The 54,328-nt window shown below is 56.8% G+C and carries 67 protein-coding genes (1 of these 67 cut by a window edge); 63 read left to right on the forward strand and 4 right to left on the reverse strand.

Features of this window, described 5'->3' with window-relative positions:
• The first annotated feature begins 548 nt into the window (after positions 1-548).
• The 5 genes from ACESSO_RS07080 to ACESSO_RS07100 all read left to right on the forward strand — a co-directional run bounded on the left by ACESSO_RS07080 (position 549) and on the right by ACESSO_RS07100 (position 6,323).
• Positions 549-1,571, forward strand: coding sequence for a substrate-binding domain-containing protein (locus tag ACESSO_RS07080; RefSeq protein ID WP_373164356.1), 1,023 nt, complete (start codon positions 549-551; stop codon positions 1,569-1,571).
• Between the two features lie 106 nt (positions 1,572-1,677).
• Complete coding sequence (locus ACESSO_RS07085; protein WP_373164608.1) at positions 1,678-3,165, forward strand: sugar ABC transporter ATP-binding protein; 1,488 nt, start codon at positions 1,678-1,680, stop codon at positions 3,163-3,165.
• An 18-nt stretch (positions 3,166-3,183) separates the two neighbouring features.
• Entirely contained in the window at positions 3,184-4,167 is a 984-nt protein-coding gene (locus ACESSO_RS07090; protein ID WP_373164357.1) for a hypothetical protein, read from the forward strand.
• Between the two features lie 253 nt (positions 4,168-4,420).
• Positions 4,421-5,434 (forward strand): Gfo/Idh/MocA family protein, encoded by a 1,014-nt coding sequence (locus ACESSO_RS07095; RefSeq protein ID WP_373164358.1) that lies wholly within the window; start codon positions 4,421-4,423, stop codon positions 5,432-5,434.
• Between the two features lie 22 nt (positions 5,435-5,456).
• Positions 5,457-6,323, forward strand: a complete 867-nt coding sequence (locus ACESSO_RS07100) for a sugar phosphate isomerase/epimerase family protein (RefSeq protein ID WP_373164359.1) — start codon at positions 5,457-5,459, stop codon at positions 6,321-6,323.
• Between the two features lie 59 nt (positions 6,324-6,382).
• Here the strand turns inward: ACESSO_RS07100 and ACESSO_RS07105 are convergent, their stop codons facing one another.
• Positions 6,383-7,732, reverse strand: a complete 1,350-nt coding sequence (locus tag ACESSO_RS07105; protein ID WP_373164360.1) for a hypothetical protein — start codon at positions 7,730-7,732, stop codon at positions 6,383-6,385.
• A gap of 413 nt (positions 7,733-8,145) precedes the next feature.
• Here ACESSO_RS07105 and ACESSO_RS07110 point away from each other — a divergent pair, with 413 nt between their 5' ends.
• A complete protein-coding gene (locus ACESSO_RS07110) occupies positions 8,146-8,997 on the forward strand; it encodes a helix-turn-helix domain-containing protein (protein ID WP_373164361.1) in 852 nt (283 codons plus the stop codon).
• Between the two features lie 143 nt (positions 8,998-9,140).
• Entirely contained in the window at positions 9,141-10,175 is a 1,035-nt protein-coding gene (locus ACESSO_RS07115; RefSeq protein WP_373164362.1) for a uroporphyrinogen decarboxylase family protein, read from the forward strand.
• Between the two features lie 50 nt (positions 10,176-10,225).
• Here ACESSO_RS07115 and ACESSO_RS07120 read toward each other — a convergent pair whose 3' ends face one another.
• Positions 10,226-11,425: a helix-turn-helix domain-containing protein gene (locus tag ACESSO_RS07120; protein WP_373164363.1), complete on the reverse strand. Its 1,200-nt coding sequence runs from the start codon at positions 11,423-11,425 to the stop codon at positions 10,226-10,228.
• A gap of 244 nt (positions 11,426-11,669) precedes the next feature.
• On the opposite strand from ACESSO_RS07120, the gene ACESSO_RS07125 reads away from it, so the two are divergent.
• The 56 genes from ACESSO_RS07125 to eno all read left to right on the forward strand — a co-directional run bounded on the left by ACESSO_RS07125 (position 11,670) and on the right by eno (position 52,681).
• A complete protein-coding gene (locus ACESSO_RS07125) occupies positions 11,670-14,015 on the forward strand; it encodes a SpoIIE family protein phosphatase (protein WP_373164364.1) in 2,346 nt (781 codons plus the stop codon).
• A 54-nt stretch (positions 14,016-14,069) separates the two neighbouring features.
• Entirely contained in the window at positions 14,070-14,327 is a 258-nt protein-coding gene (locus ACESSO_RS07130; RefSeq protein WP_373164365.1) for a hypothetical protein, read from the forward strand.
• Positions 14,328-14,433: 106 nt separating this feature from the next.
• The gene (rd, locus tag ACESSO_RS07135) at positions 14,434-14,592 is read left to right on the forward strand and encodes a rubredoxin (RefSeq protein WP_373164366.1); all 159 of its coding nucleotides are present in this window, start codon (positions 14,434-14,436) and stop codon (positions 14,590-14,592) included.
• 170 nt (positions 14,593-14,762) lie between these two features.
• Positions 14,763-15,272, forward strand: a complete 510-nt coding sequence (locus ACESSO_RS07140) for a DedA family protein (RefSeq protein ID WP_373164367.1) — start codon at positions 14,763-14,765, stop codon at positions 15,270-15,272.
• A 129-nt stretch (positions 15,273-15,401) separates the two neighbouring features.
• Positions 15,402-16,373 (forward strand): tRNA dihydrouridine synthase DusB, encoded by a 972-nt coding sequence (gene dusB, locus ACESSO_RS07145; RefSeq protein ID WP_373164368.1) that lies wholly within the window; start codon positions 15,402-15,404, stop codon positions 16,371-16,373.
• A gap of 32 nt (positions 16,374-16,405) precedes the next feature.
• Positions 16,406-17,008, forward strand: coding sequence for an RNA polymerase sigma factor (locus ACESSO_RS07150; RefSeq protein WP_373164369.1), 603 nt, complete (start codon positions 16,406-16,408; stop codon positions 17,006-17,008).
• A complete protein-coding gene (locus tag ACESSO_RS07155) occupies positions 17,005-18,012 on the forward strand; it encodes a zf-HC2 domain-containing protein (protein ID WP_373164370.1) in 1,008 nt (335 codons plus the stop codon). The genes ACESSO_RS07150 and ACESSO_RS07155 overlap by 4 nt, the downstream gene beginning before the upstream one ends.
• A gap of 502 nt (positions 18,013-18,514) precedes the next feature.
• Positions 18,515-18,826 carry a 30S ribosomal protein S10 gene (rpsJ, locus tag ACESSO_RS07160; protein WP_054326972.1) on the forward strand — a complete coding sequence of 104 codons (312 nt, stop codon included), beginning with the start codon at positions 18,515-18,517 and terminating at the stop codon, positions 18,824-18,826.
• A gap of 127 nt (positions 18,827-18,953) precedes the next feature.
• Positions 18,954-19,649, forward strand: a complete 696-nt coding sequence (rplC, locus tag ACESSO_RS07165; protein ID WP_373164609.1) for a 50S ribosomal protein L3 — start codon at positions 18,954-18,956, stop codon at positions 19,647-19,649.
• An 18-nt stretch (positions 19,650-19,667) separates the two neighbouring features.
• Positions 19,668-20,291, forward strand: a complete 624-nt coding sequence (gene rplD / locus ACESSO_RS07170) for a 50S ribosomal protein L4 (protein WP_302666242.1) — start codon at positions 19,668-19,670, stop codon at positions 20,289-20,291.
• A complete protein-coding gene (rplW, locus tag ACESSO_RS07175) occupies positions 20,291-20,584 on the forward strand; it encodes a 50S ribosomal protein L23 (RefSeq protein WP_373164371.1) in 294 nt (97 codons plus the stop codon). Before rplD ends, rplW begins: the two co-directional genes overlap by 1 nt.
• A 242-nt stretch (positions 20,585-20,826) precedes the next feature.
• Positions 20,827-21,660 (forward strand): 50S ribosomal protein L2, encoded by an 834-nt coding sequence (gene rplB / locus ACESSO_RS07180; RefSeq protein ID WP_373164372.1) that lies wholly within the window; start codon positions 20,827-20,829, stop codon positions 21,658-21,660.
• Between the two features lie 18 nt (positions 21,661-21,678).
• Entirely contained in the window at positions 21,679-21,960 is a 282-nt protein-coding gene (gene rpsS / locus ACESSO_RS07185) for a 30S ribosomal protein S19 (RefSeq protein ID WP_054326968.1), read from the forward strand.
• A 17-nt stretch (positions 21,961-21,977) separates the two neighbouring features.
• Positions 21,978-22,313 (forward strand): 50S ribosomal protein L22, encoded by a 336-nt coding sequence (rplV, locus tag ACESSO_RS07190; RefSeq protein ID WP_125115721.1) that lies wholly within the window; start codon positions 21,978-21,980, stop codon positions 22,311-22,313.
• A gap of 13 nt (positions 22,314-22,326) precedes the next feature.
• On the forward strand, positions 22,327-23,106 hold the full coding sequence (rpsC, locus tag ACESSO_RS07195) for a 30S ribosomal protein S3 (RefSeq protein ID WP_373164373.1): 780 nt from the start codon (positions 22,327-22,329) through the stop codon (positions 23,104-23,106).
• Entirely contained in the window at positions 23,106-23,534 is a 429-nt protein-coding gene (rplP, locus tag ACESSO_RS07200; protein ID WP_373164374.1) for a 50S ribosomal protein L16, read from the forward strand. Before rpsC ends, rplP begins: the two co-directional genes overlap by 1 nt.
• Entirely contained in the window at positions 23,534-23,734 is a 201-nt protein-coding gene (gene rpmC, locus ACESSO_RS07205; RefSeq protein WP_300185749.1) for a 50S ribosomal protein L29, read from the forward strand. The genes rplP and rpmC overlap by 1 nt, the downstream gene beginning before the upstream one ends.
• A gap of 15 nt (positions 23,735-23,749) precedes the next feature.
• Positions 23,750-24,007, forward strand: coding sequence for a 30S ribosomal protein S17 (gene rpsQ / locus ACESSO_RS07210; protein ID WP_031475647.1), 258 nt, complete (start codon positions 23,750-23,752; stop codon positions 24,005-24,007).
• Positions 24,008-24,019: 12 nt separating this feature from the next.
• On the forward strand, positions 24,020-24,388 hold the full coding sequence (gene rplN, locus ACESSO_RS07215; protein ID WP_054326962.1) for a 50S ribosomal protein L14: 369 nt from the start codon (positions 24,020-24,022) through the stop codon (positions 24,386-24,388).
• A gap of 17 nt (positions 24,389-24,405) precedes the next feature.
• Complete coding sequence (gene rplX / locus ACESSO_RS07220) at positions 24,406-24,723, forward strand: 50S ribosomal protein L24 (protein ID WP_302666247.1); 318 nt, start codon at positions 24,406-24,408, stop codon at positions 24,721-24,723.
• A gap of 20 nt (positions 24,724-24,743) precedes the next feature.
• Positions 24,744-25,289: a 50S ribosomal protein L5 gene (gene rplE / locus ACESSO_RS07225; RefSeq protein ID WP_373164375.1), complete on the forward strand. Its 546-nt coding sequence runs from the start codon at positions 24,744-24,746 to the stop codon at positions 25,287-25,289.
• A 15-nt stretch (positions 25,290-25,304) separates the two neighbouring features.
• The gene (locus ACESSO_RS07230; protein ID WP_125115726.1) at positions 25,305-25,490 is read left to right on the forward strand and encodes a type Z 30S ribosomal protein S14; all 186 of its coding nucleotides are present in this window, start codon (positions 25,305-25,307) and stop codon (positions 25,488-25,490) included.
• 368 nt (positions 25,491-25,858) lie between these two features.
• Positions 25,859-26,257: a 30S ribosomal protein S8 gene (rpsH, locus tag ACESSO_RS07235; protein WP_373164377.1), complete on the forward strand. Its 399-nt coding sequence runs from the start codon at positions 25,859-25,861 to the stop codon at positions 26,255-26,257.
• 15 nt (positions 26,258-26,272) lie between these two features.
• Positions 26,273-26,818, forward strand: a complete 546-nt coding sequence (gene rplF, locus ACESSO_RS07240) for a 50S ribosomal protein L6 (protein ID WP_373164378.1) — start codon at positions 26,273-26,275, stop codon at positions 26,816-26,818.
• A 21-nt stretch (positions 26,819-26,839) separates the two neighbouring features.
• Positions 26,840-27,199 (forward strand): 50S ribosomal protein L18, encoded by a 360-nt coding sequence (gene rplR / locus ACESSO_RS07245; RefSeq protein WP_373164379.1) that lies wholly within the window; start codon positions 26,840-26,842, stop codon positions 27,197-27,199.
• 18 nt (positions 27,200-27,217) lie between these two features.
• Positions 27,218-27,721 carry a 30S ribosomal protein S5 gene (rpsE, locus tag ACESSO_RS07250; RefSeq protein WP_054326956.1) on the forward strand — a complete coding sequence of 168 codons (504 nt, stop codon included), beginning with the start codon at positions 27,218-27,220 and terminating at the stop codon, positions 27,719-27,721.
• A gap of 17 nt (positions 27,722-27,738) precedes the next feature.
• A complete protein-coding gene (rpmD, locus tag ACESSO_RS07255) occupies positions 27,739-27,921 on the forward strand; it encodes a 50S ribosomal protein L30 (protein ID WP_031472218.1) in 183 nt (60 codons plus the stop codon).
• Between the two features lie 3 nt (positions 27,922-27,924).
• Positions 27,925-28,365: a 50S ribosomal protein L15 gene (rplO, locus tag ACESSO_RS07260; RefSeq protein WP_373164380.1), complete on the forward strand. Its 441-nt coding sequence runs from the start codon at positions 27,925-27,927 to the stop codon at positions 28,363-28,365.
• 1 nt (position 28,366) lies between these two features.
• Entirely contained in the window at positions 28,367-29,656 is a 1,290-nt protein-coding gene (gene secY / locus ACESSO_RS07265) for a preprotein translocase subunit SecY (RefSeq protein WP_373164381.1), read from the forward strand.
• A 20-nt stretch (positions 29,657-29,676) separates the two neighbouring features.
• Complete coding sequence (locus tag ACESSO_RS07270) at positions 29,677-30,306, forward strand: adenylate kinase (RefSeq protein ID WP_373164382.1); 630 nt, start codon at positions 29,677-29,679, stop codon at positions 30,304-30,306.
• A gap of 3 nt (positions 30,307-30,309) precedes the next feature.
• Positions 30,310-31,074 carry a type I methionyl aminopeptidase gene (map, locus tag ACESSO_RS07275; RefSeq protein WP_373164383.1) on the forward strand — a complete coding sequence of 255 codons (765 nt, stop codon included), beginning with the start codon at positions 30,310-30,312 and terminating at the stop codon, positions 31,072-31,074.
• Entirely contained in the window at positions 31,074-31,352 is a 279-nt protein-coding gene (locus ACESSO_RS07280; RefSeq protein WP_373164384.1) for a hypothetical protein, read from the forward strand. Before map ends, ACESSO_RS07280 begins: the two co-directional genes overlap by 1 nt.
• Before the next feature lie 20 nt (positions 31,353-31,372).
• Positions 31,373-31,591 carry a translation initiation factor IF-1 gene (gene infA / locus ACESSO_RS07285; protein ID WP_016148769.1) on the forward strand — a complete coding sequence of 73 codons (219 nt, stop codon included), beginning with the start codon at positions 31,373-31,375 and terminating at the stop codon, positions 31,589-31,591.
• A gap of 98 nt (positions 31,592-31,689) precedes the next feature.
• Positions 31,690-31,803: a 50S ribosomal protein L36 gene (gene rpmJ / locus ACESSO_RS07290; protein WP_031472205.1), complete on the forward strand. Its 114-nt coding sequence runs from the start codon at positions 31,690-31,692 to the stop codon at positions 31,801-31,803.
• Between the two features lie 372 nt (positions 31,804-32,175).
• Positions 32,176-32,544, forward strand: coding sequence for a 30S ribosomal protein S13 (rpsM, locus tag ACESSO_RS07295; RefSeq protein WP_125115736.1), 369 nt, complete (start codon positions 32,176-32,178; stop codon positions 32,542-32,544).
• Positions 32,545-32,560: 16 nt separating this feature from the next.
• Positions 32,561-32,965, forward strand: a complete 405-nt coding sequence (gene rpsK, locus ACESSO_RS07300; protein WP_031472201.1) for a 30S ribosomal protein S11 — start codon at positions 32,561-32,563, stop codon at positions 32,963-32,965.
• A gap of 19 nt (positions 32,966-32,984) precedes the next feature.
• On the forward strand, positions 32,985-33,578 hold the full coding sequence (rpsD, locus tag ACESSO_RS07305) for a 30S ribosomal protein S4 (protein WP_373164385.1): 594 nt from the start codon (positions 32,985-32,987) through the stop codon (positions 33,576-33,578).
• A gap of 84 nt (positions 33,579-33,662) precedes the next feature.
• Positions 33,663-34,610 (forward strand): DNA-directed RNA polymerase subunit alpha, encoded by a 948-nt coding sequence (locus tag ACESSO_RS07310; protein ID WP_125115738.1) that lies wholly within the window; start codon positions 33,663-33,665, stop codon positions 34,608-34,610.
• 105 nt (positions 34,611-34,715) lie between these two features.
• On the forward strand, positions 34,716-35,060 hold the full coding sequence (gene rplQ / locus ACESSO_RS07315; RefSeq protein ID WP_297275428.1) for a 50S ribosomal protein L17: 345 nt from the start codon (positions 34,716-34,718) through the stop codon (positions 35,058-35,060).
• A 240-nt stretch (positions 35,061-35,300) separates the two neighbouring features.
• Complete coding sequence (gene rimP / locus ACESSO_RS07320) at positions 35,301-35,765, forward strand: ribosome maturation factor RimP (RefSeq protein WP_373164387.1); 465 nt, start codon at positions 35,301-35,303, stop codon at positions 35,763-35,765.
• A gap of 22 nt (positions 35,766-35,787) precedes the next feature.
• The gene (gene nusA / locus ACESSO_RS07325; RefSeq protein WP_373164610.1) at positions 35,788-36,852 is read left to right on the forward strand and encodes a transcription termination factor NusA; all 1,065 of its coding nucleotides are present in this window, start codon (positions 35,788-35,790) and stop codon (positions 36,850-36,852) included.
• A 22-nt stretch (positions 36,853-36,874) separates the two neighbouring features.
• Positions 36,875-37,156, forward strand: coding sequence for an RNase P modulator RnpM (rnpM, locus tag ACESSO_RS07330; protein ID WP_297275425.1), 282 nt, complete (start codon positions 36,875-36,877; stop codon positions 37,154-37,156).
• Complete coding sequence (locus ACESSO_RS07335; RefSeq protein ID WP_373164388.1) at positions 37,146-37,739, forward strand: L7Ae/L30e/S12e/Gadd45 family ribosomal protein; 594 nt, start codon at positions 37,146-37,148, stop codon at positions 37,737-37,739. The genes rnpM and ACESSO_RS07335 overlap by 11 nt, the downstream gene beginning before the upstream one ends.
• A gap of 192 nt (positions 37,740-37,931) precedes the next feature.
• Positions 37,932-40,280, forward strand: a complete 2,349-nt coding sequence (infB, locus tag ACESSO_RS07340) for a translation initiation factor IF-2 (protein ID WP_373164389.1) — start codon at positions 37,932-37,934, stop codon at positions 40,278-40,280.
• 221 nt (positions 40,281-40,501) lie between these two features.
• Entirely contained in the window at positions 40,502-40,873 is a 372-nt protein-coding gene (rbfA, locus tag ACESSO_RS07345; RefSeq protein WP_373164391.1) for a 30S ribosome-binding factor RbfA, read from the forward strand.
• On the forward strand, positions 40,870-41,829 hold the full coding sequence (locus ACESSO_RS07350; protein ID WP_373164394.1) for a bifunctional oligoribonuclease/PAP phosphatase NrnA: 960 nt from the start codon (positions 40,870-40,872) through the stop codon (positions 41,827-41,829). Before rbfA ends, ACESSO_RS07350 begins: the two co-directional genes overlap by 4 nt.
• Complete coding sequence (gene truB, locus ACESSO_RS07355) at positions 41,816-42,733, forward strand: tRNA pseudouridine(55) synthase TruB (RefSeq protein ID WP_373164395.1); 918 nt, start codon at positions 41,816-41,818, stop codon at positions 42,731-42,733. The genes ACESSO_RS07350 and truB overlap by 14 nt, the downstream gene beginning before the upstream one ends.
• A gap of 42 nt (positions 42,734-42,775) precedes the next feature.
• Positions 42,776-43,681 carry a riboflavin biosynthesis protein RibF gene (gene ribF / locus ACESSO_RS07360; protein WP_373164396.1) on the forward strand — a complete coding sequence of 302 codons (906 nt, stop codon included), beginning with the start codon at positions 42,776-42,778 and terminating at the stop codon, positions 43,679-43,681.
• A gap of 555 nt (positions 43,682-44,236) precedes the next feature.
• On the forward strand, positions 44,237-44,776 hold the full coding sequence (locus ACESSO_RS07365) for an RNA polymerase sigma factor (RefSeq protein WP_373164397.1): 540 nt from the start codon (positions 44,237-44,239) through the stop codon (positions 44,774-44,776).
• Positions 44,721-45,725: a hypothetical protein gene (locus tag ACESSO_RS07370; RefSeq protein WP_373164398.1), complete on the forward strand. Its 1,005-nt coding sequence runs from the start codon at positions 44,721-44,723 to the stop codon at positions 45,723-45,725. Before ACESSO_RS07365 ends, ACESSO_RS07370 begins: the two co-directional genes overlap by 56 nt.
• 130 nt (positions 45,726-45,855) lie before the next feature.
• Positions 45,856-46,341 carry a tRNA (uridine(34)/cytosine(34)/5-carboxymethylaminomethyluridine(34)-2'-O)-methyltransferase TrmL gene (trmL, locus tag ACESSO_RS07375; protein WP_373164399.1) on the forward strand — a complete coding sequence of 162 codons (486 nt, stop codon included), beginning with the start codon at positions 45,856-45,858 and terminating at the stop codon, positions 46,339-46,341.
• A 10-nt stretch (positions 46,342-46,351) separates the two neighbouring features.
• A complete protein-coding gene (locus ACESSO_RS07380; RefSeq protein ID WP_373164400.1) occupies positions 46,352-47,227 on the forward strand; it encodes a DegV family protein in 876 nt (291 codons plus the stop codon).
• A gap of 220 nt (positions 47,228-47,447) precedes the next feature.
• Entirely contained in the window at positions 47,448-48,638 is a 1,191-nt protein-coding gene (gene pgk / locus ACESSO_RS07385; protein ID WP_373164401.1) for a phosphoglycerate kinase, read from the forward strand.
• 114 nt (positions 48,639-48,752) lie between these two features.
• Positions 48,753-49,523 carry a triose-phosphate isomerase gene (tpiA, locus tag ACESSO_RS07390; RefSeq protein ID WP_373164402.1) on the forward strand — a complete coding sequence of 257 codons (771 nt, stop codon included), beginning with the start codon at positions 48,753-48,755 and terminating at the stop codon, positions 49,521-49,523.
• A gap of 108 nt (positions 49,524-49,631) precedes the next feature.
• Entirely contained in the window at positions 49,632-51,317 is a 1,686-nt protein-coding gene (gpmI, locus tag ACESSO_RS07395) for a 2,3-bisphosphoglycerate-independent phosphoglycerate mutase (RefSeq protein WP_373164403.1), read from the forward strand.
• A gap of 44 nt (positions 51,318-51,361) precedes the next feature.
• Entirely contained in the window at positions 51,362-52,681 is a 1,320-nt protein-coding gene (eno, locus tag ACESSO_RS07400; protein WP_297283952.1) for a phosphopyruvate hydratase, read from the forward strand.
• A gap of 352 nt (positions 52,682-53,033) precedes the next feature.
• Here the strand turns inward: eno and ACESSO_RS07405 are convergent, their stop codons facing one another.
• Positions 53,034-53,948 carry a hypothetical protein gene (locus ACESSO_RS07405; RefSeq protein ID WP_373164404.1) on the reverse strand — a complete coding sequence of 305 codons (915 nt, stop codon included), beginning with the start codon at positions 53,946-53,948 and terminating at the stop codon, positions 53,034-53,036.
• Between the two features lie 18 nt (positions 53,949-53,966).
• Positions 53,967-54,328: the end of a hypothetical protein gene (locus ACESSO_RS07410; protein WP_373164406.1), read on the reverse strand. It continues 1,459 nt past the right edge of the window; the window shows 362 of its 1,821 coding nt (coding positions 1,460-1,821); the start codon falls outside the window, past its right edge; its stop codon occupies positions 53,967-53,969.

The following is a 54,328-nucleotide window of genomic DNA, read 5'->3' on the forward strand; positions in this document are numbered from 1 at the left end:
CCTCATTATATATAGCAGTTGAGGTTTTGTAAGAGAATTATAACATGCGGCATTAAAAAAGTCCAGTTTCATATTCGTTTAGTGAATATTCATTATATTGTACACGTGCACGGATTTTCAAAAAAGTTTATTTATAACATGCGGAAAGAAAAAATGATTTTTCAACAGGAAAGGCTGAATAAATTTGAAAAAAGAATGATAATAGTTCACAAAAATGCGGAAATGAAACAAGATTGTGAATTTTTAGACAGATTTTATGCTGTTTTGAAAAACGCCGCTCAATGAAATTTGACACAGAAGAATGGGGAAAAGTTCATAAGATAACCTGGAGCAATATCAGCTAAAAATGATAGGATTACAATTTTGTGCAGACAAAATCATTACAAATCATGAGAACAGGCTGTGCAGATTGTGGAAAAGAGAAAAAAGTGGTTGACGACTTACCCAAAACAGTGTAAAACTAAATCAACATCAAGCAAATGACGTTTTTTTAAAAAATGGGAACGTGCACAGAGCTTGAAAAATGAAGAGAAAGTTGAGGGAGAAACATGAAAAAGAAGCTACTTGCAGGTTTGATGGCATCGGCAATGTTGGCAATGACACTGACGGGCTGCGGTTCTGCGTCTAACAGTGCGGAAGGCGAGCAGAGCGGTGAAGCCGGCAGCGGCAGCGACGGTTACAGCATGACGCTTATCATGTCGCTGCGTGATGAATTTCTGAGCACGCTGGAGGCTGGTTCAAAGGCTGCGGCAGAAGAGTTGGGTGTTAATCTTTCTTCGCAGGATGCACAGAACGACACCGGTAAGCTGATTCAGTTTGTCGAATCCGCGCGCAACGCTGGTGATGATGCGGTGCTGATCAATCTGGTCGATGCAGAGACGGCGCAGCAGTGCATCGAGGCAGCCGGAGACATGAAGGTTGTCTTTGTAAACCGTGTGCCGGCGGATACCAGCGTATTGGAAGCGGGCAAGTCCGCAGCGGTTGTATCCGATGAGAACACTTCCGGATACTATCAGGGCGAGTTCCTTGCAAACTATTTCAAGGAGAAGGGCAAAACCGATATCAAGTATCTGATGCTCCAAGGCACATTGGGACTGGTGCATACCGAGCAGCGCTCGGCATCCGTGCTGAAGGGACTGGCGGATAACGGCATCAATGCAACCGAGGCGGCCGCGCCGCTGGTAGCGGAGTATGACCGGGCAACAGCAATGGATATGATTTCTCCGCTGCTGACCACAACGGAATTTGACTGCATCATTGCCAATAACGACGCGATGGCGCTGGGTGCAGTGGAAGCGATGAAGGCACAGGGCATGGATCCGACTTCCATTCCGATCGTCGGTATCGATGCGACGGTTGACGGCGTGCAGGCTATCAAGGACGGCACACTTGCAATGACCGTATTCCAGGATGCGAATGGACAGGGTTACGGCGCCGTAAAGGCAGCTGTAAATCTGATCGAAGGCAATGCGATCAATGAAGGCACCGATTATGAGACAGACGATACCGGAAACATTGTTTGGGTACCGTTTGAGCCCGTCACCCCGGATAACGTAGCAGATTACGAATAAGCACATAGGCAGGCGGAAAGGGACATTGCAAGCGATGTCCCTTTCCTGAAACCAATACACAATAATAATGGGGTGAAAAGCAGTGAGCCAAGAATATATCCTGGAGATGACCGATATTGTCAAGGATTTCCCCGGCGTGCGCGCGCTCAAGGGCGTGCAGCTCAAGGTGCGCCCGGGCACCGTTCATACGCTGATGGGCGAAAACGGTGCGGGTAAGTCGACGCTGATGAAATGCCTTATCGGTATCCATCCGCCAACCTCGGGCAAGATTGTGTTTGAAGGCAAGGAAGTGCGCTTCAAGAATACGCTGGAAGCACTCAATTCCGGTATTTCTATGATCCATCAGGAACTGTCGCCTGTACCCGAGCGCAGCGTGTGTGAAAACCTGTGGCTGGGACGTGCACCCCGCAAGGGCCTGATTGTAGACCATAAGAAAATGCGACAGGACAGCATCGAGCTGTTTAGCAAGCTCAATCTGGATGTCGATCCGGATGAGAAGATGGGCAATTTAACGGTTGCAAAGATGCAGATGGTGGAGATTGCCAAGGCAGTTTCCTACGACAGTCGCATCGTTATCATGGACGAACCCACCTCTTCCTTAACAGATGCAGAGGTAGAGCACCTGTTCCGCATCATTGCGGAGCTGAAAGAAAAAAATGTTGCAATCATTTACATCTCCCATAAGATGGAGGAGATTTTCCGTATTTCGGACGACATCACGGTTTACCGTGACGGCGAGTACATCACCACTGATCGGGCGGAGAACCTGAATGTGGATAAGGTCATTCAGCTCATGGTTGGCCGTGAGGTGACCAGCATGTTCCCCAAGATGGATTGTCCGATTGGAGAGACCGTTCTCAAAGTGGAAAATTTATCTGCGGGACGCGCGGTGAAGAACGTCTCGTTTGAACTGCACCGGGGCGAGATACTCGGCATGGCCGGACTGGTGGGTGCAGGACGCACGGAAACAGCGGAGGCTATTTTCGGCATGCGGCAAATCACCGGCGGAAAAATTTATAAAGACGGAAAAGAACTGAATATCAAGTCACCGGAGGACGCAATTGCCAACAAGATCGGCCTGCTGACCGAGGATCGCCGCGGCAACGGCATCGTCGGCCTGCTGAGCGTCAAGGATAATACCGTACTGGCTAATTTGAAAAGTTACGGTTTCCCGCTCAATCACAAGAAAATGCGCGAGGATACCGAGGAATATGTCGCAAAGCTCAACACCAAAACACCGTCGATAGACACGCCTATCCAGAATCTGTCCGGCGGCAATCAGCAAAAGGTTCTGGTTGGGCGTTGGCTGCTGACCAATCCGGATATTTTGATAGTGGATGAACCGACGCGCGGCATTGATGTCGGCGCAAAAGCGGAAATCCACTCGCTGATTACCAAGCTGGCGGGAGAGGGCAAGGCGATCATCATGATTTCCAGCGAGCTGCCTGAGGTTATGGGAATGTCCGACCGCATTGTTGTCATGCATGAGGGCACGATGACCGCGATTGTTGAGCGCAAGGACTTTTCGTCCGAGCTGATTCTGAAATATGCCACCAGCGAGGTGCCGCATCAGCCCGCTGTGGAAGAACAATAAGAAAGAGGGGTAAATGGTATGCAGAAAGCATTCGATAAAAAGAAATTCCTGTCTCAGAATTCCATCTGGCTGGTGCTGATTGTTCTGGTTATTGTTATGAGTATCGCGCAGCCAAGCTTTTTCTCGGTCAGCAACCTGCTGACGCTGCTTTCCGGCGAGGCGGTTAAAGGCATCATGGCATTTGGCGTTATGTTCGCTATTCTGTCCAAGGGCATTGACCTGACAATTGGCGCATCCGCAGCGCTGGTGGCGTGTATCACGGCTTCGCTTGTGCAGCCGTCCGACTACGCAAACGCTATCCTGCCTGGTGTTGGCACGCTGCCCGCTCCGCTGGTTATTCTCATCGGCTTGCTGCTCGGCGCAGGCATCGGCGCAATCTACGGCGCTATCATCGCATATACCAAGATTCCGCCTTTTATTGCAACCCTTGGCGCACAGTTGATCTGCCGCGCCAGCGCGAAAATGTACACCAATCGTCCGGTCTCCAACCTGTCCGATGACTTCCGTTTTCTCGGCTCGGCCAAGATTGGCACATTTCCGATTATCATCATTGTGTTCTTTGTTATGTTCGCCATCTCGGCCTTTCTGCTGACCCAGACCCGTTTTGGCAAAAACGTATATGCCATCGGCGGCAATGATCAGGCGGCGCGTGTGGCCGGTATCAATGTGGAAAAGAACCTGATTCTTGTTTACGTTTGGTGTTCGCTGTGCGCTGCCATCGCCGGTATGCTGCTGGCAGGCCGCGCAGGCTCTGCTGACCCGGCAAACTCCGGCTTGAATTACGAGTTGGATGCCATCGCTGCGGCAACGGTCGGCGGCACTTCGCATACCGGCGGTATCTGCCGCGTATCCGGTGTACTGGCCGGTATCCTGATTCTCGGCGTCATCAACAACGGCTTGGTTATGCTCAAGGTGGACGATAACATGACTAATATCGTCAAGGGCGTCATCATCGTCGGCTCGGTTGTGCTTGACATGCGTAAGAATGCCAAGCGCGCATAATTATCAGAAACCTGTCTCTCTTCTTCTTCCGGGTATCCGGGACTGCGGTGTTTGCCGCAGTCCTTCGGATGCCTGCATTATCGCCGGCATTGGTTTGCCGAGGTGAAGCGGAGGAAAGAAAATGCCGGTGCGGCGCGCATCTAAGGAGAGCGCGGCGTCTCCGGGAGAACATACATTTATTCAATTATCATGGTGTCGGCCGTGTGGCTGGACAATGTGCGCATGCGGTACGACGGAAAGGAACGGCTTTAAAATGGAACTGAATATTGCAGTAATCGGCTGCGGCATGATTGGCCGCGAACACATCGAGCGCATTCAGAACCGCATTCGCGGTGCGCAGGTTGTCGCGGTGTGCGACGTATCTGAGGAAGGCGCGAAGAAGGGCGCGGAAATCGCCGGTGGAAACGTCAAGGTATATACCGATTTCCGCGAGGCAATCAACTCTCCGGACGTCAACGCGGTTGTCGTCACCACGCCGGGTGCGTTCCACAAGGATCCGGTCATCGCAGCAATCGAGGCCGGCAAGCCGGTATTCAGCGAGAAGCCGCTGGCCAACATCGCTGCGGACTGCAAGGCGGTTGTGGATGCCGAGATGGCGTCCGGCAAGCATCTGGTACAGGTTGGTTTTATGCGCCGCTACGACCGTGGCTACAAGCAGGTCAAGGAACTGATTGACTCGGGCAAGTTCGGTGCGCCGATGGTGATCAAGTGCACGCATCGCGCGGACGGCGTTGCACCCGACTACACCACCTCGATGGCGGTCACCGACACCGCAATCCATGAAATCGACGTGCTGCCGTGGCTGATTGGCGACGAGTGGGACGAGGTGCAGTGCATCATGCCCAAGACCTCTTCCAAGGCACATGAGGGGCTGAAGGACCCGCAGATCATGATTATGAAGACCAAGGGCGGCATCGTCAATGTGCTCGAAGTCAACGTCAACTGCGGCTTCGGCTATGATATCAACTGCGAAGTGGTGTGCGAAAACGGCGTTATCAATCTGCCGTGCCCGTCTTTCCCGACTGTGCGGTACGCAAACAATGTATCCACCAAGATTGAGGACAACTGGATTTTGCGCTTCATCGACTCTTACGACGTTGAGATTCAGGATTGGGTCGATCATGCCGTTAAGGGTGAAACCGGTGGTTCCTCCGCATGGGACGGCTATGTTGCTTCCATCACCGCAGATGCGCTGGTCAAGAGCCAGACCTCCGGCAAGACGGAAAAGGTCGTCACCGGCGGCACCCCGGATTTTTACAAGAAATAATTGGAGAAAGGAATAAACGAACATGAAAATTGGATTTAACGAAGGCTGCAACCGCTTCTGCGAAAACCATTCCGTACTCGAGGACCTCGACCTGTGCGAAAAGTACGGTTTTGACTACATTGATATCCAGTCCGAGTGCCTTGACCGCGAGATTGCGGCGGGCAAGTACACCATCGACGATTTGGCAGCATGGTTTGCCGACCCGAAGCATCATCTGAAAATGCTGTCTTATAATGCGCTGGTATTCTTCAACATGAAGCAGACGCAGGCAGAAAAGGACGAGGTTATGGCAAAGCTCGACCGCATCATTGCGGACTGCCTTAAGCTGCAGTGCAAGATGATTGTCGTTGTGCCGTCCATGGATCTGCCCGTCCCGGCGACGATTGACGAGATTCGCGCGGATGCGGTCGCAGTCATCCGTGAGATGTTAAAAAAGGTGGAGCCGCACGGCATCAAGCTGTCCATCGAGTTCTGCGGCGGTCCGACCATGTCGATCAACCGTTTCGAAGACGCATATGCGATTGTGCAGGAGGTCAATTCCCCGCTGGTCGGCATTACGCTTGACCAGTACCACTTCCATGCGATGGCGTCCGGCTGGGATGCGCTGGAAAAGGCAGACGGAAAGAAGATTTTTGTCTGGCACCTCAACGGAATGGAGAACATGCCCTGCGGTGCGGCGTATAACAATGATGAAAAGCGTCTGTGGCCAGGCGAGCCGGGCGACTGCCTCGACCACAAGCGTTATGCCGATACACTTAAGAAGATTGGCTTCGAGGGCGACGTGTGCACGATGGAGGTGTTCCGTCCGGACTACTACAAGCTGACCAACGAGGAAAACATCAAGAAGGCTGCGGAAGTTACCCGCGCACATGTTGAAAAATACTGGTAAAGACCTCTCTCATCAAAAAACCCTGCTATGAAAATAGCAGGGCTTTTTGATATGCTGTATCAGCCGTATACGCGAGCGACCTCTTCGCGGGCGATTTCTACCCAGCGGGATGCGTTGCGCGGATTGCGGCCCAGTGTATGGTTATCCTTCATCAGCAGCTCAACCCGGTTTCCGTTCTGCTTGCAGAACAGCAGCAGGTCATGCAGATGCCGGCGGATGTAATCCTCATCTGGCTGCGGCACGGCGATATCGGTCGGACTGGTCTTATAGCAGTAGACGTAATCCCCTTGCAGGTATTCGCTCATCTTGCGGCTGTCAGCCCAGGGGGAGACGGAGACCCGACGCAGGCGTGGAATGGCCTGCTTGACGTATTCCCAGCGTCCGTCCAGTCCCTCGCAGCAGCCGTAGTAGTTCAAACCGAATTTGTCGGCAAGCTCATGCTGATAGGGCAAAAGGAACTCGCGCACCATTTCGGGGGAAACCTCGCTGGTTTCCTGTGCTTCATTGAAACCCCACATGTCCTGCAGCCGCACCTGTCCGGGTGTGCCATGCAGCTGATTGGTATAGCCGATGCCGCCGGATCCGATATACATGCTTTCGCAGTTGTTGGGCAGCAGACCGTTTTTCTCCAGATAATCGAACTTTGCCAGATAGCCGTCGGTAAACAGCCGCATCATTTCATGTACTTTATCTGGATAGTCGTAAAAATCACACATCATATTTTCCATGCCGCGCAGATTGGCATAGGACAGGGAAAGATCTGGTGACCACCACCATTTATGGCGGAATTCAACCTGAAGCAAGCCGTCAAATACCTCTTCGGCGGCGGCAAACGCCTTGTTCGAGGCCTCCCAGTCCACATGGATCTGCGGCGTTTTGATGATTTCGGAAAGGTCAAGCTCTTCGTATTCCTCTTCCAGATCGGAAAGCGGACTTTTCCAGACATATGCCTCGCCTCTGGTCGGGTCGCCGATGCGCTCTTCTTCAATGCCCCAGCCGGTGTCCACCGCGTGGTACGGGAGATACAGCTTGGCCTCCACCACCTTGTCATCCCGGAGCTGTTCGGCCCAGTAGATTTCTTTGCGCAGCCACATTTCCCAGTCTCCGGCCATTTCACCCTCACACTGGATGGTTTCGCGCCATGGGAAGATTTCATTCCAGCCGTTTTCACAGTCGATAAAGATGACAGGCTGTTCGGTTTGCAGATCGTTATGTGCTGCCCACAGACGAGCCTTTTCCTGCTCGCAGGGCCGTTCAGCCAGCTCGCGCAGCCGTGCGCCGAGTGCGCGGAGAATCGCGCGGTCATGGTCGGAAACCACGCATTGCTCGACGGGCCAGCCGTGCACCATCAGGTTGCCGCCTTGCCCCTGGTCAATGCGATTGACGCCTTCAAATTGGTCCACTTTCATAATCATTCTCCTTTGCAGGAATTTGGAAACTCGGCAGGAGATGCTTGCGCATTTTCATCAATTTGAGATGCCGTGTCCGTTCCCGGTTTTATGGTAGCATAGACGAAAAAGGGCTGCAACCGATGAGGGATGGCGGTATGGGGTTCTTTTGTGCAATTTTATAAGGGTTATATTGAGTTGGAAAATGACAAGGTTTTAGGGAAAGAAATAAAAGAATACGAAGAATAAGTGCGTGTTGACGTATGCGGTGGTATGGCTGTTGGGGGAGCTGTGCCTGACGCCGGATGGAGTAGAAAACTGCAATGGATACGCAGAAAAAAATGATTATTTTTCCAAAGTATTTATCACAATTCGGTATTGTGTTATTATGCTTTCAGTGATATGATAAAAAATTTCGCAAGGGAGGGAAAGCGATGCTCTGTCAGAAAGAAACGGGTGTACTGCCGGGGTCGGAGATTTTCTTTCATACGGTGGGCGCTTCGACGCAGCGACTGCTGTACTACATCAGTTTTTGCGGGCATTATTATTGTGAACGCGGGTACAAAATCCGACGCAGTCAGGTGAATAATCTGCTGTTGATGCTGGTGGACAAGGGCGCACTAAGGTTGGAGTACCGCGGCCGGAGCGATACGGTTGTCGCAGGAGAGCTTCTGCTGATTGACTGCACCGAGCCGCATTATTATGCGGCGTTGGAGTATGTGGAGATATACTGGATGCATATAGCGGGTGCAAATGCCTTTGAACTGTGCGCATACCTGACCAGCGCACGTGACAGCGTTGTCCATCACGCGCCGGACAGTGACAGGGCGGGCGCATTGGTACGGCTGCTGGTGTCGCAATATGCCAACAACCAACCGGTCAGCGATGCTGAGCAGTCGCGTCTGCTGTACAATATCCTGTGCTATTTGATAGCGGGCGCATCGGCAGCTACAGCGGGAGAGCCGACGGGACCGGTGCAGGAGGCCATGGCTTTTATTCAGGCGCATTTGCGGGAGGATTTGCGTCTCAAACGCCTGGCAGCGCATGTCTATCTAAGCCCGTCCCATCTTATCCGCTTGTTCCGCGCCCAAACACAGCAGTCGCCGCACGAGTATGTCATACTCTGCCGAATGGATCGCGCCAAGTACCTGCTGAAAACCACCGACCTGCCGGTCAAGAGGGTTGCGGCAGAGGTGGGATACCGGTCGGAATCCAGCTTTACTGCGGCGTTCACCGAACGGATTGGAATTTCCCCGCGCGCATTCCGCATGCTGCCGCTGGGCTGATATGTCGATGGGGACAAGAAGCAGTGCGGTATGATAAAGTCAATCGCATCCAAATTCTGCGCAATTTGCTCCTAACAGTTGAAGGGCGGCGCATGGTATCGTAGGAACAGCGGTATACCAATACGATTTGGAGGTCGATTGCAATGAAACGAGATATGGATCAGTGGACTTGTGAGCTGCTCAAAGCGCCGCGGAAAAAGGCAATGCCGGTTTTGTCTTTTCCTTCTGTCCAGCTGCTTGGCATCACGGTGCGGGATTTGATTTCGGACAGTGGGCTGCAGGCCCGCGGCATGAAGGCGGTCGCTGACCGCACCCCGCAGGCGGGGGCGTCCGTGAGTTTGATGGATTTGTCGGTGGAGGCCGAATGTTTCGGTGCTGCTGTCCGCGTTTCGGATGATGAGGTGCCGACGGTCATCCGTCCGGTGATTTTCCCAGAGGTGGAGGAAGAGGCGCGCATGGAGCAGGCCGAGGCGCTTTCCGTTCCCGCAGTTGGCGCGGGCCGCACGCAAATTTATATTGATGCGATTGCGCAGGCTGTGCAGATGATTGAGGACCGGCCGGTGCTGGCGGGCGTGATTGGGCCGTTTTCGCTGGCGGGACGGCTGCTGGACGTGACCCAGTCGCTGATTTACTGCTATGAAGAGCCGGATATGGTGCATACTGTGCTGAAAAAGTGCACGGAGTTTCTTGTGCAGTATATCGAGGCATACCGCGCGGCGGGCGCCAATGGCGTGGTGATTGCCGAGCCGCTGGCGGGGCTGCTGTCGCCTGCGCTGGCGCAGGAATTTTCCGGTGATTATTGCCGTCATATCATACAGGCTGTGCGCACGGAGGATTTTGCCGTTATCTATCATAACTGCGGCAATACCGCCAGCCTGACGCTCGAAGGCATTCTGGCGTGCGGTGCCAATGCCTATCATTTCGGTAATGCGGTGGACATGCGGGAAATTCTGGAGAAGGTGCCGGAGGATGTTGTGTGCATGGGCAATATCGACCCTGCGGGCGAGTTTAGAAACGGTACGCCGGCATCCATTCGCACTAAGACGCTGGAATTGATGGAGCAGTGCAGCGGCCACCCGAATTTCGTGATTTCCTCGGGCTGCGACATTCCTCCGCTGTCACCATGGGAGAATGTGGATGCGTTTTTTGCGGCGGTAGATGAGTTTTACAGCCGCTGAGCAAGCAGCAAAACAGCCGGACGGTTTCGTCCGGCTGTTTTGGTATCGTTTCATAATTTCTTTGTGCCTGTAATGCGCTGTTCGCGGTATTTTCCGGGCGCAACGCCGGTCTGTTTTTTGAAAATACGGGTGAAATAGCTCTGGTCATCAAAGCCGACGGCACAGGCGATTTCCGCAATCGGCATGCCGGTGGAGCGCAGCAGGGTCTTGCTGCGTTCCACACGCAGACGGTTCACATATTCGGTAAACGTACAGCCCAGCTCGTCCTTAATGATGCGGCAGAAATACGATTTGGAAAGGAAAACCTGTTCGGCTGCCTGATCGAGAGTCAGCTTATCGGTCAGGTGCTCCTTGATAAAGGCGGTGGTTTTAAAGATGACGTTCTGGTGCTTGATATCGTTCAGGTCGAACACCAGACTGATAAATTGGTGCAGGATTGCGCCGATCCAGCGGTTGAGCGCCTCGATGCCGTCAACGGAATCGACCTCCTGCTCATACCGGCAGCACAGGCCGAGGATTTCATTTGTGTCCGCGCCGCCGTCGATGGCCGCGCGGCTCATCAGAACAAGCAGCTCGCGAATGCGGGATTTGATGATCTGCTGGTCGTTTCCGGCCAGATAGTAAATATGGGTGAGCAGGTTGTTGAGCAGCTCACGTGCCGCGTCCTTTGCTCCGGAACGGATGTGCTCTTGCAGGCGGCGTTCATTATCAATGGGATAAGTGCGCATTGCGTTCTCTTCGGTCAGGTCATACATCATTTGCAGCATTGCGGCCTGATTGCCGGAATCCACGTCCGGCGGCGCGAGATCCTGCGTCAGTGAGGAGATGGCAGCGCAGGCAAGTTCACTGAGTGAGCGGGCCTGTGCGGTGGTCAGGCGCGGAATGCCGTCGAGCGGTTCGGGGGAGCGGATGAGATCTTCAAATGGGTCGGTGCTGTCATTGGACAGGATGAACGGCCCGGTGATGACGCAGCATTCCATGGGAGTACCGGCTTGCAGCGGAGGCGTTGCGATGAATACCAGTCCGCGCGGACAATAGTATATATATTTTCCGTCCCAGCGCTCGGCTTCGTATGCCCCGTACAGGTGGGTCAGGTAGGCGTTGCAGTCTGTGCCTGACTGAAGCGCGCAGCTTGTGTGAAAAGAGGGAAGGGAAAAGCGCTGTGCGGTCAGGTCGAGAAGCGCGGCGTGCACACCGGTGAGCGTTTGGATATGTCCGCACAGATGTCGGCAGCGTTCGGATAGCTCCATGGATAGACCCTCCTTTGCAAAGTGGTTAGGGGACGGGCTTATTATACCAGACCGCTTGTGGTTTGACAAATACCGCGGCGCATGGGGCAGGGTGAACTGTGGAATGGGTCGCCATCGGTCAATATGAGCCGGTTTTATGCTTTTGCATGGAGAAAAGTGAAAAATCGTATTCCCGCCCTTATTTTCCGGCAAAGCCCGCAAATTCTTTGGGCTATACTGGGAAAACAAGGGAGGCAGAACGAAAATGGACAAGCAAAAAACAAAGCGGGCTGCGCCGCTTGTGTTGGGCCGCGCGGCGGCATGGCTGGCGCGGCTGTGGAACGAGGAGCATCTGCATATCTTGGTCACCGGTGTGCAGCGGTTTATTCTGTGCGCGGTGCTCGCGCGCGGCACGGTGTTCGGCGGGTATGCGCCGTTCGGACTGGCGATGGCGGCGGCGCTGATGGCACGCGGCGCAGGACTGAGCGCGGTTGGCGGCGTGGTCTGCGGGCTGATGCTGCTGGGCGGTGGACTGAAAAGCGGCGTGTACATTGCGGCGGTGCTGCTGGTTCTGTGCGTGATGAGCGTGTGTGCGGGTCTGCGCATCGTGCGCACAGCGTGGTTTGCGCCGATTGTAGCGGCGTTTGCGGGTGCGGCATGCACCTTCGTGTTTCTGCCGTCGGGCGCGGCGCTGACTTTATCCGCGCTGGTGCCGTTTGTGGCCGTGCAGCTGCTGACGCTGGGAGCATGTCGGGTCTATGGCGCGGCGCTCTCTCCGCCGCGGGATGAAAACGACTGGCGGCGGCCGGCGACGCTGCTGGTGCTGGTGGCGACCGTACTGCTGTCGTTGTCCGACCTGAGCCTGTTCACTCTGCTCTCGCCTGCCCGTGTGGTGGCGCTTTTGCTGACACTTGCAGCGGCTTATCTTGGCGGGGCTGCGCCCGGCGCGGCGACCGGCGTGGCGCTGGGTGCCGCGATGGATATCGCCTGCGGCTACGGCGCGCTGTTCACCTGCTGTTATGGCTTGTGTGCGTTGGTCGCGGGCCTGTTCCGGGACAGCGGACGCGGCTGGTTTGCGCTGTGCGCGCTGGGCTCCGGCCTGTGTGCGGCGATGCTGGGCGTGGAGCATGTGCTGTTTGTGCCGATGATTCTCGAACTTTTCTGCGCGGTGGCGGCGTTTGCCGTCATGCCGCCGCTGGTGTGGGATGCCATGCGTCACAGCTTTCTGCCCGACACGCTCATGGGCGAGGCAGCGCATCGCACGGTGCGGCAGACAGCAGGAAAATGCGCCACCGAAGCGGCACAGGCGTTTTACGAGCTGTATCTGGCCATGCTCAACGGCATCAGCGAAGGAAAGGCGGCAGGCGACCAGAATGTGCGTGCGGTGTTCGACCGCGCGAGCGACCGGGTCTGCAAAAACTGCGTGCTGTGCTCCCAGTGCTGGCAGCGGGACTATGTGACAACGCTTGCCGCGCTCAACGATGTGACCCAGCCCATGCTCAAACGCGGTCGGGCGGAGCTTTCCGACTTTCCCTATCATTTTGCCTCGCGCTGTGTGCATCTGCCCGAGCTGATGCGCGCCATCAACAGCGCGTTGTTTGCGCTGCGTGAGCGCCAAAGCCTTCGGCGGCAGCAGGAGGAAAACCAGAGCCTGCTGGCGCGCCAATATGCGGGCATTACGGATATTCTTCGTCAGCTGGGCGCGGAGGCGACGCAGGATGTGACCGCCCAGCCTATGATGGAGCGGCAGATTCGGCGGTATGCGGCAGCGTTCGGCTGGATTGACCGCGTGTGTGCGGTGCGCGACGCGCAGGGCCGGCTGGCGGTCGAGCTGTACGGCGAGGGCATCGAGGATGTGATGCGGCAGGGCGAGGGCTTCTCGGCGGGCCTGAGCGCGCTGCTCGGCGTGACGCTGACCGCCCCCAAACGGGTGGAGGACGAGCTTGGTCCACATGTGGAGATGCGCGAGCGCGCACCCTTTCGCGCAATTGTCGGCATCGGCCGGCAGCAAAAGGAGGGCGCTGCGGTCTCAGGGGACAGCGGGTGTTATTTTCTGACCGATGCGGGTATCGCCTGTCTGCTGCTGTCTGACGGCATGGGGTCGGGGACGGCCGCGCAGCAGGACAGCCGCATGCTGATTACCTCGCTCGAGCGCTTCCTGCGCGCGGGTATCACGATTGCAGACGCGCTCAAAGCAGTCTCTCCCGCGCTGCGGCTGCGCTCGGACGGGACACGGTTTACCACACTGGACGCGCTCACGCTCGATTTATTCACCGGACGGGCGGAAAGCCTCAAGTGCGGCGCGGCGCCCTCCTATCTGCGCGTGGGCGGGCAGTGGAAGATGTTGACCGGTAAGGCGCTGCCCATTGGCTTGGCCGAAGAGGACGCGCTGGGTGAGCCGGTGCCCCTGCGTTTCGGAGACGGCGACCTGTGTATCCTGCTGTCGGACGGCATTTCGGACGGCATGGAGGACGACTGGGTGCGGGAAACGCTGCTGACGCATGCAGAGGACAGTCCGAAGGAGCTGGCCATGCATCTGGTTACGGGCGCGGCGGGTCGTGGGCATGACGACGACCGCACGGCACTGGTGATGCGTGTGGAAAGAATGTGATGGTTAAATCCCTCTCTTTGTGGCAATACTTGCTGCAAAAGGGAGGGATTTACTATGGTGAAGGGTATCAGCCGCCGTGTGGTGGTGGTGCGTCCGGATGAGCACGGCGTGTTTGAGCAGGCGATTTTTCTGGTGCGGGACTGCACCGTGCCGCGCAGCGACGCGGTGCGCGAGGCTTGCCGCATTGCAAACCGTTATCTGGTGGGGCGCGGCGTCCGGCGGCGTTCGCCGTGGCTGCGTCTGGCGGTGGCATTTGCGCTTGGCGCGGTGGCGGCAAGCGGTGTTTGGGCTGTGCTTTGGCTGCTCTTATGAAAAAGGATGAAAAAGCTGCGGCAATATTGTACAGTATTCCGGTAGAAAATAAACGATAAATAATATATATTAGTATAAAATATCAATAACAAAAGGAGAAAGCAAAATGAGCAAGTATGTGTGCAAGGTTTGCGGTTATATTTATGATCCTGCGGAAGGCGATCCGGATAACGGTGTTGCGCCTGGTACGGCGTTTGAAAACCTGCCGGAGGATTGGGTCTGCCCGCTGTGCGCAGTCGGCAAGGAAGAGTTTGAGCCGGCATAACTGCATGGAGAACAAAGGGGTCGCTGTATCAGCGGCCCCTTTTTGTGAACAGATTGCAAATTGCGTGTGCGCGCCCTTGTTTTGCCGCAGTCGGCTTGTTATACTAAAGATAAACAGTAAGGCGCGCCGAATCGGGCGCGGTCTGAAAAACAGTAGAGGTGGCTTGGCGTATGAGCGCCGAATTATTTTTTCAGTTGTTTCACCAGTACGGACTGATTCTGGTCTGTGCGGTCATTTTCTGTGAATATATGAACCTGCCCGGCTTTCCGGCAGGCGTGATTATGCCGTCCATCGGCGTGCTGATTGCGCAGAGTGAGCTGTCGCTTGTGCTGACGGTTGCGCTGAGCGTCGTGTTCGGCGTGCTGGGCAGTCTGGTCATTTATGGGGCGTGTTACTGGGGCGGCGAGCCTATCATGGAAAAGCTGTTCGGCAAAAGTGAGAAATTCCGCTCGTTTGTCAGACGCTGCCATGAGTATATCGACGCCCAGCATGGCCGTGGACTGGCGCTGTGCCGCATTATCCCGGTGCTGCGTACGATTGTGTCCATTCCGGCGGGACTCATCCGCATGCCGGTCAAGTGGTTTGTCGGCTGGTCGGCGCTCGGCATCGGGGTTTGGAACACGGTGCTGATTTCGTTCGGGTATTTCTTCAGTGAAAAGATTTTAACGATGGTATTGTAAAAAGCTCCCTTGCGGGAGCTTTTTTGCGTTTTGAATGCAATGCGATTTTGTCACCACTTTGCAAGTTGCAATCGGTGGGGCCGTATGTTACAATATACTGCGTTAAATTATGCGCAGTGGGGGAGATTTATGCAAATCGGGAACGTAACGCTTGCCGGACGGATGGTGCTCGCGCCGATGGCTGGTGTGACCGACCGCGCCTTTCGGCAGATTTGCCGCGAACACGGTGCGGCGCTGACCGTGACCGAAATGGTCTCCGCCAAGGCACTGACCTATGGTGACAAAAAAACGCCGGGACTGCTGGCTCTGGCGGAAAACGAGCATCCCGCAGCGGCACAGATTTTCGGTCACGAGCCGGAAACGATGGCGGAAGGTGCGAAGATTGCGCGCGCGGTGTCCGGCTGCGATATCATTGATATCAACATGGGGTGTCCTGCGCCAAAAATTGTCAATAATGGTGACGGCTCTGCGCTCATGCGCGACCCGGCGCTGGCTGCGCGTGTGATTGAAGCGGTCAGCCGTGCAGTGGATGTGCCGGTAACGGTTAAATTCCGCAAGGGCTGGGATGAGAAAAGCGTCAATTACGTTGCTTTTGCGCGCATGGCGGAGCAGGCCGGTGCGGCGGCAATTGCAGTGCATGGCCGCACGCGCGCGCAGCAGTACAGCGGCGTGGCAGACTGGGACGCAATCCGCGCGGTCAAGCAGGCAGTATCCATTCCGGTGATTGCCAACGGCGATGTGGCTGTGCCGGAGGATGCGGTGCGCATTCTGGAGCATACCGGTGCGGACGCGGTGATGGTTGGCCGAGGGGCGCTGGGCGACCCGTGGATTTTCGAGCGGGCGAACGCATTGCTGGAGACCGGTATATGCCCGCCGCTGCCGCCCTTTGTCGAACGCATTGACACGGCGGTCCGGCAAATCGAGCTGGCGGCAGAGCAAAAGGGTGAGCGCGTGGCGATGCTGGAGGCACGACGCCATGTCAACTGGTATCTCAAGGGTCAGAGCGGTCTGAAAACATTCAAAATGCGTATCTGTGCACTCGAACGGCTCGAGCAGCTTTATCCGCTGGCGGAGGAGATGAAGCGCGCAGCCGGTTGCTGAACGATATTTGACATCAGAAGGAGGCCGAAGCTGTGGACGAAAAGCATATTCTGGCGCGGGCCAAGCGCGGCGAGCTGGATGCCTTTGAAGAGCTGGTGCGCCGGTATGAGAAGCGTGTATACGCGGTTGCATTGCGCTCGTGCGGCAGTCCGGAGGATGCCGCCGACATCGTTCAGGAGGTCTTTTTGCGTGCCTGGCGGTCAATCGAGTCTTTTCGCGGGGACAGCGGCTTTTCCACCTGGCTGTTTCGCATCACGATGAATATGTGTGTGGATTTTGCCCGCCACAAGCATGCCCAGCCGCAAACGCAGTCCATAGTGGACGAGGAGGAAAAGGAACGTCCGATGCCGGATCCGGCGCCGACGCCCGAGGAGCATCTGGAAAACCGCGAACTGGGACGGGAATTGGCGGCAGCGCTGGAGGAAATCAGCGAGGAGCATCGCCGCATTGTGCTGCTGCGCGATGTGTCCGGCATGAGCTATACCGAGATTGCGGAGGTGCTGGAGATCAGCGAAGGTACGGTCAAGTCCCGGCTTTCGCGCGCACGCATTGCGCTGCGCAAGGTTTTGCTGCGCAGAGGGAACTTTTTTCTGTCTGCCGCGTCTAATCCATCGAAAGGAGGCGGGGACGCATGAGTGATGAAGAATATTTTGAGCAGCTGGTGTCCAACAGTCTGGACGGCACGCTGACCGATTCCGAGCGGGAAAAGCTGGAAGAGCATCTGGCGGAGTGCCCCTCGTGCGCCGCGCTGAAACAGGATCTGGAGCAGATGCGGGCATGGTTTGCCGAAGAGGTGGAGGTGCCCGAAGGATTGCATGAAGGCATCATGCACAAGCTGGAGCAGGAAACAAAGATGCAGGTGGTGCAGCCGGAGAAGCCGGTGCGCCGTATGCCGGTATTCACGATGGTGGCGGCGGCTGCTGTTGTGGTGCTGGTGGTGCTCGGCGGCGGACTGATGCCCGCGTTCAGTACGGTGGACAGCAGCGGCAATGCGACAGGTTCGTCCGATGCTTCTGCGGCAGAGGGCGCGGCCTATGGCGATACAACCGCCGGTCAGGCGGTTGCGGATGCAGCGGAGGATGCCGGATTGACGGCAGGCAGTGAGGAAAACGCCGGCACAGAGGTTGTGCCCCCTGAAGGCGGGCAGGCTGTACAGCCGCGCAACAGCGTACCGGAAAGCGGTGCTGCCGCACCGAGCAGTAATACCGAAAGCGCATCGGAACAGACAACAGGCGGGAGTGAAGCGGCGGCGCCGGCCGACAGCGAGACTTGGGCTGAACTGCAGCCCAACACAAAGGATGCGGCAGGCGACAGTGCAGAGAAAGCCGAGCCTCGGGTGAATATCGCGTTGGCTGAAGCGCAGCCGGCGCTCAAGCTGCCCGGTTCGCTGAGCGGCACCAGCGTGGCGCATTGCTATTTTGCCGGCGGCGGGAAAGAGATACCGGATATCGACGGGCAGTTGGTTGCCACGATAGATGGGATTTCGTGGTTTTTGCTGGACAACAACATGACCACTCTGCAGGACACGCTTGCGCGGTTCGAGGATGCCGGATTTACGGTTTCGGCGTATGAAAACGTGGGGCTGACCATTGACAGCAAGGCAAGCTCCTGGCTGCTGATTGTGGAAACAGCGTCGTAAAAACAACGATAAAGGCGGTTTGGAAAGCGCAGCTTCCGAACCGCTTTTTCTGCGGCGCGGAAATTTCGGAGGGTTTCACAAAAATTTTGCAAAAAATTTGTGTAAACGCTTGACTTTGGGATATGCTTGTAGTAATCTATAGAAGCACCTGCGAAAGCGGGTAAAACGCGATGATGCCGGAGATTGCTGCAAAACGCAGGTAACTTCGGCGGAGTAGGTCCGACAATCGGGCGGTTGAGATAACTGCTATCAGCCAAAGGCTTTGCGCGTTTTGGCAAAAATGCAATGTTCGTGCGTAAATTCGGGACTCGCGGCGCGTGCGCCGTAAAGCCGATGGTTCGAACCACTTGTGTTTCTTATTGTGACCGGATCGTTACACTATCAGTGTGCCCGGTTATTTTCATGCCCGCGTGTGATACACACGGCGGGGTTGCAGTTTCTCTCCGTAGCGAGTCAAAACATTATTTAATGTATGGCACACATACGAGGAGGAAAAACCACCATGGCAAACGCACAGAAGATTCGCATTCGCCTCAAGGCGTACGACCACGAGCTCATCGATCAGAGCGCGGAGAAGATCATCGAGACCGCTAAGCGCAACGGCGCGAAGGTTTCCGGCCCGATTCCGCTGCCGACCGAGAAGCAGATCGTCACCATCCTGCGCGCGGTACACAAGTACAAGGATTCCCGCGAGCAGTTCGAGCGCCGCACCCACAAGCGCCTGATCGACATCATCAACCCGAATCAGGCCACCATCGAGGCGCTGACCACCCTCGACCTGCCGGCTGGCGTCGAGTTCGAGGTGAAACTCTAATTTCTGTCAACAGGCAGACGGACTAACCCAACCGGCTGCTTGAAGCCCTGCCGCGACACGCGCGGCGAGGTCATGTTGGCGGCCAAATGCCGTCAACCAATAACCTTTAAGGAGGAAAAACACTATGCTGCAGAAAGCAATCATCGGCAAGAAGGTCGGCATGACCCAGATCTTCAACGCTGACGGCAAGGTGATTCCCTGCACCGTTATCGAGGCAGGCCCTTGCGTTGTCACCCAGCTCAAGACCGAAGAGAAGGACGGCTACAATGCGGTTCAGTTCGGTTTTGAGGACATCAAGGAGCGCAAGCTCAACAAGCCGGAGAAGGGCCACCTGAAGAAGGCTGGCGACTCCCTTAAGAAGTACCTCAAGGAGTTCCGCTTTGCGGACTGCTCCACCTTCCAGCTTGGCGATGTAGTTAAGGCCGACATGTTCGTCGCTGGCGACTATGTCGACGTGACCGGCACCTCGAAGGGCAAGGGCTACGCAGGCGTTATCAAGCGCTTCAACGCGGGCCGCTCCCCGATGAGCCACGGCGCCGGCCCGATGCACCGTCATCAGGGTTCCATGGGCGCGTGCTCTGATCCTTCCAAGATCATGAAGGGCAAAATGATGCCGGGCCACATGGGCGCTGAGCAGGTTACCGTTCAGAACCTCGACGTGGTCAAGGTTGATCCGGAGCTGAACCTCATCGCTGTTTGCGGCGCGGTTCCGGGCCCGAAGGGCGGCATCGTGGTGCTGAAGAACACCGTCAAGAATAACAAGGTTGCCAAGGGCGAGGCTGGCGTCAGCAAGAACCCGCAGAAGGCTTCCGCGAGAAAGTAAGGGAAGGAGGAGCAACTCATGCCTACAGTAGCAGTTTTTGATATGACCGGTAAGAAGACCGGCGAGATGGAGCTGAACGAGGCCGTTTTCGGCATCGAGCCCAACATGGCTGTGGTTCACGCCGCAGTAAAGAATTATCTGGCCAATCAGCGTCAGGGCACTCAGTCCACGCTGACCCGCGCTGAGGTCCGTGGCGGCGGCATCAAGCCGTGGCGCCAGAAGGGCACCGGCCGTGCCCGTCAGGGTTCGATTCGTTCTCCGCAGTGGACCCACGGCGGTATTGCCCTCGGCCCGAAGCCCCGTTCCTATAATTACTCCCTGACCAAGAAGACCCGCCGCCTGGCGATGCTGTCCGCGCTGAGCGCAAAGGCGGCTGCCGGCGAGATTATCGTTATCGACGGTCTGGACATGGGCGAAATCAAGACCAAGACCTTCGCCGGCTTCCTCAAGTCTGTGGAAGCAACCGGCAAGAGCCTGGTTGTTACCCCCGAGGTTCGCACGAACGTCGTCAAGTCCGCCGCCAACATCCCGGGCGTGCGCACGACGATCGCGTCTACCCTCAATGTTTACGAAGTCCTCAACGCCGACAAGTTCATCATCGACAAGGCGGCGGTTGAGAAGCTGCAGGAGGTGTACGCATAATGAAGTTCGCTTACGATATTATCAAGAAGCCGGTCATCACCGAGCGTTCCATGATGGGTTCTCAGAACAACAAGTACACCTTTGAAGTTGCCGCTGATGCCGGCAAGATCGAGATCAAGAAGGCTGTGGAAGAGATCTTCGGCGTAAAGGTGCAGAAGGTCAACACCATCAAGCTGCCGGGCAAGTGGAAGCGCATGGGCGTCCACGTTGGCAAGCGCCCCGACATCAAGAAGGCGATTGTCACCCTGACCCCGGACTCCAAGGGCATCGAGCTTTTTGAGAACATGATGTAAAAACGTATAGGAGGGACTCTGTCCCACCTATATACGGAAAAGTTCCGAAGAAACTTTTCCGATACCCCCTCTCGTCCGCACGCGGACGAGGCCGCGCCGCCACGGCGCGGGCAGCGGAATGCAAGTCCGGCAGAGCCGCGCTTGCATGAACCCGCGAAGAGGGATGAAATGACGCGAACCAGGTTCGCGTATGTATGGGGGAGCCACCCCGATAATAACGAATCAAGGAGTTGAAAATCCAAATGGCTATCAAGACTTTCAACCCGACGACGCCCTCGCGCAGAAATATGACTGTGCTTTCCTACAAGGGTCTGTCCAAGGTGAAGCCCGAGAAGAGCCTTCTCGAAAAGGTCAAGAAGACCGCCGGCCGCAACAGCTATGGCCGCATCACCGTTCGTCACATTGGCGGCGGCAACAAGAAAAAGTACCGTATCATCGACTTCAAGCGCCAGAAGCTGGATATGCCGGCAACCGTGCTGACGCTCGAGTACGACCCGAACCGCTCCGCGAACATCGCGCTGGTTCAGTATGAGGACGGCGTCAAGGCTTATATCCTCGCGCCGGAAGGCCTCAAGATCGGCGACAAGGTCGTATCCTCCAAGGATGCCGACATCAAGCCGGGCAACTGCCTGCCGGTTGAGAACATCCCGGTTGGTACCATGATTCACAACATTGAGCTGTACCCCGGCAAGGGCGCGCAGCTGGTTCGTTCCGCAGGCGTCGGCGCTCAGCTGATGGCGAAGGAGAACGGCAAGGCGATGGTTCGTCTGCCCTCCGGTGAGCTGCGTTACGTCCGTCTGGAGTGCAAGGCAACCATCGGTGTTGTCGGCAACTCCGACCATTCCAACGTTCAGATCGGTAAGGCCGGCCGTACCCGTCACATGGGTATCCGTCCGACCGTCCGCGGTTCTGTTATGAACCCGTGCGATCACCCGCACGGCGGCGGCGAAGGCAAGAGCCCGATCGGTCGTCCCAGCCCGGTTACCCCGTGGGGCAAGCCGGCGATGGGTTACAAGACCCGCAAGAAGAACCACCGCACGGATAAGCAGATCGTGCGTCGTCGCAACGGCAAGTAAGAAAGGAGTTAACGTAATATGGGCAGAAGTGTCAAGAAGGGCCCTTTTGTGGCTCCTGAGCTTATCAAAAGAGTCGTTGAAATGAACGAAAAGGGCGAGAAGAAGGTTCTCAAGACCTGGTCCCGCGCTTCCACGATCTTCCCGGAGTTCGTCGGTCATACCTTCGCGGTACACGACGGCCGCAAGCATGTTCCGGTGTATGTCACCGAGGACATGGTTGGTCACAAGCTGGGCGAGTTTGCTCCCACCCGTACCTATAAGGGTCACGCGGGCAGCAAGACCTCCAATAACGGCAAGTAAGGAGGAGTTAAGGAAACATGGAAGCAAGAGCAATCGTACGCAACGTGCGCATGACCCCGCGTAAGATCAAGCTGATCTGCGATCTGATCCGCGGCAAGGATGCGGGCGAAGCGATGGCTATCATCATGAATACCCCCAAGGCGGCCTGCGAGCCGATGGAGAAGCTCCTCAAGAGCGCAGTCGCCAATGCCGAGAACAACCACGGCATGAACACCGATAAGCTGTACGTTAAGGAAGTACACGTCGGTCCCGGCCCGATCATGAAGCGCGTTATGCCGCGCGCACAGGGCCGTGCATTCAGAATCCTCAAGAGAACCTCGCACATCACGCTGGTTCTTGGCGAGAGAGAATAAGGGAGGGTAATCAATGGGCCAGAAAGTAAATCCGAACGGTCTCCGTGTCGGCGTTATCAAGAATTGGGATTCCCGTTGGTTCGCAAAGGACAATGCGTTCGGCGACCTCCTCGTGGAAGACTACAACATCCGTAAGGAACTGAAGAAGCGTCTGTACGACGCAGGCGTTCCGGCGATCGAAATCGAGCGCAAGAACGACGAAATCAAGATCATGATCCAGTGCGCGCGTCCCGGCATGGTTGTCGGCCGCGGCGGCGAGGACATCAAGAAGCTCGAGGAAGAGCTTACCCGCAAGTACGGCAAGAAGGTTCGCTGCTCTATCATTGAGATCAAGAACCCGGACACCAACGCAACTCTGGTTGCTGAGAACATTGCAGCTCAGCTCGAGAAGCGCATCGGCTTCCGCCGTGCCATGAAGCAGTCCATGGGCCGTGCAATGCGCATGGGCGCTAAGGGCATCAAGGTTTCCTGTGCTGGTCGTCTGGGCGGCGCGGAAATCGCCCGCACCGAGCACTACCACGAGGGCACCATTCCGCTGCAGACCCTGCGTGCGGACATTGACTATGGCTTTGCCGAGGCCGCGACCACCTATGGCCGCATCGGCGTAAAGGTTTGGATCTACAAGGGTGAGGTTCTCCACGGCGGTCCGCGTCTGGGCCGTTCCATCGAGGCTCCGAAGCCCGCTTTCGAGCGCCGCGAGCGTCGCGGTGGCCGTGATGACCGCCGTGGCGGCCGCCGTGATTTTAACCGCGGTGAACGTCGCGCACCCCGCCAGGAAGGAGGCAACCGCTAATGCTGCTCCCCAAGAGAGTTAAATACCGTCGCGTGCATCGTGGCCGCCTCAAAGGCAAGGCCATGCGCGGCAATTTCGTATCCAACGGCGATTTCGGCCTGCAGGCTACCGAGCCCTGCTGGATCACTTCGAACCAGATTGAGGCTGCTCGTATCGCTATGACCCGTTACACCAAGCGTGGCGGTCAGGTTTGGATTAAGATTTTCCCCGACAAGCCGGTAACCGAGAAGCCGGCCGAGACCCGAATGGGTTCCGGTAAGGGCTCGCCCGAGTACTGGGTAGCGGTCGTAAAGCCCGGCCGCGTACTGTTTGAAATCGCCGGCGTTTCCGAAGAGGTCGCCCGCGAGGCCCTGCGTCTGGCCAGCCACAAGCTGCCGTGCAAGACCAAGTTCGTTGCCCGTGAGACCAAGAATGGCGGTGAAGCATGATGAAGGCATCTGAGATCAGAGAACTGACGGCCGAGGAGCTCGCCGCAAAGCTTGGCGACCTGAAGAAGGACCTCTTCAACCTCCGTCTTCAGCTCGCTACCAATCAGCTCGAAAACACCAACAAGATCACTGAGGTCAAGCGCGACATTGCGCGTGTCAACACCGTAATCCGTGAGAAGCAGCTCGCGGAGAAGGCGTAAAGGGAGGGAAACGAATTGAGCGAAAGAGCATTACGCAAGACGCGAGTCGGCAAGGTCGTTTCCGATAAGATGGACAAGACCATTGTCGTCGCAATCGAGGATCGCGTTGCGCATCCTCTGTATAAGAAGGTTATTCCGCACACCTACAAGCTGAAGGCGCACGACGAGAACAACGAGTGCCGCATCGGCGACAAGGTGAAGGTGATGGAGACCCGCCCGCTGTCCAAGGATAAGCGCTGGAGACTGGTCGAAGTCATTGAGAAGGCAAAGTAAGGAGGAGAGCACATGGTTCAGCAGGAAACTTTTCTGCGTGCAGCTGACAACAGCGGCGCGAAGGAACTGAAGGTAATCCGTGTTCTCGGCGGCTCCGCACGCAAGTACGGCAACATCGGTGACGTAGTCGTCTGCTCGGTGCGCAAGTGCACCCCGGGCGGCGGCGTGAAGAAGGGCGACGTGGTTAAGGCTGTCATCGTCCGCACCGTCAAGGGCCTGCGCCGCGCGGATGGCAGCTACATCCGCTTTGACGAGAACGCCGGCGTCATCATCCGTGATGATAAAAACCCCCGCGGCACCCGTATCTTTGGGCCTGTCGCTCGTGAGCTGCGCGATAAGGACTATATGAAGATCCTGTCGCTTGCTCCGGAAGTACTGTAAGGAGGTCGCCAAGAAATATGAATACTCTGCATGTTAAGACGGGCGACACCGCAGTCGTTCTTTCCGGCAAGGAAAAGGGCAAGCGCGGCAAGGTTCTGTCCGTAAACCCGAAGAAGGGTATGGTTGTCATTGAAGGTGTGAACATGATCAAGTGCCACACCAAGCCCCGCCGTCAGGGTGAGACCGGCGGCATCATCGAGCGCGAGGGCGCGCTGCGTGCGTGCAAGGTTATGCGTGTTTGCCCGAAGTGCAACAAGCCGACCCGCCCCGCACACAAGTTCGCTGAGAACGGTGCAAAGCTGACGGTGTGCAAGCACTGCGGCGAGACGCTTTAAGAAGAGGAGGCAAGCAATAAATGGTTCCGAATATGAAAGCCAAGTATACTGCGGATGTTGCGCCTGCTCTGATGAAGAAGTTCCAGTACAAGAGCACGATGCAGATCCCGACCATCGACAAGATTGTCGTTAACGTCGGCTGCGGCAAGGAGGCCAACGGCAACTCCAAGGTTATCGAGTCCGTTGTCCGCGATATCGCAGCCATCACCGGCCAGAAGCCGGTTGTCACCCACGCCCGTAAGTCGGTTGCTAACTTCAAGCTCCGCGAGGGCATGCCGGTTGGCGTCAAGGTTACCCTGCGCCGCGACCGCATGTGGGAGTTCCTCGATCGTCTGTTCAATGTAGCGCTGCCGCGCGTGCGCGACTTCCGCGGCATCAACGGCGACGCATTCGACGGCCGCGGCAACTACGCCCTCGGCCTGAAGGAGCAGCTGATCTTCCCGGAAATTTCCTACGATCAGATCGACAAGATCCGTGGTATGGATATCGTTATCTGCACCACCGCACAGACCGATGAAGAAGCCAAAGAGCTGCTCACGCTGATGGGCGCTCCGTTTGCAAAGTAAGGGAGGAGAAACAACATGGCTAAGAAGGCAATGATCCTCAAGCAGCAGGCGAAGCCGAAGTTCTCTACCCGCGCTTACAATCGCTGCAAGATCTGCGGCCGTCCGCACGCTTACCTGCGTGATTTCGGTATCTGCCGTATCTGCTTCCGCGAGCTGGCTTACAAGGGCCAGATCCCGGGTGTTCGCAAGGCTTCCTGGTAAGGCTTGCGTCGATTGAAAACGACAAAAAGCGGGCGCTCTGGCGCCCGCTTTTCGCAAATGCTGCCGAAGTATGTCGGCAAACGAAGTTTTATTGCGTTTTGACGGGAACGAAACCAGAATATTTTATAAAAATATGCATTTTGTTGCTTGCCAACGCGCAAAAAACCATGCTATAATTAGTCGATAGCCCGCCCATGCGGGCTTATCGGCTGTAAATATAAAACAGCTAACCCCAGCCGCTGTCCGTGGAAGGGCCACAGGCAGTGTAAAGAAAAGTGGGAGGCAAACAGGTCAATCAAGAGGGGACCCAACCCAGCCCCGCTCCGATTGCTGCACTACCCCCAAACTTCTTGAAAAGGAGAGCATTTATGCAGATCACTGATCCTATCGCGGATATGCTGACCCGTATCCGCAACGCCGGCAATGCTCGTCATGCCAGCGTGGACGTACCCGCGTCCAAAATGAAGAAGGCAATTGCCCAGATCCTGCTCGATGAGGGCTATATCAAGTCCTTTGAGACCGTCGAGGGCAACACCCAGGGCATCATCCGCATCACGCTCAAGTATGTGGACGGCCGCCAGAAGGCTATCACCGGCCTCAAGCGCGTTTCCAAGCCCGGCCTGCGTGTGTATGCCGGCGCTCAGGAGCTTCCGAAGGTGCTCCGCGGCCTTGGTATTGCCATCATTTCCACGTCGAGAGGCATCATGACCGACAAGAAGGCCCGCGAGCTGAATGTCGGCGGCGAAGTCCTCGCATTCGTATGGTAAGGGGAGGTATAAAATATGTCTCGAATTGGTAGAATGCCGATTGCCATCCCGTCCGGTGTGGAGGTCAAGATCGACGGCCATGTCGTAACGGTCAAGGGCGCAAAGGCAACCCTTACCCGCGAAATCCACCCGAACATGAACGTCGCGGTGGAGGGAAATGAAATTCTTGTCACCCGTCCGAACGATGACAAGCACAACCGTGCCCTGCACGGCCTGACCCGTTCGCTCATCCACAACATGGTTGTCGGCGTAACCGACGGCTTTAAGAAGGAACTGAGCGTACAGGGCGTTGGTTACCGTGTACAGAAGCAGGGCAAGGATCTGGTTATGAACCTCGGTTACTCGCATCAGGTTACCATGAGCGAAATCGACGGCATCACGATCGACGTTCCGAATCCGAACACGATCATCATCTCCGGTCCTGACAAGCAGAAGGTCGGCCAGTTTGCTGCGGAAGTCCGCGAGAAGCGTCCGCCGGAACCCTACAAGGGCAAGGGCATTCGCTACGCTGACGAGTATGTCCGCCGCAAGGAAGGCAAGACCGGCGCGAAGAAGAAGTAAGGAAAGGAGAGGCGAATTTAAATGGTTTCGAAGAAGGATTCCAACAAGGCGCGTCTGCAGCGCCACAAGCGCGTGCGCGCAAAGATCAGCGGTACCGCCGAGCGTCCGCGTCTGGACGTTTACCGTTCCGCAAAGAACATCTATGCACAGGTCATCGACGATATCGCCGGTGTTACCCTCGTTTCCGCCTCGACTGCCGAGAAGGACTTCACCGAGTACGGCGGCAACAAGGACGCAGCCAAGAAGGTTGGCATGCTGGTTGCCGAGCGCTGCAAGGCCAAGGGCATTGAAAACGTCGTGTTTGACCGCGGCGGTTATCTGTACCACGGCCGCGTGAAGGAACTCGCGGAAGGCGCCCGTGAGGGCGGCCTGCAGTTTTAAGTCGGGAGGAGGTAAAACATGGCTCAGTTTAACAGAAACGATAAGCGCGAGGACGAGTTCTCCGAGAACGTAGTCGCGCTCAACCGCGTTGCCAAGACCGTTAAGGGCGGCCGTATCTTCAAGTTTGCGGCGCTGGTCGTTGTTGGTGACGGCAAGGGCACGGTTGGCTTCGGCCTCGGCAAGGCTTCCGAGGTTCCGGACGCAATCCGTAAGGGCATCGAGGACGCCAAGAAGAACCTCGTTAAGATTTCGCTGAAGGGCACCACCATCCCGCATGAGGTGATCGGTGAGTTCGGCGCGGGCCGCGTTCTGCTCAAGCCCGCCGCTCCCGGTACCGGCGTTATCGCCGGCGGTGCGGTTCGTGCGGTCGTTGAGGCTGCCGGCATCAAGGACATCCGTACCAAGTGCCTGCGTTCCAACAACCCGCAGAATGTTGTTACCGCAACGATGGAAGGCCTCAAGAGCCTGCGCGACGCTGCTCAGGTAGCAGCTGTTCGCGGCAAAGCCGTAGAAGAACTGTAAGAAAGGGGTAACTCACAATGGCTAACATGAAGATTACCCTGAAAAAGAGCCTGGTCGGCCGCTTGGATAAGCACATCGCGACCGCTCATTCTTTGGGGCTTAAGAAGATTAACGACGTAACCGTTCAGCCGGACAACGCGCAGACGCGCGGCAAGGTAAAGCAGATCGGTTACCTGCTCGAAGTTGTAGAGGAGGCGTAACCCATGAAGCTTCACGAATTATCGCCTGCCGCGGGTTCCACCAAGCCGGCCTACCGTAAGGGCCGCGGCGCTGGTTCCGGCAACGGCAAGACCGCAGGCCGCGGTCACAAGGGCCAGTGGGCCCGTTCGGGCGGCGGCGTCCGTCCCGGTTTTGAAGGCGGCCAGATGCCTCTGGCACGTCGTCTGCCGAAGCGCGGCTTCAACAATATTTTCGGCACCACCTACGCACCGGTCAATGTTTCCGCTCTGGAGAAGTTTGAAGACGGCACCGAGGTCACCGCAGAGTTCCTGCGCGAGGCCGGTATCGTCAAGAATGCTCTCGACGGCATCAAGATCCTTGGCAATGGCACGCTGACCAAGAAGCTGACGGTTAAGGCCGCAGCATTTTCCGCGTCCGCAAAGGAGAAGATCGAAGCCGCAGGCGGAAAGGCCGAGGTGATTTAAGGTGTTTCAAACCCTTAAAAACGCCTGGAGTATGCCTGAGCTGCGCAAGAAGATCCTGTATACGCTGTTTATCCTGCTGATCTTCCGCTTCGGCTCGTGCATTCCCGTTCCGTTCATCAATACCTCGCTGCTGTCTGAGTATTTTAATCAGGCGGCGGTCGGCGGTTCGATGCTCGGCTATCTGGATATGTTCACCGGCGGCGGTCTGTCCAGAGCGACGATCTTCGCCATGTCCATCACGCCCTATATCAATGCGTCCATTATCCTGCAGCTGCTGACCGTTGCCATTCCCGCTCTCGAGCGCATGGTCAAGGACGGCGGCGAGGAAGGCCGCAAGAAGATCGCTTCCTGGACCCGCTATCTGGCGGTTATCCTGGGCCTTCTGCAGGGCTTCTCTTACTACGCATTGCTGCGCAATCAGGGCTTCCTGTCCAACACAGGCGCGCTTGCCGGCGCTGCAATCATCCTGACCTTTACCGCTGGTACCGCGCTGATCATGTGGCTGGGCGAGCACATCACCCAGAACGGCATCGGCAACGGTATCTCGATCATCCTGTTTGCCGGTATCGTATCCCGCGGCCCGTCGCTGCTGCGCACGCTGTGGAATCTGGTGCAGACGGGTAGTCAGGGCGTTCTGTCGGCTGTGCTGATGGTTATCATCGGTTTGGCCATCGTGGTGTTCATTGTGTTTATGTCCAATGCGGAGCGCCGCATTCCGGTACAGTACGCAAAGCGTGTGGTTGGCCGTAAGATGTATGGCGGTCAGTCCACCCACCTGCCGATCAAGGTCAATGCGTCCGGCGTTATGCCGATCATCTTCGCGTCGTCCATCCTCTCCCTGCCGCAGACCATTTCGATGTTCTGGCAGCCGGAGTCGGGTACGGTCGGCTATCACATCCTGAACCTGTTCTCGCAGGCTAATCCGTTCTATATCGTGGTTTATGCCCTGCTGATCCTTGCGTTTGCGTATTTCTACGCATCCATTCAGTTCAACCCGATTGAGATCGCCAACAACCTTAAGAAGAACGGCGGCTTTATTCCGGGCTTCCGTCCGGGCAAGCCGACTTCGGACTTCATTACCAAGGCGCTGGGCAAGGTCACCTTTGTCGGTGCAATCTTCCTGGCAATCGTTGCGATTCTCCCGCTGGTGGTCGGTGCGATTTCCCCCACGCTGTCCAATGTGGCGCTGGGCGGCACCTCGGTCATCATCGTGGTCGGCGTTGCGCTTGACACGGTCAAGCAGTTGGAGGCGCAGATGCTGATGCGTCATCACAAGGGCTTCTTGGAATAATGCTGGAGGCGAATTAAAAAGTGAAATTGATTCTTTTGGGCGCTCCGGGCGCCGGCAAGGGAACGCTTGCATCCTATCTGATTGAAAAGATGGGCATTCCCAGCATCTCCACTGGCAATATCCTGCGTGAGGCAATTAAGAACAATACCCCCCTCGGCCAGAAGGCTAAGGGCTTCATGGATGCCGGCCAGCTTGTGCCGGACGATCTGGTAATCAATCTGCTCGAGGAGCGCATCGCGCAGCGCGACTGCAAGAGCGGCTTCATCCTCGACGGTTTCCCGCGCACCATTCCGCAGGCGGAAGCGCTGGACAAGATTTCCGACATTGATTGCGCACTCTCCCTCGAGGTACCCTACGAGGTCATTGAGAAGCGCATGACCGGTCGCCGCGTGTGCCTGCGCTGCGGCGCCACCTACCACATTGAGGCGAACCCGCCGCGTGTGGAAGGCGTATGTGATATCTGCGGCGATAAGCTGGTGATCCGCAGCGATGACCAGCCGGATGTAGTCCGCCGCCGTCAGGAAACCTATCACGAGCAGACCGAGCCGCTCAAGGGCTATTATGAAGCACAGGGCAAGCTCAAGAGCATCGATGGTACGCAGGGCATCCGGGAAACCGAGAAGCTCGCGGTTGCCGCGTTGGGTCTGTAAGCTATGATACGCATTAAAACTGAGCAGGAGCTCGAACGGATGCGCGTTGCCTGCCGCCTGACCGCCATTGCGCGCAAGGCGGCGGCGGACGCCGTCCATCCCGGTGTCACTACGGGCGAAATTGACCGGATTGTCCGCAAAACAATCGAGGATGCGGGCGGCAAGCCCTCCTTCCTCGGTTATGCCGGCTTTCCCGGCAGCGCCTGTGTATCGATCAACGACGAGGTTATTCACGGCATTCCTTCGGCCACCCGCGTGGTGCACGAGGGAGATATTGTGAAGGTTGACGTCGGCGCCTATATCGGCGGCTTTCACGGCGACTGCGCCTGCACCGTACCCTGCGGTGAGGTCAGTGACGAGGCCAAGCGCTTGATCGAGGTGACCCGGCAGAGCTTCTATGAGGGTATCAAATTTGCCCGCGAGGGCTACCGCGTTTCGGATATCTCTGCGGCCGTGCAGGCCTATGTGGAGAAAAACGGATTTTCGGTCGTGCGTGCATACGTCGGTCACGGCGTGGGCGAGAATCTGCACGAATCCCCCGAAGTGCCGAACTTTGGCCGCCCCGGCCACGGCCTCCGTTTGCAGCGCGGTATGACCATCGCAGTGGAACCCATGGTCAACGTGGGTGTGTATGACATCAAGGTCCTGCCGGATGGCTGGACCGTCAAAACCAAGGACGGCAAATTGTCCGCCCACTATGAAAACACGATTGCCATCACAGATGGAGAGCCGGAGATTATGACCAATATCGACGGCGAGGTACTGTAATGGCAGAGACTCATACAGCCGACATTGTCCTGTCGCTGACCGGAAGGGACAAGGGCTTGCTGATGCTGGTCGTCGCGGAAGAGGGGGATTTTCTTCTGCTGGCCAACGGGCGCGGCCGTCGGGCGGAAAGCCCGAAGCGCAAGCGCCGCCGGCATGTCAGCCGCCAGGGCCGGTGCGATGAACGCACCCAGCGCAAGCTGCTGGAAAACGGCCGCCTGACCAACAGCGATATTCGTAAAGCGCTCGCCCTCTGGACGGGGGCGGAGGACGCAAACTGACCGAGGAGGGTATCCCATAAATGGCAAAAGATGATGTAATCGAACTGGAAGGTACCGTCATAGAGGCGCTGCCTAACGCGATGTTCCAGGTGGAGCTGCCCAACGGGCATAAGATTCTTGCCCATATCTCCGGCAAGCTCCGCATGAACTTTATCCGCATTCTCCCCGGCGACAAGGTCACCGTTCAGATGTCGCCCTACGACCTGACCCGCGGTCGTATCACTTGGCGTTCCAAGTAAGAAAAAGCGGGCGGAGGCGCGTATGTGACCCGAGCGCCAGCGGTCGCCGGTTTTCCGGTGTCCCATCCCACCAAAAATTTTGATGGAGGTAAAATGTCATGAAGGTAAGACCGTCTGTAAAGCCGATCTGCGAGAAGTGCAAGATCATCCGCCGCAAGGGCAAGGTTATGGTTATCTGCCAGAACCCGAAGCACAAGCAGAAGCAGGGCTAAGAGCCTAACGGCCTTATAGGGGACTTCAAAAGTCCCCTATATACGAAACCAACTTCCTATGAAACTTGGTTTCGATACCCGAATGACGGCGCCCAGGGCGCCTGAGTCGGGGTATGAAATGAACGGGCGAAGCTCGTCCATTTCATGGCAACCGCCACGCGGCTGCCTGATGAAATGCGCCTGACGGCGCAACAGTACGAAAACCGGGGTTGCCCGTTTTCGGATAAATTGCCGCGCGATAAGGCGCGGGATGATGGTTTACGTGAACACGACAAGCACGCACGGCGAGTGCGGCGCTGCAGGGGCGGAGGCGGTCCCTATACTGTGTTTGCCAACACGCCTCAGTGTAACAAATCGGAGGTTATAGAAAATATGGCACGTATTGCCGGTGTTGACCTTCCCCGCGAGAAGCGCGTGGAGATCGGCCTGACCTACGTCTTCGGCATTGGCCGCAAGACGTCCAACGAGATCCTCAAGAAGACCGGTATCAATCCGGACACCCGCGTTAAGGACCTGACCGAAGAAGAAGCCGCTAAGCTGCGTGAAGTAATCGACCGCGACTACAACGTCGAGGGCGACCTGCGCCGCGAAATCGGTTTGAATATCAAGCGCCTGGTTGAAATCGGCTGCTACCGCGGCCTGCGCCACCGTCGCGGCCTGCCGGTTCGCGGCCAGCGCACCAAGACCAACGCGCGTACCCGCAAGGGCCCGAAGAAGACCATTGCGAACAAGAAGAAGTAAGGAGGGGAACGTATAAATGGCTAAGGTACAGAAGAAGGGCGCGGCGACCCGTACGCGCCGTCGCGAGCGCAAGAACATTGAAAAGGGCGCGGCTCACATCCGTTCCTCTTTCAACAACACTATCGTTACCATCACCGACCTGAACGGCAACGCGATTTCCTGGGCTTCCTCCGGCGAAATGGGCTTCCGCGGCTCGCGTAAGTCCACTCCGTTCGCTGCGCAGACCGCGGCTGAGACCGCTGCCGCTGCTGCGATGGAGCACGGCCTCAAGACTGTTGAAGTTTACGTTAAGGGTCCCGGTTCCGGCCGTGAGGCTGCGATCCGTGCGCTGCAGGCTGCCGGCCTCGAGGTTACCATGATTAAGGACGTAACCCCGATCCCGCACAACGGCTGCCGCCCGCCCAAGAGAAGAAGAGTCTAATAGAGGAGGAAACCGATAAATGGCTAAGAATACACAGCCCGTTCTCAAGCGCTGCAAGACGCTTGGTCTCTCCCCCGCGGTTCTGGGCTACTCCAAGTCCACCAAGCGTCAGCCCAAGCAGACCCGCCGCAAGCAGTCCGAGTATGGCATGCAGCTGGCTGAAAAGCAGAAGGTAAAATTCATCTACGGCGTTCTCGAGAAGCAGTTCCATGCTTACTACGAGAAGGCAGAGCGCAAGCAGGGCATCACCGGTGAGATCCTGCTGCAGGAGCTTGAGCGCCGTCTGGACAACGTTGTTTTCCGCATGGGCTTTGCCAACACCCGCCGCGAGGCGCGTCAGCTGGTAAACCACGCGCACTTTACCGTAAACGGCAAGCGCGTCAACATCCCGTCCTATCAGGTAAAGCCGGGCGATGTTGTTGCTGTCCGTGAGAAGTCCCGCACCTCCACCAAGTTCAAGACCCTGCTGGAGGAGAACGGCAAGAAGGCCTGCCCCAAGTGGATTGACAAGGCTAAGGACTCCTTCGAGGGCAAGATCGTTGCGATGCCGGCCCGCGATGACATCGACTACGATGTTGCAGAGCACCTCATCGTCGAGTTGTACTCGAAATAATAGACCCTCGCTTTTGGAGCTGGCGAGGTGTCTGCTTCGCCTGCTCCGCTTAAAGTTTCCAACCAACGTGAAGGAGGGTACCAAATGATCGAAATCGAAAAGCCGCGCATTGACTGTGAACAGCTCGCTGAGGACGGTTCTTACGGTAAGTTCGTCGTTGAGCCGCTGGAACGCGGATACGGCACCACACTGGGCAACTCCCTGCGCCGCATCCTGCTCTCCTCGCTGCCCGGTACGGCAGCGTCCAGCATCAAGATCGCCGGCGTGCAGCATGAGTTCTCCACCATTCCGGGCGTTAAGGAAGACGTGACCGAGATCGTGCTGAACATTAAGGGCATCATTGCCAAGCTGCATTGCGACGGCCCCAAGACGGTCTACATCGAGGCCGCCGGTGAGGGCGAGGTCAAGGCCGGTGATATCCATGCCGACGGCGAGGTTGAGATTCTCAATCCTGACATGCACATCGCCACCCTGATGAGCGACGCGCGTCTGTCCATGGAGATCACGCTGACTTCCGGCCGCGGCTATGTACCGGCTGAGAAGAACAAGCAGCATCAGACCTCCATCGGGGTCATTCCGGTGGATTCGATCTACACGCCGGTCTACAAGGTTAACTACACAGTGGAAAACACCCGTGTGCGCGACCTGACCGACTATGATAAACTCACGCTCGAGGTATGGACCGACGGCACGATCACCGCGCGCGATGCAGTTTCGCTCGGCGCGAAGGTCCTGCGCGACCACCTCGACCTGTTCGTCGACCTGTCCGAGGAGATCGGATCCAAGTCCACGGTTGTAGAGAAGGCGGAAGCGCAGCACGATAAGGTACTTGAAATGACCATTGAGGAGCTGGACTTCTCCGTGCGTTCGTTCAACTGCCTCAAGCGCGCAGGCATCAACACCGTCGAGGATCTGATCAACACTTCCGAAGAGGACATGATGAAGGTCCGCAACCTGGGCCGCAAGTCGCTCGAAGAGGTTATCGGCAAGCTGGAGGCCATGGGCCTGCATCTGGCCAAGTCCGAGGAATGATCCGGACGGTTGCTGCGTAACCGTATCGGTTCATGAAAAGAACGATAACGCGGCGGCACGATAAGCCGCGCCGCCGCCTTTACTTTATTTTGGAGGTAAACACGAATGGCTAACAATCGCAAGCTCGGCCGTCCGACGGACCACCGTATGGCTATGCTGCGTGCGATGGTGACCTACCTGCTGGAGAACGGCAAGGTTGAGACCACCGTTGCCCGCGCCAAGGAAGTCGGCCCGCTGACTGAGAAGATGATTACCCTTGGCAAGAAGAACACGCTGGCTTCCCGCCGTCAGGCGATGGCTTTCATCACCAAGGAAGCTGTTGTAGCAAAGCTGTTCTCTGAGATTGCGCCGGAGTATGCAAGCCGTAACGGCGGCTACACCCGCATCATCAAGACCGGTCCCCGCCGCGGCGACGCTGCCGAAATGGCGATCATCGAGCTGGTCAAGTAAAGACTGCTTTCAAAAAGGTTATCCAGTAGCGTGCTTACTGGATAACCTTTTTTCATACGCGGTACAGGCAGCAGAAATAAACAAATTTTAGAAAAAACACGTTTTCTGCACGAAAATGCCTTGCATTTACCGGGAAAACGTGATATACTAAGCACGTTCAGTAAGAAAGTAACCGTAAGGAGTGGCGAAAGCCACTCCTTACGCTTTGCTTGGAGTAATTTTTTTGAAGGAGGGACGGCTTTGCAGGCAAAGCAGATTGTCGCCCGCGTGGAGGAACTGGTTCGGCCCCTGTGCGAACAGGCCGGTGTTTCCCTGTGGGACGTGGAATTTGAAAAGGAAGGCGGACAGTATATGCTGACCGTCACCGTCGACCATCCGGACGGCGTGAACATCGACCAGTGCGAGCAGGTTTCGCGCGCGCTTGACCCGATGCTTGACGAAAAGGAATTTGACAGCATGCCGTCCTATACGCTGTGCGTATCCTCGGCGGGGCTGTCGCGTCGGCTGAAAAAGCCGGAGCATTTTGCCGCGTTCCTCGGCCATCCGGTTGAGGTTGGCTTTTATAAGCCGGTGAATGGGGCAAAACAGGTGGAAGGCACGCTGGTTGCCTATGAAAACGGTAATGTCACGCTGGAAACCGGCGGACAGCGCACGGTATATGAGCCGGCGGATATTGCCGCAGTACGGCTCGCGGTCGAGATATAAGTAAGGAGTTTGATTGGAAAAAATGGTGAACGCAGAATTTTTTGACGCGCTGGAGCAGCTTGAAAAGGAAAAAGGCATCCCGGTGGACTACATGCTCGACCGTGTGGGTCAGGCGCTGATCACCGCATACAAGCGTGACAACGACGGTATGACGGATAACGTGTTTGTCGAGCCGGACCGCGATAAGAAAACCATCCGCATGTATGTGCGCAAGACTGTGGTCAAAGCGGAGGATCTCTACGAGCCGTATGAGGAAATTACGCTCGAAGAGGCCATGGAATACAAGAAAAACCCGATGGTAGGCGATATCATCGATATCGACATCCCGACCAAGTCATTTGGCCGCATTGCGGCGCAGACCGCCAAGCAGGTCATCATTCAGGGCATCCGCGAGGCGGAGCGCGGCATGGTGATTTCCGAGTTTGAGAGCAAAGAGCACGAAATCCTGACCGGTGTTATCGCCCGCATCGATCCGCGCTCAGGCAATGCATATCTGGACGTGGTTTCGGGCGGCGAGAAGAGCGAGGCGGTTCTTTCTGCCTCCGAGCAGGTCCGCGGCGAGGAACTGGTCGAGGGACAGCGCATCAAGGTGTATCTGATCGAGGTGCGCCGCGGTACGCGCGGCCCGCAGGTGGTCGTGTCCCGTACGCATCCGGGTCTGGTCAAGCGCCTGTTCGAGCTGGAAGTACCGGAAATCCATTCCGGTGTGGTTGAGGTCAAGAGCATTGCGCGTGAGGCGGGCAACCGCACCAAGATCGCGGTCGTTTCGCACGATGAAAACGTCGACCCCATCGGCGCATGCGTCGGTACGCGCGGCGCGCGTGTGGCCAACATCACGGGTGAGCTGAACGGCGAGAAAATTGACATCATCAAGTGGAACGAGGATACCGCGCAGTTTGTTTCCGCGGCGCTCGCTCCGGCGGACGTCATCTCTGCCACTATGCAGGCGGATAACAAGTCCTGCCGCGTGATTGTGCCGGACGATCAGCTGTCGCTGGCCATCGGCAAGGAAGGCCAGAACGCGCGTCTTGCCGCCAAGCTGACCGGCTGCAAGATCGATATTGCTCCCGCATCTCAGGGCGAATAACATTACGGGGGTGCGGCAGAATATGGTGCAGAAGAAAATCCCCATGCGGCAATGCCTTGGCTGCCGCGAGCATTTTCCCAAGCGCGAGCTGATTCGCGTGGTGCGCTCGCCCGAAGGCGAGATAACGCTTGACTTCAAGGGAAAGGCGCCCGGCCGTGGTGCGTATCTGTGCGGTAAGCCGGAGTGCCTGAAAAAGGCACGCAAAAGCCGCGCAATCGAGCGCGCGCTGTCTGTGACGGTTCCCGAAGAGGTTTACGATCAGCTGGAACAGCAGATGGAACAGGAGGGTGCGCATGGCGAGTGATCCCTGTCTCGGTATGCTGGGGCTGGCGCGTCGCGCCGGCAAGCTGGCGTTTGGCGATGAGCTGGTGCGTCAGCTCTGCGCGGACCATAAAGCGCGCTGTGTGCTGGTAGCGGCGGACGCAGGCGAAAGCACCGCGAAAAAAGCAGCGGTATATGCTGCACGGGCGAACGTGCCGTGCATCACCCTGCCGCACGGCAAGGAGGAACTGGGCGCGGCGATTGGCAAGAACGGCTGCGCCGTGTGCGCACTCAGCGATATCGGCATGGCGGCTGCGGCCATCGGCAAGCTGGCCGCGCAGCATCCGGAATATCAAGCGGTTGCCGCACAGTTGAGCGAGAAGAATGTGCGCATCCAGTCCCGTCGGGGCAAAAAGAAGCCCCGCAACCGGGAGGCGCAGCCTGCGGCGGAGCAGTCGTCTGAAAAAACACCGCGCAAACCGATTGCAAAGCGCCCGCAGGGAACAGGCAGCCGCTTTCATTCGCAGCGTAGTGCAAATGGCAAACGTTCCGGCGGAAGAGCAAGCGGCTTCAAGTCGCAACGTAAACCGAGCGAAAACCCACGCGCAAAGCGCGTATTGAAATAGGCAAACCCCGCAGCGCGGTGTTTGCCATCAGAACCGGGAGCATGCATCACGGTTTTGATACAAGAAAGCAGTTTTGTGTGCCGCAAAGCGACGCGCAAAACTGCGCAGAAGATGTGTCCGCGCGTTGCACGGCGCATCTAACTCGATTGAAAGCGTGCTTTCACTCGAAATTTCGATAAGGAGGAGTTGCCCATGGCAATAGAGAATAAATATCGTGTACACGAGGTCGCAAAGGATTTCGGTGTATCCACCAAGGAGATTACGGAAATCCTGACCGAGTACTGTACCACGCCTAAAAATCATATGCAGGTGCTCGGCGATGAGGAACTGAGCGTCATTTTTGAATATCTGACGCAGCATCATCAGGTTGCCGATCTGGAGCAGGTGCTCAACAATCAGGCGTCGTCCGGCACATCCGCTAAGGCGGAGCAGGCAGAGAAGCCGGCAAAGGAGCAGCCGGCTTCGGATGCGCAGAAGGAAGCAGGCGCTGCGAAGGAAACCAATGCGGAAAGTGAGAAGTCGGCCCAGCCGGCCAGCACCAAGGTCAAGCAGGTGCACCGCATCGATACCCGCGGCACCGGCGACGTCAACCTTGCCAAGTATGACGACCATGTCGACAAGCTGGTTGACGCGAAGGCCGAGCGCATGGAATCGCGCGGCCAGAAAAAGCAGAAGCTGACCAAGAAGTCCGACCAGCGCTCCAAGCCCTTCGGCAACAAGCGCCGTCAGGAGGAGCAGGAGAAGATGAAGCGTCTGCAGCGTCAGCAGCAGATGGCGGCGCTCAAGAAGATTCCGGTCAAGGTTATGATTCCGGACGAAATTTCGGTCGGTGAGCTGGCCTCCCGCATGAAGCGCACCGCGGCGGACGTTATCAAGGGCCTCATCAAGCTGGGTGTAATGGCCTCCATCTCGGAGATCATCGACTTTGATACCGCTGCAATCGTTGCCGAGGAAATGGGCTGCAAGGTCGAGAAGGAAGTACACGTCACGATTGAGGAGCGCCTGTTTGACGAGCATGAGGACAGCGAGGACGAACTGCAGCCCCGCGACCCGGTCGTTGTTGTTATGGGTCACGTTGACCACGGTAAGACCAGCCTGCTCGATGCCATCCGCAAGACCAAGGTGACCGAGGGCGAGGCCGGCGGCATTACCCAGCACATCGGCGCATACCGCGTGCAGGTGAATGGGAAACCTATCACCTTCCTGGATACCCCGGGCCATGCGGCGTTCACATCCATGCGTGCCCGCGGCGCACAGGTAACCGACATTGCCATTCTGGTTGTTGCGGCGGACGACGGCGTGATGCCGCAGACCATTGAGGCCATCAACCACGCCAAGGCGGCAAACGTGCCGATCATTGTGGCGGTGAACAAAATCGACAAGCCGGGCGCAAATCCGGACCGCGTGCTCCAGCAGCTGACCGAGTACGAAATCGTCCCCGAAGAGTGGGGCGGCGACACGATTGTGTGCCAGATTTCGGCAAAGTTCGGTGAGGGCATTGAAAACCTGCTCGAAATGGTGCTGCTGACGGCAGAAATGGCCGACCTCAAGGCCAACCCGAACCGCAAGGCGCATGGTACGGTCATCGAAGCCAAGCTCGACAAGGGCCGCGGCCCGGTGGCGACGCTTCTGGTGCAGAACGGCACGCTGCATGCGGGCGACACGGTCATTGCCGGCACGGCGGTCGGCCGCGTGCGTGCAATGACCAACGACGACGGCAAGAAGATTCAGGAAGCCGGCCCGTCCGTTCCGGTGGAGATTATCGGTCTGGCTGAGGTACCGGGCGCGGGCGATATTTTCGACGCGGTCGACGACGAGAAGATGGCGCGGGAACTGGTTGAGCAGCGCAAGGACAAGGAAAAGGAAGAGCGCAACAAGCAGTTCCACAAGGTCACGCTCGACAACCTGTTCGCTTCCATTCAGGAAGGCGAGATGAAAGAGCTGAACATCATCGTCAAGGCCGACGTACAGGGTTCGGTCGAGGCGATCCGCTCTTCGCTCGAGAAGCTCTCCAACGACGAGGTGCGCGTCAAGGTTATCCATGGCGCGGTTGGTGCTATCAACGAGTCCGACGTCATGCTGGCCGCAGCATCCGGTGCGATTATCGTCGGCTTCAACGTGCGTCCCGACCGCACGGCTACCGATTCGGCAGCGCAGCAGGGTGTAGATATGCGCATGTACCGCGTCATTTATGATGCGATTGAGGAAATGGAGCAGGCGATGAAGGGCATGCTCGAGCCGAAGTTTAAGGAAGTTGTACTCGGTCATGCCGAAGTGCGTCAGGTATTCAAAATTACAGGCGCAGGCGCGGTTGCCGGCTGCTATGTGCAGGATGGCAAGATTCAGCGCAATGCCGAGGTGCGCGTGGTGCGTGACGGCATCGTATTCCATGAGGGCCACCTCAACACGCTCAAGCGCTTCAAGGACGATGTCAAGGAAGTTGCCTCCGGCTACGAGTGCGGCATGAGCATCGAAAACTATAACGACATCAAGGAGCAGGATATCATTGAATGCTTCGTGATGGAGGAAGTAAAGCAATAACATTGCTCTAAGGGGGACGCTGTCCCCCTTAGATATCCAAAAAGTTCCCAAGGAAACTTTTTGGAATAACCCCCTCGCCCTTGTAACCAAGGGCGGTCGCGCCGCGACGGCGCGGGCAGTAGTATGCAAGCCGGGCAAAGCTCGTCTTGCATGAAATTGAAATTGCGGTACGCTGCGGCGTGTCGTATATTTACCCATCCCTCGCAAAGGAGGAATGTATTTTGTCTACACGAATTGACCGCATTTCGGAAGAAGTGATGAAGGCGCTGGCCGAGGCCATGCGTTCCGTCAAGGACCCGCGCGTGCAGAACGGTCTGGTTTCGGTCGTGCACTGCGAGGTTACGAACGACTTGCGCTATGCCAAGTGCTTTATTTCGGTGCTAGGCAGCGAGCAGCAAGCCAAAGAGGTCATGAAGGGCCTGAAATCCGCCGCGGGCTGGCTGCGGCGCGAGGTGGGCCACAAGGTGCAGCTGCGCTATGCGCCTGAGCTGGTGTTTGAACTGGATAATTCGATCACCCACGGCGCGCACATTTCGGAAATGCTGCATGAGTTGAAAAACGAGGGCAAGCTCGGAGGGGAGGACGAGGAATGACCGTAGACGTTGCGGGCGCTGCCGCGGCGCTGCAAGGCGCGGACGATATCCTCATCCTGAGCCACCGCCGCCCGGACGGTGATACCACGGGCTGCGCGGGTGCGCTGTGCCGTGCGCTTCGGCAGCTCGGCAAGACTGCGTTTATCCTGGAAAATCCCGAGATTACCAAACGTTATGCGCCGATGATTGTGCCCTGTTATCCGCCGGAGGGCTTTCAGCCGCAGTTTGTGGTGTCCACCGACATTGCGGAGGAAAAGCTGTTTCCGGATACAGCGGAGGATTACAAGGGCAAGGTCGATCTGGTGATTGACCACCATCGTTCGAATATTGGTTTCGGCAAGAAAAATCTGGTTCGGCCAGACGCGGGTGCGTGCGCCGAGGTGTTGTATGACGTGATTATGGCGCTCGGCGTGAAGCTGACCACCGACATTGCCGAGTGCATCTATGTCGGCGTTTCGACCGATACGGGCTGCTTTAAGTTTTCCAACACGACTGCGCATACACATGCGGTCGCGGCGGCATGCCTGACCGCAGGCATCGACGGCGGCGAAATCAACCGCGCGCTGTTTGAGACCAAGACCATGCCGCGTTTTCAGATGGAGCGTATCATCTTCGAGACGATGGAGTTTTATGAGGACGGTGCGATAGCGGTTGCGCTGCTGTGGCGCGCGGACATCGACCGCACGGGCGCGGATATGGACGATTTGGATTCGATTGCGTCGCTCACGCGGCAGATTGAGGGCGTGCAAATCGGTATTACGCTGACCGAAAACAAGGATAAAACGGTCAAGGCGTCCGTACGCACGACCAAGGAAATGGATGCATCGGCCATTTGCAGGAAATGCGGCGGCGGCGGACACATCCGCGCGGCCGGCGCGAGCTTTGACTGCGGCATGGAGGAGGCCAAGGCGGCTATCCTTGCGGCCGCACGGGAGCAGTACCATGCAGCAAAGTGAGCTTTGCGGCATTCTGCTGATGGACAAGCCGCAGGGCTTTACCTCGCATGACGTGGTTGCCAAGCTGCGCGGGATTCTGCACACGCGCCGCATCGGTCACGGCGGTACGCTTGACCCGCTGGCAACCGGCGTGCTGCCGGTGTTTGTCGGCGGGGCGACCAAAGCAGCGGATTTCGCCGCCGCGCAGGACAAGGAATACGTGGCGGGCTTTACGCTCGGTTATGAAACCGACACGCAGGATGTGACCGGCGAAACCCTGCGCCGCAGTGACCAAACCGCGACGCGTACACAGGTGGAGCAGGCGGCGGCGCACTTTCTGGGCGCGCAGCAGCAGGTGCCGCCGATGTATTCGGCGGTCAAGGTGAACGGCCAAAAGCTGTATGACCTCGCCCGCAAGGGCAAGGAGGTTGAACGGCCTGCGCGTGACATTTTTGTGCATGAGATGTCGCTGACGGATTTCGATGAGAACACACAGAAGGGCATGCTGCGGCTGACGGTCAGCAAAGGCACATATGTGCGCACGCTGGTGCACGATATGGGCGTGTCGCTCGGTACGCTTGCGGTGATGCACAGCTTGGTGCGCACGCGCGCGGGTGCGTATCCGCTGGATGCCTGCCATACGTTTGATGAGGTTGAGCGGGCGATGCAGGACGGCACAGTGCAGGATTTACTGCTGCCGGTGGACGGCCTGTTTGCCGAATATCCGGCGGTGACGCTTACCGACGAGGGCGCGGAACGCATTGCGCGCGGCGCGGTGGTTTTTCCGCGGCAGGCGGCAGGAATGCCCGAAACCGAAAACGCGTTGTGCCGCGTATACCATCAGGCGCAGTTTCTCATGCTCGGACAGGTGCGTGCGCTCAATAAAGGCGGATTGGGCCTGTTCGTCTACAAGAATTTCAAATAACACAGCCTGCCTGCGGGCAGGTGTTCAGAAGGGGGCAACCCTATGCAGGAATATCAAAAGCCGCGTGCGATTGCGCTGGGCTACTTTGACGGCGTCCATCTGGGTCATCAGGCGCTGATGGAGCGCGCGGTTGAACGCGCAAAGCAGATTGGCGGCACAAGCGCGGTGTTCACGTTTGACGTACATCCGGATTCAGTTGTGCTGGGGCGTCAGGTGCCGCTGTTGACGGCCAATGCCTATCGCCGTGAGGAAATTAAAACGCTCGGCGGCGTGGATGAGGTCATCTTCGGTCACTTTGACGAGCATATGCAGCACATGGACTGGCGCGATTTTATTCATAAAATGCTCATCGGGCAGTTCGGCGCGCGCTGGATTATTTCGGGCCGCAACAACCGTTTCGGCTATAAGGGGCAGGGAAATGCCGAGGGCATGGCAGAGGAATGCAAAAAGGCCGGTATCGGCTATGACTGCATTGAGGATATCAAGGTGGACGGAATTGTGGTTTCCTCGACTTATATCCGGCAGCTGATTTCGCAGGGCGACATGGAGGGTGCGGCACGCTTCCTCGGTCATCCGTACACCGTGACCGGTGTAGTTGAGCATGGCCGGCGTGTGGGCACAAGCGTTCTGAAGGTGCCGACCGTCAACCTCGCGCTGCCGCCTGAAATGGCGCTGCCGCCTTATGGCGTATACGCGACACGTGTTCTGGTGGGCGATAAAAGCTACATTGCGGCAACCAACATCGGCATCAAGCCGACGTTTATGGACGGCGGCGCGCCGACCATTGAGCCGCATCTGCTTGATTTTGCGGGCGACCTGTACGGCAAGATGATTCATGTTGAGCTGCACAAGTTCCTGCGGCCGGAAAAACGCTTTGAATCGGCCGAAGCGCTGCGCGCAGCAATCGACGAGAATGTGAAGCAGACGCGGGAATTTTTTGCAAAATAAACCACGCATACCAAACGGGCGGCATCGAAGGATGCCGCCCGTTTGGTTTACTGCTAAGGCAAAGAGAAAGGGCTGCCCATATGGACAGCCCCCTGAAAGAGAATGGTATAAAGAGAAAAGGTAATTGGGAATATCAAAAAACAGTGTGACGCACTGCCTCAGCGGGATGTGCGGTCAAACGGGAAGTCAGAGCGAATGTGGAACAGCGCGGTGTTTACACGATAGGCATCAGACAGCATCTGGCCGAGCGTTTCAAAATAAGAAGACTTCTTACGCATGGAAATGACCTCCGTTTCATGTTGTATCATTTACTTTACATCGATTTGATAATTCTATTATAGTTATTTTACATAAAACTGCAAGATGAAATTTATTCAATATTTCCGAAGAATCTGAGAGATTATTGTTGAATATGACTATTTTATAAAGAGCAAATTGCGCATTGTAAACAAAGCTAAGACAAAAAGAGGCGGAGAATGAGGAAAAGACGGTATCCGGTCGGGAACAATCCGGCTTTTTTTCTCGTGTTGTTGGCAGAAAGGAGGATGGAGCAAGATGCAAAACAACCTGCGTTCAGACACATTTCTGTATGACGCAATGGAGAGCTGCGGCGATGCGGTCTATCGGCTGGCGCTGTGCCGGCTGGGCGGGCGCGCGGATGCGGAGGACGTGTATCAGGAGGTATTCCTGCGGCTGCTGCGCGATACGACCGACTTCCGCGATGACGAGCACCTCAAGGCGTGGCTGCTGCGCGTGACAGTCAACTGCTGCAACGACCTGCGTCGGTCGGCATGGTTTCGGCGCACTGCGCCGCTTGAGGCCGCTCCAGATGCTGCAGCACCGGTACAAGACGGAAACGACGAACTCTGGCAGGCGGTGCGCACATTGCCGGACGATTTGCGTATCGTGGTCTGGCTGCACTACGTCGAGGGGTACGGCACGGACGAGATTGCGCCGCTGGTGGGCTGCCGCCCGGCGACGGTGCGCACCCGCCTGCACCGCGCCCGCAAAAAACTGAGAATCGAACTGGAGGGAAATGATGATGGACAACCGGAACAACTGGAACCGACTGAAGAATATCAAAGCGCCAGATGAACTGAAGGAGCGCACCCTCGCAGCAGCGCGGCAGGCGCGTCGGGAAGAGCAACAGAACACACCGCAGCATCTGGCAGCTGCGCCGAGCCGCCGGTTCGGCATGGCAAAACGGATTGTGGCCGTGGCATGTGCATTCGGCGTGGTGGTCGGCGGCACGGCGGTTTGGAAGTCGCAGAAAAGTGGACAGCCTGCGGCGGATGCGGTGGCGGAAACCGTTGCGCACTCGTTCGGCATTGTGGCGTATGCTGCGGATACAGGTGAGGTACTGGAGCCAAGGAACAGCAGGATTGTATTTGCCGATGGTGCGGGTATGGAAAGCCAGGTTGATGGCTTTTTCTCGGGTTGCCTGTTTAAAGTGACAGGAGAGAATATTGCTACTGTCAGTGCATCCATTGATAAAGGGGCGCTCTATCGCGCCAGAACATTAAGGGATTTCGATATGGAAGCCTACAATCAGATGGCGACCGCGGCGGATGCGGCCTTACGGGCAGGGGAAGATTCGGCGTCTGCGGCAGCAGAGGCGGCTTCAGACCCAAGACTGGAAGGCGCAGATGTGGTAATGCCATACGGTTTGGGCGAAGCAGAGAATGAATCCGAGATGGAATGGTGCGCCGATGCCTGTTGCAAGCTGGAAAACGGTTTTGTGGACGACTATGACCCGGAAGTAAGTTATGGATTCTGGGGCGAGCCGCGAGAGATTACCAGAGAGGGCGATATGCAGGCCGAATGGCAGGCGCGCATCGACGAATTTGACGGCGCGACCCTGACCGTCACCGTCACTTTCACCGACGGTACACAGCAGACGCAGACGCTCACGCTGCACACCGGCAAGCTGGGCTGCACATACACCGACGACAGCATTGGCCCGCAGCTGACCGGCGAGGTGCTGACCGACGAACAGGCATCAGAACAGGGCTATGTCTACGGCGTTTACGCAGAAATTGCATAACAAGGTGTTATTTTCCCCCGATCTTTTCCGATCGGGGGATTTATTTTTGCGAAAAAACAGCAAATACCTTGAAAAATGCATGGGTATCGCCTAAAATAAAAAGAGCTTTGAAAAAAATGAGGAGAGACATATGCTGCATATTGTTCTGGTCGAGCCGGAGATTCCGCAGAATACCGGCAACATTGCCCGCACCTGCGCGGCGACGGGCTGCGTGCTGCATTTGATAGAGCCGCTCGGCTTTGCAATCGACGATAAGCGGATGAAACGCGCGGGGCTGGATTACTGGCACCTGCTGGACGTTCGCATGTATAAAAATTTAAATGAGTTTTTTGAGAAAAATCCAAACGGCCGCTATTTCTACGCGACCACCAAAGCGCCGCGCGCCTATCATGAGGCGGAGTACCGCGACGGCGACTATCTGATGTTCGGCAAGGAGACAAAGGGACTGCCGGAGGACCTGCTGATTGAGCATCCGGAACGCTGCGTGCGCATCCCGATGCGCGAGGGCGCAAGAAGCCTCAACCTGTCCAACTCGGTGGCGGTGATTGCGTTTGAAGCGCTGCGGCAGACCGGTTTTGAAAACCTCAGGCTCGCGGGGCCGTTCCCGCAGGGATAAGGAGGGAAGTATGGAAAAAATACATATTATGACCGACTCGTCCGCGGATATCCCGCAGGCGCTGGTGGAAAAGCACGGCATTGAAATCATCCCCATCACGCTTACGCATGAGGGACGAACCATCCGCGAATACTATGACATCACGCCAGAGGAATACTGCAAGCTGCTGGAGACCAGCCGCGAGATTCCGACGACTGCGATGATTACGCCGACCGTGTTCCTCGATTCCTACCGGCGCGCGGCAGAGCGCGGCTGCACGCATTATCTGGGCGTGCTGATCAACGCGAACGGTTCGGGAACCTATCAGGCGGCCTGCCTTGCACGCGACATGTTCCGCGAGGAGGCAGGAGAGGCGATGCAGATTGTGCTGTTCGACTCGGCCACTTACACCTATATCTATGGACATATCGTGGTGATGGCGGCGCAGCTGCGCGATCAGGGCGACAGCTTTGATGCGATCTGCGGCGTGGTAAAAAGCCGTTTGAACCGCGTGGAGGCATTCCTCGGGGTGTACAGCCTGACGCATCTGAAGAAATCCGGCCGCATCTCGGGCGGCGCGGCCTTTGTGGGGGAGGCGTTGGGACTCAAGCCTATCAGCCATGTGTATGGCGGCGCGGTCAAGGTTTGCGACAAGGTACGCGGAGAGAAAGCGCTGGTCAGCGGCATGATCCGCAAGGTATCCGGCCGCGTGGTGCAGCCGGAAAAGCAGACGGCGCTGCTGCTCTACGGTGATGTACCGGCTGCACGCATCGATGAAATGGAAAAACGCCTGCGCACGGAGATAGGTTTCAAGGACGTGCTGCGCAGTCCGATTGGACCGTCTGTGCTGACCAATACCGGCCCGCAGGCACTGGCCGTTGCGTTCTATGGACAGCCTCGCAGCTAAGGTCAATTGGTCATATTGTTTAATATTTCACAATTATTTCCGGCAAAACGCAAAAATCCTCTAAAAGAGAACGGAAAGACAAGGTTTTTCACAATTTGGCTTGCGAATCACAGGAGAAACGAGTATAATTTTGTAATGGAAACGGAATTCTTTTTATGGGAAGGCCGGAAATTTGCTCCGTATCGCTAACTTTTATATTCAGAAAGGGAGAGGGATATTTATGCAGTATAACAAGAAGAGCGTTGAGGACATTGACGTAAACGGTAAGAAGGTTATCGTTCGCTGCGATTTTAATGTTCCGCAGGATGAGAACGGCAACATCACCGACGACAAGCGCATTCGCGCATCGCTCGAGACCATCAAGTATCTGCTGGATCACAACGCGGCTGTGATCCTGTGTTCGCACCTCGGCCGTCCGAAGGGCGAAGTTAATATGAAGTATTCTCTCGCGCCGGTTGCCAAGCGCTTGAGCGAGCTGCTCGGTCAGGAAGTGAAGCTGGCTAAGGATGTTGTCGGCGAGGATGCCAAGAAGCTCGCGGCAGAAGTCAAGCCGGGCGAGGCTGTTCTGCTTGAGAACGTCCGCTTTGAGAAGGGCGAGACCAAGAACGATCCCGCGCTGGCCAAGGCGTTTGCCGATATGGCTGAAATCTTTGTTAACGATGCATTCGGCACGTCTCACCGTGCTCATGCTTCCACTGCAGGTATCGCCGACTATCTGCCGGCTGTCTGCGGCTTCCTTATCAACAAGGAAATCTCCATCATGGGCAAGGCACTCTCCGATCCGGCTCGTCCGTTTGTTGCTATTCTGGGCGGCGCGAAGGTTTCCGATAAGATCAACGTCATCAACAACCTGATTGACAAGTGCGACACCGTCATCATCGGCGGCGGCATGGCCTACACCTTCTCCAAGGCGCAGGGCGGCAAGATCGGCACCTCGCTGTGCGAGGATGACAAGATGGACCTCGCGCTCGGCCTTATCAAGAAGGCGGAAGACAAGGGCGTCAAGCTCCTGCTGCCGGTTGACACGGTTTGCGGCGACCACTTCGGCGCGGACGCAGAGCCGGTCGTTTACGAGGCAGGTCAGCTGCCGGACAACATGATGGGCATGGATATCGGCCCGAAGACCATTGCGCTGTTCTCCGATGCGGTTAAGAACGCCGGCACGGTTGTTTGGAACGGCCCGATGGGTGTGTTCGAGTTCGATACCTTTGCAGTCGGCACCAAGGAAGTTGCCAAGGCAATCGCGGCTTCCGGTGCGGTTTCCATCATCGGCGGCGGCGACTCTGCGGCTGCGGTTGAGAAGCTGGGCTTTGCGGACAAGATGACCCACATCTCCACCGGCGGCGGCGCTTCTCTCGAGTTCCTCGAGGGTCTGGAGCTGCCCGGCATTGCTTGCCTGCAGGACAAGTAATTTGCGCGTTTTGCGCGAAAATGTGCTTTATACCGGGGCGTATGCTGCCCCGCTATAATACATATTGATCAGGACGGATACGCCGTCGAAAAGTTTGAAAGGGGTAAAACCAAAATGAATCGCAGATACCGTAAGACCATCATCGCCGGCAACTGGAAGATGAACAAGACGCCGAGCGAGGCAAAGGCCCTCATCGAAGAGATGAAGCCGCTGCTTTCCAAGACCAAGTGGTGCGAGATGGTTCTTTGCGTGCCGTTTACCGATATTCAGGCTGCTGTGAAGGCTGCCAAGGGCTCCAAGATTGCCATCGGTGCGGAAAATATGCATTTTGAGAAGTCCGGCGCGTTCACGGGCGAGATTTCTGCCGATATGCTCAAGGAGCTGGGCGTAAAGTACGTTATCATCGGCCACTCTGAGCGCCGTCAGTATTTCAACGAGACCGACGAGGCCTGCAACAAGAAGGTTCTGGTTGCGCTGGAAAATGGCCTTCGTCCGATCCTGTGCGTTGGCGAGAGCCTGACCGAGCGTGAGCAGGATGTAACCATGGAGGTTATCCGCAAGCAGATCAAGATCGCTCTGCAGGGCGTTGCTTTGGAGGATATCAAGAAGGTTGTTATCGCTTACGAGCCGATTTGGGCGATTGGCACCGGCAAGACCGCTACCGCTGAGCAGGCGGGCGAGGTCTGCGGCGCTATCCGCGACTGCCTGCGCGAGAAGTATGGCGCGCGTGCAGCCCGCGGCATCACCATCCAGTACGGTGGTTCGATGAACGCCAAGAACGCAGCCGAGCTGCTGGCTCAGCCGGATGTTGACGGCGGCCTGATCGGCGGTGCCTCCCTGAAGAGCGCTGACTTCGCAACCATCGTCGAAGCAGCTAATCAATAAGATAAGGATTACGGTGAGGGTTTACTCCCCGCGCCGTGCGTGCGGGAGGGGACATCGGAAACAGCGTTGTCCCCTTTCGTCCGCTTTTGTAAAGGAGTAAGTAAGAGTATGAAAAAGCAAAATGTGCCGAGCAAGGCGGCAACCGAAGAGGTAAAGACTGCGGCTGCGGAGACTCAGGTTGAGGAACAGTCCGCAGCCCCTAAGGCGACCGCTGCGAAAAAGACCACGACGGCGAAGAAGACCACGACCCGCAAGACGACGGTCAAGAAGGCGGACGAGCCGAAGAAGCCGACCGCGCTGATTATCATGGATGGCTTTGGCCACCGCGATGAGAAAAAGGGTAACGCGATTGAGGCGGCCAACACCCCGAATCTTGACCGCATCTTCAAGGAAAATCCGCTGGTTTATATCGGCGCTTCCGGCTTGGATGTTGGTCTGCCGGACGGCCAGATGGGCAACTCCGAGGTCGGCCACACCAATATTGGCGCGGGCCGCATCGTATACCAGGAGCTGACCCGCATCACCAAGTCCATTCAGGACGGCGATTTCTTCTCGAATGAAGCGCTGATGAGCGCAATCAACCAGTGCAAGTGGTTTAATTCCACGCTGCACATCTTCGGTCTGCTGTCCGACGGCGGCGTACACTCGCATATCGACCATATGTTCGCGCTGCTCGAGCTGGCGCGCCGCAACGGTCTGCGCAAGGTATGCTTCCACTGCTTCATGGACGGCCGTGACACTCCGCCGCAGTCCGGTATCGAGTATATCGACCGCCTGCAGAACAAGATTGATACGCTGGAGCTTGGCTGCATTGCCACGGTTTCCGGCCGTTACTACGCGATGGACCGCGACAAGCGCTGGGACCGCGTAGAGAAGGCATATCAGGCGATTGCCGAGGGCATCGGCGAGCATGCCGCCACCGCGCATGAGGCGATGCAGAAGTCTTATGACGCAGGCGTCACCGACGAGTTTGTCGTTCCGGTCATCGTGACCGAGGGCGCAACGGTTCGGGATGACGACGCTATCATCTTCGCTAACTTCCGTCCCGACCGTGCGCGTGAAATCACCCGCGCGTTCGTCGACCATGAGTTTGACGGCTTTAAGCGTCAGCGCCGCAACATCCACTATGTCTGCATGACGCAGTATGATGCGACCATCGCCGGCGTAGAGGTTGCCTTCAAGCCGCAGAGCCTGAAGAACACCTTCGGCGAATATATCTCGAACAAGGGCCTGACCCAGCTGCGCATTGCAGAAACCGAGAAGTATGCACACGTCACCTTCTTCTTCAACGGCGGCGTAGAGAAGGAATACCCGGGCGAGGACCGCGCGCTGATTCCGTCTCCCAAGGTGGCCACCTACGACCTCCAGCCGGAGATGAGCGAGCCTGCCGTGACCGAAGAGTGTGTTAAGCGCATTCTGTCCGGCAAGTATGACGTTATCGTGCTGAACTTCGCCAACTGCGACATGGTTGGCCACACCGGCGTGTTCGATGCTGCCGTCAAGGCCATCGAAGCGACCGATGACGGCGTGGGCAAGGTTGTGGACGCCATCCTCAAGATGGGCGGCCAGTGCCTGATTACCGCTGACCACGGCAACGTTGACCAGATGCTCGATGCAGACGGTGTAACGCCGTTCACCGCACACTCGACCAATCCGGTGCCGCTTGTGATGGTAGGCCATCCGGGCAAGCTGGCAGAGGGCGGCGTGCTGGCGGATTTGGCGCCGACGCTGCTGGAAATGATGGGCCTGCCGCAGCCGGAGGAAATGACCGGCCACAGCCTGCTCATCAAGTAAACTATTGCGTACCCCCAAATTTCAAATAAAAAGGAGTAAGAATTATGAAGGGCTACATTGAAATTGTTGATGTACTCGGCCGCGAGGTCATGGACTCCCGTGGCAACCCGACCGTCGAGGTTGAGGTTTACGTTGAGGGCGACACCGGCGCCTATATGGGCCGCGCGGCTGTTCCGTCCGGCGCTTCCACCGGTATCTTTGAGGCTTGCGAGCTGCGCGACGGCGACAAGTCCCGTTACAATGGCAAGGGCGTTCTGAAGGCGGTTGACGCTGTTAACGGCGAGATCGCTGAGACCATCATCGGCATGAACGCGCTCGATCAGCAGGCTATCGACAAGGCGATGATCGATGCAGACGGCACCCCGAACAAGACCAAGTTCGGTGCAAACGCTATCCTGGGCGTATCTTTGGCGGTTGCTAAGGCTGCTGCTGAGGCTCTGAGCCTGCCGCTGTACAACTACATCGGCGGCTGCAATGCCAAGACCCTGCCGATGCCCATGATGAACATCCTCAACGGCGGCGCACATGCGACTAACAACGTTGAGATTCAGGAATTCATGATTATGCCGGTTTCCGCTCCGTCCTTCCGTGAGGCGCTGCGCCGCTGTGCAGAAGTATTCCATCAGCTCAAGACCACCCTTAAGGAGAACGGCACCCCGGCTGCGGGCGTTGGCGACGAGGGCGGCTACGCTCCCAACCTGAAGAAGGATGAGGATGCGCTTAAGGTTATCGTTAAGGCAATCGAAGAGGCTGGCTACAAGCCCGGCGAGGACTTCATGATTGCAATTGACGCTGCTTCCTCCGAGTGGTGGAACGACGAAGAGAAGTGCTATATCCAGCCCAAGTCCGGCAAGAAGATGACCCAGCAGCAGCTGGTTAAGATGTGGAAGGGCTTCGCTGAGAAGTACCCGATCATCTCCCTCGAGGACGGCATGGCTGAAGAGGACTGGGAAGGCTGGGAGATGCTGACCAAGGCTCTTGGCGACAAGATCCAGCTGGTTGGCGACGACCTGTTTGTTACCAACACCACCCGCCTGAAGAAGGGCATCGACATGGGTGTTGCAAACTCCATCCTCATCAAGGTAAACCAGATCGGTTCTCTGACCGAGACTCTGGACGCTATCCAGATGGCAAACCGTGCGGGCTACACCGCGGTTGTTTCTCACCGTTCGGGCGAGACCGAGGACGCTACCATTGCTGATATCGCTGTTGCGCTCAACGCTGGACAGATCAAGACCGGTGCACCGAGCCGTACCGACCGCGTTGCGAAGTACAACCAGCTGCTCCGCATCGAGGAGGAACTGGGCGAGGATGTTGCAAAGTACCTCGGCAAGGATGCTTTCTTCAACCTGAAGAACAAGTAAGCATCAGCACATGCTTTCAAAAAAGCCGTTCATCGCAAGATGAACGGCTTTTGCTTTGCAGAGAACAGGGCAGGAATCGGTCGAATACACGAATTATTTTGCGAAAAAGGCATAAAAAGCTAAAATTATGGAACATATAAGAAAAAATACAAGTATTTGTAAGGCAAAAGTATTGACCTGAGAATAGGGGTGTGCTATGATTGTTTATACAAGATTTAACATTGGTGCATCCTAAAATAACAGACAACTATAACGCATAATATCCAATAACTTAGCCCATACCTTCATTTCTTTCAAAGGCCGGTCTCCGCTTTTATGGCGGAGGCCGGCTTTTTATGCAACTGTATGTATTTTAATACCAATATCCGGCCTTCCACTGCTGCAAGGCCAGACTGGCGTTTTTGTAGCTGACATCCGCGGTCGGTGTGCCGGCAGGCACACCGAGAATGGCGGCGTCACCCGACTGGACGTAGCCGGATGTTTTCCAGCGGTTGAAGGCCTGCTCGTATGCCTGCGTCTGCGCCTGACTGGTCAGCCCGGAGGCATAATCCCGATAGGCCAATGTGGGTGTGCCGTTCAGGAAGCCGGTCAGTCCGGCGACCGACAGGCTGTAATCCCGGTCGGCGTTGAACTGCGTCAGCGCGGACTGGGCCTGCTGGAGTGCGGCGTTTTCCGTGGCGTTGAAATACTCGTTCTCCAAAGCAGCCTCCTGCGCGGAGGCACTGTCCTGTGCGGCTGCGCGCGCGGTAAGGCGCGCCTGACCGAGCGCATTAAGGTCGCTGCGATATTGGTTGTCGATGGCGATGCGGCTGGTTTCCGCAGCGCCAGAGGTAGCGGCAGCGCCTCGCGCGCCCATGTTCAGACCGAGAGCAGCGAGCTTTTCCTCGTTGGAAATGACGGATTGGCGTGCGTTGATGTCGGTTTGCGTCATGCTGGCGGTGTAATCGCTTTCGATTGAGGAAAGGTTGTTCTGAAGCTGCTGCTGGATACGCGCGCGTGCTGCTTCCAGACGTTGCAGACGTGCTTGTTCTGCCGCGTCGTACAACTGGCTCACCTCGCTGCCGCCGCGCTCGGTGCTGGAAACCGAATAGGGGCGGTAATTGCCGTTCCAGGTGGAAACGGCATCATTAGACGCAACCTTTCCTGCCAATCCCTCGGCCTCAATCTTGTTCTGGCGCTCGGCAAGCAGCTGCTGTCGCTCACCGGCATCCTGTGTGTTCGCAATCGCCTCGGCATAGTCAAAATCCTTTTTGTAATTGGATGCCATCCGAAACCTCCTCCTTTCTTAGATAATGGTTTGTCCTGTCGTCCACCGGATGGTCAGGGCCAGCAGGCCGAACGGTTCTCCAATGCGGTCGTTGCCGATGCGCACAGCGAGCAGCGGCATGCGATGCTGACGATAGCGGGTGCGGTAACTCAGCGCACCCGGAATGCATCGGAAAGAAAACCGTGAAAAATCCAGTGTTTTAAAGGAAAATAAATCCATATTGCGTGAGAGTGCAAGGACTTTGCCGTCCTCGCTTTCGTACTGCACGGTTGCGCCCGATCGCGAATGCGGCATCAGTGTGGGAATGACGTCGCGCACGGTTTTCATTCGCCCCCAGTCGCCGAGCGGCAGTGTGGGGGTGCGCCAATAGGCGTCGATGG

This window comes from Agathobaculum sp. Marseille-P7918 (genome assembly GCF_964248325.1).
In the GTDB taxonomy this organism is placed as follows: Bacteria; Bacillota; Clostridia; order Oscillospirales; family Butyricicoccaceae; genus Agathobaculum.

Excerpts from the sequence above, each read along its gene's own strand:
- ACESSO_RS07080 (WP_373164356.1), top strand. The coding sequence starts at position 549 with ATGAAAAAGAAGCTACTTGCAGGTTTGATGGCATCGGCAATGTTGGCA.
- ACESSO_RS07085 (WP_373164608.1), top strand. The coding sequence starts at position 1,678 with ATGACCGATATTGTCAAGGATTTCCCCGGCGTGCGCGCGCTCAAGGGC.
- ACESSO_RS07090 (WP_373164357.1), top strand. The coding sequence starts at position 3,184 with ATGCAGAAAGCATTCGATAAAAAGAAATTCCTGTCTCAGAATTCCATC.
- ACESSO_RS07095 (WP_373164358.1), top strand. The coding sequence starts at position 4,421 with ATGGAACTGAATATTGCAGTAATCGGCTGCGGCATGATTGGCCGCGAA.
- ACESSO_RS07100 (WP_373164359.1), top strand. The coding sequence starts at position 5,457 with ATGAAAATTGGATTTAACGAAGGCTGCAACCGCTTCTGCGAAAACCAT.
- ACESSO_RS07105 (WP_373164360.1), bottom strand. The coding sequence starts at position 7,732 with ATGAAAGTGGACCAATTTGAAGGCGTCAATCGCATTGACCAGGGGCAA.
- ACESSO_RS07110 (WP_373164361.1), top strand. The coding sequence starts at position 8,146 with ATGCTCTGTCAGAAAGAAACGGGTGTACTGCCGGGGTCGGAGATTTTC.
- ACESSO_RS07115 (WP_373164362.1), top strand. The coding sequence starts at position 9,141 with ATGAAACGAGATATGGATCAGTGGACTTGTGAGCTGCTCAAAGCGCCG.
- ACESSO_RS07120 (WP_373164363.1), bottom strand. The coding sequence starts at position 11,425 with ATGGAGCTATCCGAACGCTGCCGACATCTGTGCGGACATATCCAAACG.
- ACESSO_RS07125 (WP_373164364.1), top strand. The coding sequence starts at position 11,670 with ATGGACAAGCAAAAAACAAAGCGGGCTGCGCCGCTTGTGTTGGGCCGC.
- ACESSO_RS07130 (WP_373164365.1), top strand. The coding sequence starts at position 14,070 with ATGGTGAAGGGTATCAGCCGCCGTGTGGTGGTGGTGCGTCCGGATGAG.
- rd (WP_373164366.1), top strand. The coding sequence starts at position 14,434 with ATGAGCAAGTATGTGTGCAAGGTTTGCGGTTATATTTATGATCCTGCG.
- ACESSO_RS07140 (WP_373164367.1), top strand. The coding sequence starts at position 14,763 with ATGAGCGCCGAATTATTTTTTCAGTTGTTTCACCAGTACGGACTGATT.
- dusB (WP_373164368.1), top strand. The coding sequence starts at position 15,402 with ATGCAAATCGGGAACGTAACGCTTGCCGGACGGATGGTGCTCGCGCCG.
- ACESSO_RS07155 (WP_373164370.1), top strand. The coding sequence starts at position 17,005 with ATGAGTGATGAAGAATATTTTGAGCAGCTGGTGTCCAACAGTCTGGAC.
- rpsJ (WP_054326972.1), top strand. The coding sequence starts at position 18,515 with ATGGCAAACGCACAGAAGATTCGCATTCGCCTCAAGGCGTACGACCAC.
- rplD (WP_302666242.1), top strand. The coding sequence starts at position 19,668 with ATGCCTACAGTAGCAGTTTTTGATATGACCGGTAAGAAGACCGGCGAG.
- rplW (WP_373164371.1), top strand. The coding sequence starts at position 20,291 with ATGAAGTTCGCTTACGATATTATCAAGAAGCCGGTCATCACCGAGCGT.
- rplB (WP_373164372.1), top strand. The coding sequence starts at position 20,827 with ATGGCTATCAAGACTTTCAACCCGACGACGCCCTCGCGCAGAAATATG.
- rpsS (WP_054326968.1), top strand. The coding sequence starts at position 21,679 with ATGGGCAGAAGTGTCAAGAAGGGCCCTTTTGTGGCTCCTGAGCTTATC.
- rplV (WP_125115721.1), top strand. The coding sequence starts at position 21,978 with ATGGAAGCAAGAGCAATCGTACGCAACGTGCGCATGACCCCGCGTAAG.
- rpsC (WP_373164373.1), top strand. The coding sequence starts at position 22,327 with ATGGGCCAGAAAGTAAATCCGAACGGTCTCCGTGTCGGCGTTATCAAG.
- rplP (WP_373164374.1), top strand. The coding sequence starts at position 23,106 with ATGCTGCTCCCCAAGAGAGTTAAATACCGTCGCGTGCATCGTGGCCGC.
- rpmC (WP_300185749.1), top strand. The coding sequence starts at position 23,534 with ATGAAGGCATCTGAGATCAGAGAACTGACGGCCGAGGAGCTCGCCGCA.
- rplN (WP_054326962.1), top strand. The coding sequence starts at position 24,020 with ATGGTTCAGCAGGAAACTTTTCTGCGTGCAGCTGACAACAGCGGCGCG.
- rplX (WP_302666247.1), top strand. The coding sequence starts at position 24,406 with ATGAATACTCTGCATGTTAAGACGGGCGACACCGCAGTCGTTCTTTCC.
- rplE (WP_373164375.1), top strand. The coding sequence starts at position 24,744 with ATGGTTCCGAATATGAAAGCCAAGTATACTGCGGATGTTGCGCCTGCT.
- ACESSO_RS07230 (WP_125115726.1), top strand. The coding sequence starts at position 25,305 with ATGGCTAAGAAGGCAATGATCCTCAAGCAGCAGGCGAAGCCGAAGTTC.
- rpsH (WP_373164377.1), top strand. The coding sequence starts at position 25,859 with ATGCAGATCACTGATCCTATCGCGGATATGCTGACCCGTATCCGCAAC.
- rplF (WP_373164378.1), top strand. The coding sequence starts at position 26,273 with ATGTCTCGAATTGGTAGAATGCCGATTGCCATCCCGTCCGGTGTGGAG.
- rplR (WP_373164379.1), top strand. The coding sequence starts at position 26,840 with ATGGTTTCGAAGAAGGATTCCAACAAGGCGCGTCTGCAGCGCCACAAG.
- rpsE (WP_054326956.1), top strand. The coding sequence starts at position 27,218 with ATGGCTCAGTTTAACAGAAACGATAAGCGCGAGGACGAGTTCTCCGAG.
- rpmD (WP_031472218.1), top strand. The coding sequence starts at position 27,739 with ATGGCTAACATGAAGATTACCCTGAAAAAGAGCCTGGTCGGCCGCTTG.
- rplO (WP_373164380.1), top strand. The coding sequence starts at position 27,925 with ATGAAGCTTCACGAATTATCGCCTGCCGCGGGTTCCACCAAGCCGGCC.
- map (WP_373164383.1), top strand. The coding sequence starts at position 30,310 with ATGATACGCATTAAAACTGAGCAGGAGCTCGAACGGATGCGCGTTGCC.
- ACESSO_RS07280 (WP_373164384.1), top strand. The coding sequence starts at position 31,074 with ATGGCAGAGACTCATACAGCCGACATTGTCCTGTCGCTGACCGGAAGG.
- infA (WP_016148769.1), top strand. The coding sequence starts at position 31,373 with ATGGCAAAAGATGATGTAATCGAACTGGAAGGTACCGTCATAGAGGCG.
- rpmJ (WP_031472205.1), top strand. The coding sequence starts at position 31,690 with ATGAAGGTAAGACCGTCTGTAAAGCCGATCTGCGAGAAGTGCAAGATC.
- rpsM (WP_125115736.1), top strand. The coding sequence starts at position 32,176 with ATGGCACGTATTGCCGGTGTTGACCTTCCCCGCGAGAAGCGCGTGGAG.
- rpsK (WP_031472201.1), top strand. The coding sequence starts at position 32,561 with ATGGCTAAGGTACAGAAGAAGGGCGCGGCGACCCGTACGCGCCGTCGC.
- rpsD (WP_373164385.1), top strand. The coding sequence starts at position 32,985 with ATGGCTAAGAATACACAGCCCGTTCTCAAGCGCTGCAAGACGCTTGGT.
- ACESSO_RS07310 (WP_125115738.1), top strand. The coding sequence starts at position 33,663 with ATGATCGAAATCGAAAAGCCGCGCATTGACTGTGAACAGCTCGCTGAG.
- rplQ (WP_297275428.1), top strand. The coding sequence starts at position 34,716 with ATGGCTAACAATCGCAAGCTCGGCCGTCCGACGGACCACCGTATGGCT.
- nusA (WP_373164610.1), top strand. The coding sequence starts at position 35,788 with ATGGTGAACGCAGAATTTTTTGACGCGCTGGAGCAGCTTGAAAAGGAA.
- rnpM (WP_297275425.1), top strand. The coding sequence starts at position 36,875 with ATGGTGCAGAAGAAAATCCCCATGCGGCAATGCCTTGGCTGCCGCGAG.
- ACESSO_RS07335 (WP_373164388.1), top strand. The coding sequence starts at position 37,146 with ATGGCGAGTGATCCCTGTCTCGGTATGCTGGGGCTGGCGCGTCGCGCC.
- infB (WP_373164389.1), top strand. The coding sequence starts at position 37,932 with ATGGCAATAGAGAATAAATATCGTGTACACGAGGTCGCAAAGGATTTC.
- ACESSO_RS07350 (WP_373164394.1), top strand. The coding sequence starts at position 40,870 with ATGACCGTAGACGTTGCGGGCGCTGCCGCGGCGCTGCAAGGCGCGGAC.
- truB (WP_373164395.1), top strand. The coding sequence starts at position 41,816 with ATGCAGCAAAGTGAGCTTTGCGGCATTCTGCTGATGGACAAGCCGCAG.
- ribF (WP_373164396.1), top strand. The coding sequence starts at position 42,776 with ATGCAGGAATATCAAAAGCCGCGTGCGATTGCGCTGGGCTACTTTGAC.
- ACESSO_RS07365 (WP_373164397.1), top strand. The coding sequence starts at position 44,237 with ATGCAAAACAACCTGCGTTCAGACACATTTCTGTATGACGCAATGGAG.
- ACESSO_RS07370 (WP_373164398.1), top strand. The coding sequence starts at position 44,721 with ATGATGGACAACCGGAACAACTGGAACCGACTGAAGAATATCAAAGCG.
- trmL (WP_373164399.1), top strand. The coding sequence starts at position 45,856 with ATGCTGCATATTGTTCTGGTCGAGCCGGAGATTCCGCAGAATACCGGC.
- ACESSO_RS07380 (WP_373164400.1), top strand. The coding sequence starts at position 46,352 with ATGGAAAAAATACATATTATGACCGACTCGTCCGCGGATATCCCGCAG.
- pgk (WP_373164401.1), top strand. The coding sequence starts at position 47,448 with ATGCAGTATAACAAGAAGAGCGTTGAGGACATTGACGTAAACGGTAAG.
- tpiA (WP_373164402.1), top strand. The coding sequence starts at position 48,753 with ATGAATCGCAGATACCGTAAGACCATCATCGCCGGCAACTGGAAGATG.
- gpmI (WP_373164403.1), top strand. The coding sequence starts at position 49,632 with ATGAAAAAGCAAAATGTGCCGAGCAAGGCGGCAACCGAAGAGGTAAAG.
- eno (WP_297283952.1), top strand. The coding sequence starts at position 51,362 with ATGAAGGGCTACATTGAAATTGTTGATGTACTCGGCCGCGAGGTCATG.
- ACESSO_RS07405 (WP_373164404.1), bottom strand. The coding sequence starts at position 53,948 with ATGGCATCCAATTACAAAAAGGATTTTGACTATGCCGAGGCGATTGCG.